Genomic DNA, 57,671 nt, shown 5'->3' with positions numbered 1-57,671 from the left:
CTGATTTATATACAAGTAGAGGTACAAAAGATTGGAATATTTATCGTTATGCAGAAACATTGTTAGATGCGGCAGAAGCTTTGACTCATATTCAGGGAGTAACAGCACAAGCTGCAGATTATTTAGCTCAAGTGCAGTCTCGAGCACTTGGTCAAAGTGTGTCTACACTTAAAGCTAATTTGATGAATCTTTCTAAAGAGAAGTTTATTGAACTATGCTGGACCGAAAGATTACGTGAATTCCCTCTGGAAATGAAAATCTGGGATGATTGCGTGCGTACGGGTAAATTCCCTATTATTTCTAATATTCTTCGTAGTGGAGAAGTTGTCTATGTTGATCTCGTTGGTGCTAATAATGGAGCGGGTGCTAAGATTAAACAAACTGATCTCCTGTGGCCTATATCTCTCAATGAGATGCAACGAAATTTGAAACTTACACAAAATGAAGGGTATCAAAAATCTAATAAGGCTGAATAATCGATCTTCATAGTCTAATGGATGTTGTAAGTTATTAAAAGGAGTAATAACTTAACTATTTATAGTTCTATCCGTTTCTTTGCTTTAATAAATAAAAGTGTTGAACATAGAGAATGGATAGAACTATTTTATATAAGGGTAGCGTTATATAGTTATTAATGTATATATTCGTAGCAGTGTCTTTCAGTTAGTTATGCCTTGGCGAGGAAGTTATGAGCATTCAGAAGCAGAAAGAGAATGCAGCGCCAAGAATGGGTTGGGAGACGCTTTTCTTTTGTGAGGCAACGTAAGGGGCAATATAGTCACTGATGTTATTGACTGTTTGTCCGTTGAGAGTTATAGAGTGGCCGGCATCTTTAAGGAAAAGAGTGGGAGTATAGGTTGACCTGTAGGTGCAACGCACAAAATTGTAATCAAGAAAGACTTTCCATGCCATTCTCGATTTATAAGCAAAGGTGGCAGAAAGTCCTGTTCCGATAATCGTTGCATTATCTCCACCCACTTGAAAGAAATTCCACTTGCTGTAGTAGGGCTTCCCGTTATCTTTTCCGTTTCCTTTTATTTCGAGTGTCGGCACGGTCTTACCATGTTGCGGTTCATATTCAAATGCAATATCTCGCTGATGTCCTTTAACTTCAGCAGTGACAGCAATGCCATCTAAATAGCTTCTGCCCACAAGGAGTTTTGAACCTAATGCAAACCTTTTGCTGATAGGGAAATTGAAGTATACTCCACCGCTCCAGTTGAACTCTGCCATGTGGTTAGATTCAACGGTCAGTGTGTAGCTGTCAAGAAATCCGGCATTTGCAGAAGCGAGCTGGCTCAGAATTCCAATAGGATGCAGTGCATCCTTATCATATCCTTTGACATTACGTGATGTAATCATCAGACGTCCACCCAAGCCAATATTCCGATTTAGAAAATAGGCACTCTCGACGCCAACGGCAATGCCACGTGAAAGTTTAATCTTTCGTTTCTTTTGCCCATGATAATATTCGTTCAGTCCGGGAAGATGCTCCATGAAATCAAGATGACGCTCACTTAGGCCGATACCCATTTGCACATTGAAGAAACTTGGGTACTTATAAAGGTCAAGTTCGTTATCCCTGTCATGGCGTAACAAACCTTTGTTCTTGAAAAGTAAATCCCCCCAAAGTATAGCCCATTTCTGTAGACAGAATACCAATACCCGCACCGGCAAACGTGTCGCTTGCTCAATGTCTGTTGTTAAATACGCGCATACAGCCTGTTGCCGTAGCAAGCATATAGCCTGCAATACTGTACCATGGGCTTCGAGTCATGCCATATTCTTTATGGAGTATTGTGGCAGCACTAAAGGCTGTGGCCGTATGACCGGAGGGGAAAGATTTGTTTGTCGAACCATCCGGGCGAAGTTCTCTGACAGAATATTTCATGGTTTCTACTAAAGTAGCCGTGATAATCAATGAAGCTGCACTGCTGACAGCATAGCGTTTGAGACTGCTTCGCCCCTCCACTCCCGCAACTTTCAGTCCTGTGGTCAGCAATAGTGGAGCATATTGTATATAGTTATCTGCAGATTGGTGGAAATTCAGTTGGAATTTATTGCGTACTTCCCTGATATTTCTTTTCTCACTTCTTAGTGCAATTCCTGCCACTATCCATGGCAGCCCTGCCAATGACATAGAAGCGTTGACCCTGTATCTGTATTCCTGCGTGTTATGATGAACTGCATTTCCCATGCTGTCAGTAAGGCTTGTTTCCTCAGTGATATTGCTTAAAGAGTCTGTCATAGATGTGGTTGCCAAACAATTTGCAGCAGTGAAAAGAAATATGAAACTTACTAACGCGCGACAGTTCTTGTGTTTTATGATTGAATTGGCGTGATGCATTTACAGTTGTCGGACTTTATTTCTGTGGCAAAGATATATAAAACGATTGAAAAGTGAAAGCTATATGTCCGAAAGTTTATACTAATCTATCCTTAAGAGAGGACAGTTGATAAAGATGTTGCTGATATTAACAGAAATATCATGCCCTGCTTTACTTTGCAATCTGCGTTATATTGCGTGGTAAAATGATAGAGATTACAGCGTAAAGTGACGCAAGTTGCAGTGTGGTTTTCTGTAAACGGGGAATTCATGTCTTGTTTGTGGGAAAACAGGATGTTGCGAGCCAACTTTCAATGCGTGTTCTCCTGATAATCTTCAACCTGTTTTTTGCATGAAGCTTGAAGTGAGTTGACCGCACGTCTGCAATGTTTTGAGCCTCCTTTTCCTCCTGCATTTTGTCGGAAATCCCATTATTTTATTTATCTTTGCAGGCGCATGAAATTCGTAGAAGTGGTTCTTCCGTTGCCCTTAGACGGGCTGTTCACCTATTCAGTTGCCGAGAAACAAGTGGCAAGTGTACAGGTGGGAGGTCGTGTGCTCGTGCCGTTGGGTAAATCAAAGCATTATATTGGCATCGTGATGCGCCTTGTTGACGAGCCGCCTGCATTTGAAGTGAAGCCTATCATAGAGGTGGTTGATCAGCGCCCCATATTGCTTCCGCAGCAAATGAGGCTTTGGCAATGGATTTCCGACTATTATCTCTCGCCGTTGGGAGATATCTATAAGGCTGCATTGCCCTCGGGATTGAAGGCGGAAGAAGGCTATCGACCGAAGACAGAGACGTATATTACGCTGGGTTCTGCCTATCGTAATGAGCAGACGCTGCATGTTGCGTTGAATCTTTTGGCGCGTGCCACGAAACAACAAAAGGCTTTTGAGGGTTTTCTTGCACTCTCTCATTGGGATACACTCCATGGCGATGCGCCTCAACAACAGCCGGTTGAGTTGACACGTGAAGAGTTGATGAACGCCACAAACACATCGTTGGCAGTCATTAAAGCATTGGTTGATCGCGGAATGCTTGTGCTTTATCAGAAGGAGGTGGGCCGTTTGAATACTTCAGAAGAGGCACATCCAGAGTTGATGAAGCCGTTGAACGAAGCTCAAACAGAAGCTTTTAACTCGATAAATGAGCAGTTTGCTGAGAAAAATGTAGTGCTTTTGCATGGTGTAACATCAAGCGGTAAGACAGAAATCTATATTCATCTCATTCAGCAGGCACTCGATCGGGGCGAGCAAGTGCTTTATCTCTTGCCAGAAATCGCCTTAACTGTGCAGATAACGAGCCGGTTGAAGAAGGTTTTTGGAAATCGATTGGGCATCTATCATTCTAAATATAGCGATGCCGAGCGTGTGGAAATATGGAACAAACAGCTTTCCAATGCTCCCTATGATATTGTGCTTGGGGCGCGCAGTGCTGTCTTTCTGCCCTTTCAGAAGCTTGGACTGGTTATCATAGATGAGGAACATGAGACGAGTTTTAAGCAGCAAGAGCCCTCTCCGCGCTATCATGCCAGAAGCTCAGCTGTCGTGTTAGCATCGCTTTATAAGGCTAAAACCTTGTTGGGAACTGCCACTCCTTCGATGGAAAGTTACTACAATGCACAGCAAGGAAAGTATGGACTCGTGACGCTTTCTACACGCTTTAAGGGGATAGAACTGCCTCAGATTGATGTGGTAGATGTAAAGGATTTGCAGCATAGAAAGATGATGCAAGGTCTGTTTTCGCCACGACTTTTGCAAGCGATTGGCAATGCTTTGCAAGACGGAAAGCAAGTAATTTTGTTTCAAAATCGGCGTGGTTTTGCACCAAGAATAGAGTGTACGGAGTGTGGTTGGGTGCCAAAGTGCACGAATTGTGATGTCACTTTGACGGTTCATAAGAATCTAAATCTACTCTCATGTCACTATTGTGGCTTCACGTATAGCATGCCTACAAAATGCCCTCAGTGTGGAAGTGAGAAACTTGTCAGTAGGGGTTATGGCACAGAAAAGATTGAAAATCAGGTTCGAGAGCTCTTTCCTGAAGCACGGGTGGCGCGTATGGATCTCGACACCACACACACACGGAATGCTTATGAGCGTATTATTGCTGACTTTTCAGCAGGAAGAACGAACATACTTATAGGCACTCAGATGATTAGTAAAGGCCTTGATTTCGACAATGTTAGCGTTGTAGGGATACTCGATGCAGATGCAATGATGAACTATCCTGACTTTCGTGCCTATGAGCATGCATTCATGATGATGAGTCAAGTGAGTGGGCGTGCGGGCCGAAAGGGGCGACAAGGACTTGTGATTCTGCAGACAAAGAGTGCTGACTTGCCTATAATCAGGCAGGTTGTAGCGCATGATTTCAAATTGTTTTGTGCGGATTTACTTGATGAACGTGCCCTATTCCATTACCCACCTTTCTTTCATTTGGTTTATGTTTACCTCAAACATAACAAAAATGAGATAGTAGAGACAGCTGCATTAGAAATGGGAAGTCGCCTGCGTCAATACTTTTCTGACCGTATACTTGGGCCAGATAAGCCTGCGATTGCACGCGTAAAGACAATGCATATCCGTAAGATTATCATTAAACTTGAGAATGGAATTGATCAAAAGCGTGTGCGTGAAGTGCTTCGTTACGTTCAAAAGCAGATGATGCAAGACAAGCGTTATGCCGCCTTACATATTTATTATGATGTTGATCCAGTGTAAAAGACTTCTCCTAAGCTTTTTGTTTTAGAAATCACTACTGATATCTATTGGTGCAAGCGTTTGATAATAGAGAAACACGTAATACCACATTTCGTACCCAACAGATTCACTATGTATGTAAACAAGGTCCATACTATTTTGATTTTTCCCTAAAGCTATAGTTCTTTCATATAAAGTTGAATCTTGGCTTGGAGGCATTTCTGTGAATTTATACTTTTGAGATAACATGCTTTTCAAGTTCTCATACATATGCATTGCCTCTTGCTTATCTTTGAAAGAACAATAGAATTGTATACTGTTAAATTTATTTTTGATGAAATAGACATTTACGCCATTCCAGTTTATGTCTCCAAATGAAAAATATTTTCCTTGATTTGATACCATACTTAATGAAGTATTGGTGCCCAAGTTATAATTACATATTATGCCATGTTGGGCGAATTTATTCACTAATTCCTTTTTCGTTGCTCCAAAATGTACGCCAAAGAATTCATCTTGTATGTTTTCATTCCATACTGTATCTAAGGCCGTTTGATTATTATTATTGTTAGATTTGCACGACGTCATGGCGGAAAGGCTAAGTATTGCAACAAAGATGATGAGCCAAACTATCTTTTTCATGTTATATGTTTGATAAGTTATAATGAATAGTCTGAATGCAAAGTTATATTATTTTTATTTTAAAAGCAAGTAAAAAGAATAGAAATTTATAGTAATATTGCATTAAAAGACTTGTTGATTTGATATGATTCTCGTTCTTTTTCATTGCACAAAGTTTCGTGAAATGCGCAATTTTATTGCACAAAAAATAAGAAATGTGCAGAAAACTTGCTTTTTAGTGTTAACACAAATTAAATATATCGGGAGATTTGTTGACATAAAGAACAATCTAAATACCTTTGCGACGAATTGCATTAAGGTTTATAAAGATGAATAAATTAAAATTTAGTTTTATCGCGCTTGCTATCTTTTCATCGCAAGCATCATGGGCAGGTGGACTGCTGACCAACACAAATCAGAATGTTGCTTTCAACAGAATGTTAAGTCGTGAGGCTTCTATTGGCATTGATGGAGTGTATTCTAATCCAGCCGGTGTAGCCTTTTTAAAAGATGGTTTGCATCTTTCTTTGAACTGGCAACTCGTGTTTCAGAGTCGTATTATCAGTAATGAGTTCCCGCTTTATGCCTTGAATCAGAACAACAACTCTACTACTCGAGAATTCAAAGGAACAGCATTCGCCCCCGTATTACCATCAATTCAGGCCGCTTATAACTGGAAAAAGTTCTCTTTCCAAGCGATGTTTGGCATCACAGGTGGAGGCGGAAAATGCACCTTCGACAATGGACTTGGCTCGTTTGAAAAGATAGTTGGTGAAACCGCTATGGGCGTAACAGGTTTAGCTCAGGCTTTAGATGGCGCCTCACATGGTGCACTTGGTCTCACTTCGCCAGCCATGTTTGGAAAGAAAGGCTATAGCTTCGACAGCTATATGCGTGGTCGTCAGTATTATTATAGCTTCTCTTTAGGTGCTGCTTACCGTGTATTGCCCGAGTTAAGTGCCTTTGCTGGAGTACGTGGAGTGTATGCTTTGAGCAACTATTATGGCTACGTTCGCAACATCAAAGTAGGCAATGTACCTCTTTATACCATGCTCGATGCAACGAAAACTGGCTCTGCTAACATTGAGTTAAACTGCGATCAATCTGGTGTTGGCTTTACTCCTGTGTTGGGAATTGACTATAAAACGGGTCGTTGGAACTTTGCAATGAAGTATGAATTCAAAACGCGTATGCGCCTAAAGAATGAGGCAGTGAATCAACTTCCAAGTATAGGTAACCTCCCACAAACCTTAGGTGTGATGTTCGTTCAAAAGGGAATGACTCCTGCTCAGGCTCAAGCCGTGCTCACAAATCCTACTGTTTTAGGTGCAATGAAAGGCATAAAGGAGCAATTCGACCAAAAGATTGATGAGGCAACTGGTGAGTTTGCCGACGGAAAGAAGGTCGCTGCAGACATCCCTGCCTATCTTGCTATCGGTGCAGGTTACTCTCCTATCGATGCATTGCGCATCAATGCAGGCTTCCATTACTTTTTCGACAAGCAGGCAACTGCCTATAAACACCGTGAGGATAAACTCAAACGCGGTACGATGGAGTGGAATGCAGGCGTTGAATTTGATGCAACAAAGACCATTACGGTTAGTGCTGGCTGGCAGAACACAAGTTATGGATTGACCAAAGAATATATGGATGACAAGTCATTTGTGGCCAATTCAAACTCAGTTGGTGTGGGTGCATGCTTTCATTTAAGTAAAAAGATTGACTTGAATGTGGCTTATTTCCACACTTTCTATAACCATTTCAATGGTGATAAGACTGAAAACTTAAACGGAACAATACTTCCTTATAAGGCTGATTTCACACGAAACAACAACGTGTTTGGTGCTGGTGTCGACATCAGCTTCTAAAGAATATAGTGCTATCACCTGCAAAAGTGAAGCACAAACAAACTGAAAAGTTTTCTAATGAAAAGTCGTTCATAGAGGTAAACCCCTTTATGAACGACTTTTTTAATGTCCTTATGTCTTGCTGTTACATTCACAAAGGCTATCAATCCATAAGAAATGAACTGTTAATGCAGTCTAAGACACTCGCAGGAAGCCTATCTTTAGCCTGTGTTTCTTAGAATCTATAGACCAAACCTGCCTTAAATTCAAATGTGCGTGTAGCCACATTGTCATGATAGGCATAGCGCGTTTTGCGCATATAGAAGTTACTTGACAGCTCCATTCCCCAGTTATGTTTCATCTGAATCAATAGAACGGGGTTGATAACCATTAGTTCTGCATTGCTCTTATCCCCCTGTGCATTTAGATAGAGCGGGTCTATTGTCGTGTAATTCTTATTTTCATAGCCCTTCCATGTATAGATTCTATAGTAGTCAAGGTTTAGATTTAGCCGGCCAAGATAAGGAAAAGTCATCTCCGTTCGACTCTTAAAGCTATATCCCGAGCCCATATTATAGTCGCGATCTATAAAAGAATAATAGTCGCTTTTAGTCCCACCAAGGAGTATTAAGTCTGCAAATACACTCTGTTCTAACTTGTTTTTATTGCCAATCTCAGGGAATCTCCAAATCATTCCCGGTCCAATTGCAGCAGCTTCTGATATGCGATAAGGAGTTTGAGAACTACCATCTTTCACAGGTTGTGAATCATAATAGTTGAAGTGTTGAAAGATTCCACAAAGTGTTTGGCCTTCTTTCCCATCATAAACCAGCTTGCTCCATAGTCTGCCTGTAAGGTGAAAACCATGCACAAAAGGTTGATTGCCTGTGAATCCCATAGCAATATTTGCAGTGAAGTAATCGTAAGGAGAGGATGTGTTTTGGTTAAAGGGATCACCATAACGTAGGCTAAACGTCACGAATGGTTGGTGTTCACCGCGGAATATCGTACCATTGTCAGCCAGATATCGGTCACCTACACTCATCAAAAGCTCTACAGGAATCTCTGAAAAGTCATGATAGAGGAAGTTTTTATTGCGAGTTCGCCATGCATCTCCATTGAGAATACGTCTCAATCCCTGCATAGGATTGATGATGGTTGCAGCCATTTCGCGAAACAATCTGTTTGTTCCGTGGGCACGATCATTAAGGATGAGGGCGGAAACTCGATGGAAAACTTCTCCTATTGCAACGCCACCAAAGCTCGTGGCTAACATGTCGTTGAGGGCTGGAGGCTCTTTTTCTCCGAAGAATTCCCACATCATACTGCCCCCAATGGTAAAGGGAACACTCTGCCAAAAGCTAAATCCATTGCTGCGAGCCGAGTTGAAATAGAGGTTGCCATGATAGGGATGAGCAAACAGATTCGTTTTGAAGTTATCGTTATCCCACACAAAAGCGTGTCTAAAATTATTCCATGTACTATTCAAAGTGGTTTTGGCGAAGTCGCGACGCAAGACAAAGCGGTCAAAACAATGCACGAAAACATTGATTCCCACCACGCCCGCGAGTGCATTTCCCCAGCGTTGTTTCGTATAGTTATGGTCGTAAAAGCGAAACAAACTATCACTCTTTGCCTGCTCAAGTAGGCGCATTTGGAAGTTATAGTCACGTATTTTCTCGTCAATCCACTTTGTTTCGGCCTCATGGTTACGATCATAATGTAAGGTGATTCCGGCCTCAATCATCGGTCTACTGCGGTAGTTTTCGTGCGAACCATAGTATCGTGTGGTGCCATAACCAGTCGAAACATAAGCTCCTACCACGGAGTTGATTTGATAATCCAAGTTGAGATGTGCTTGCAAAGAATAGAGATGACGCGGTCCTTCTATGGTCTTTTTCTTTGCAATCTCAATGAAATATAATCCCAAATCGCCACTCAACGTCCACTTAGATGACAGGGGAATATATTGTCCGAAACGATAAAATATGTCGCCAGAGAACTCACTGTTGAAGCCCATATAATGTGTACCAAAGCCTAAAATGCGATAGCTTGTCTTGTTCTTAAACCTTAATGCTGCGTTGATTTTCGATGAAGTACCACCAAAAAGCATGTAATCTACGCGTGTTTGGGGCGAGAGATTAATGAGTCCGTAGCGCCGAGTTTGCGCATCACGCGAATAGTTTAAGAAGCCAATCTGCACACCTTTCGGCCGATAAGCCGCTGCGTTGATGAGACCAATCTGCGTTCCTCGTAGCGTGTCGGCATAGTTATAAGCGGCGATTTGCACTCCGCGTGTATCACCAGCGGTAATGTTTGATAATCCAGTTAGCTGCAAGCCGCCATTCATTCCCATTGCCGTATTGGTGAAAGCACTAAGTTGCAATCCACGGAGCGGTGTGAAAACAAGATTCGTAAAGCCTGCTATCTGAACGCCCTTTAAGGCATGCGAGGCATTGGCAAGCCCTGAAATGAGTGCTCCATGAGCGTCATGTCGAATACCACCATAAAGCAATCCCACCTGCAATCCGCGCAAACTGTCCACTTCACTGATAAGACCGACGTTCAAACGACTATTGAGTAATGAGTCATGATGATGGTTTAGACCAACTGCAATATTTGTAATGCGCTTGGTTTTTGGTGCTTGTTCTTGCGCATTTAGCATAGTGGAACACACTATCATCATGCATGAAATCAGGCATTTTCTCATATTTATCCTTATGGTTGAATGGTGATGAATAAATCTTTTTATGTTTAGAGCGTCAAATTATCATTCTTTTTACGTCGTCATCCTCTTGTTACAAAGCAAAAATCACAAGTTCTTCATTCGTTGAATTGCTTTTTATTTGTTGATTTATCGTTATCTAAGTGAATACATTTTGCATTGAATGGACGTAGGGAGTCTATGTGTTGCAAATTTAATCAATATTTCATTCTCTTGCAATTTTTTATATGTTTTCTTATGGATTGGCCATGGTTATCGTGTCATGCCATGGGCGTTATGGTTGTTTTCAAATGCGTTCATGATTTTATAAATAATAGATTACGCTTAGAAAGCGTAACACCGATGGCATTGATGTGTGTGTGTTGCAAACTAATGGGGTTTATGCCATGTTATAATCTGGCTCATTTTACGCTTCAATCTGCCTCATTTTGTCTTGCAATCTGGGTCATTTTACGCGGTAATCTGGCTCATTTCATGCGATGAAATGGTATGAATTGTGAGGTAATTTGCTTTAATTCATTTTGCATTGTTTTATTAACCGAGTCATCTTCTCCAATTGCCCCTCAACAACCTGCGCCATTGTGAGGTTAAACTACTTGGCTCTCTTTTTATGGAACCATAGATTGCTGTCTGTTGAGGCTATGAAACGGGGAGGGCATGGGGTAGGGCGTGAGGCCTTGTTTCTGCTGCATTATCGCGTGAGTTATGTCACATTGAGCATCATATTTAATGCGCTGATAAGCAAAAAAAGAAAAAAACTTGTTTTGATGAGGCAAGGATATCCGCATCTTTGCATTTTATAGATAAACAAAAACCATAATACAAATGAAAACAAATAAAAGGTTTCTTCTTCCCTTTTTGGGACTTTTGGTGTGTGTGCTGGGACTAACGGCCTGTTCAAGTGATAATGATGAAAATGTTCCCACTACGTGTATAGAGCCTCCTATCTATCAAGTGAACGAGGCAATTTGGCAGAAACTCATTGTTGGTCATGGGTGGAAACATGTTGTAAGCTATGTCGTGGAGAATGGAAAAATCACAAATCACGATTTCTATGACGGCATGATAGGTGCCTGTCCGGTTGATTTATACTTCACAAATGACTCTGTTACGACCTATTTCTATAGCGATGCATTGGGTGGAAGGCCCCCAAAAGTGACGAAAGCGTATACAAAACAGCTGTCGACTGACGGCAAAAGGTTTGAAGTTTATATAAAAGGAGAAACGCAACCTCTGCTTTCTTGCGAATGGTTGAACAGTCAACAACTTAGTTTTTACGAGTCACCTTTCGTGCATTCAGACGGCTCTCGTCAGATGCTTTTCACCTATATGCGGCGTATGTCGGATAAAGAATTAAAACAATGGCAGTCAGAAGCCAATATCATCCCGAGCAAGTAAGTGTTCAACTATAGCAGGATGACAGGCTGAAAACATATTTTTTTCATGATGTGCGTTTGCATCTTACCGTCTATTCATGGTAAGATGCAGCTGCATTTGTATTCTCGTTTATCTTTATTTTCAGGTAAACATAAGGGCAAGGACTATCTTTTGCTGATGATTGTCGATGCTGTCTATTCGGTTTTTCATAGCGATAGCACATCAGATAAAGCGTATTATCGGCACCCCAAAAGATGAAACGTCGCAATTCTTCTATGTTTTTTGCCTCCCAGGCATGTGGAAAACAGAGTGTAGAATCTTTGATAACACGAATGGTTTTCAGTTTGCCGGCCTCGTGTTTCCGTACAAGTATATTCAACGGAGGCTCTCCTGCATCTTCCCACCAGTCTTCTCCTGCCCAAAGACTATCCTTAGAATAGGCATGATATTCCATGGGAAGACGATAGTAAGAGGCACTGTCAACGGGGATAAGTTGTGCGTTTTTATTGAAGAGATGAATGAAAAGTTCGCCTGTTATACCCACAACAATTGCCATATATTCACCTGTTTTATGGACCTTTCCTACTTGAGAAACGTCTATAAGCGCCTTCCATTGGTGATAATGTTGCTTGATTTTGTTGACGATTTGGGTACGTGTTGCACTGTCAACCGCCATCGTATCAGCCACAAGGTTATAGGTTTGATACTGCTTGAAGGCTTCGTCGAACTCTTGTTTACTGATTTCTTGGAATTGAATATCAGAGGAACTGCATGCAAAAGTACCAAGACTGAGGACGAAAGTAAGGATGAAAAAACAGCTTTTAAGGTTCATAGTATGTGTTTTGATGAGGAAGATTGCGTTGTATTAGAAGTAGGTAGGCCACTTGGAGTGCCTGTGTTTGGTGTTCTTTGTCTTTGCTAAATCAACTCAATAAAAGTAGGAAAGCTCCTTAAAGAGGAAGGCTTCCCATAATTTTTTCAGTTGCTCCAGCTCGCCCTTTCACAAATTCTCCAGCATGTTTCTTTGAAGTTTGCAAGAACATTTCATCGGTTTCAAAGCGCAACATGAGGTCACGGAAGCTCTGATAATCATTGATTTCAAAGCCGCCCCCAGCCATTATTAACCCTTGAGCCTCTTGGAATCGTTTGTTGTTTGGACCGAAAATCACGGGAATATCCCACACGGCAGCCTCTAAGACATTATGAATACCGACGCCGAACCCACCACCTACGTAAGAAATTGTGCCGTAATGATAAATCGAAGAGAGTAGTCCGAAGCAGTCGATGATGAGTACTTCAGCATCTTTTACATTCTCTTCAGTGGCCTCAGTGTAGCGAACCACACGACGACCTTTTAGGAGTTCAAAGATTTGTGCAAGGTGATCTTCACCAATAACGTGTGGGGCAACGATGAGTTTCCAGTCTTTATGAAGATTGAAATACTTCAAAAATACCTCTTCATCGGGTAGCCATGATGAGCCAGCGATAAAGACTTTCGATATGTTTTCAGTGAATTTCTCGACAATAGGCAGTTGTTTGCTGGCCTCTTTAATTTGCAACACGCGGTCGAAACGCGTGTCGCCAACGACTTCTACATCGTGAATGTCAAGCTTGGCCAATAGGTTTTTGCTCTCAATATTCTGCACAAAGAAGTGTGTGAAGCATTTAAGAACGCGGCCATAGCCCTTGCCATACCACTGGAAGAAAATCTGATCGGGACGGAATATGCTGCTAACACTATAGGTAGGAACACCGCGATGCTGCAGAATATGTAAGTAGTTATACCAGAATTCGTATTTAATGAAGAAGGCCATCACGGGCTTTATCGCGCGAAGAAAGCGTCGTGCATTGCGTATTGTGTCTAAAGGAAGATAGCAGATGATGTCAGCTCCCTCATAGTTTTTACGCACTTCATACCCTGAAGGCGAAAAGAATGTGAGCAGAATCTTATATTCTGGGTGAGTCTTTCGCAGGTATTCCATAAGTGGACGCCCCTGTTCGAACTCACCAAGTGAAGCAGCATGGAACCAGATATAACGAGCGTTGGGGTCTACTTTCTCTCGTAAGACCTTGAGAGCTTGCCTTTCTCCGGCCCACATCTTCTTGACTTTCTTGTTGAAGCAGCTTGCAATGGCTACACCAATCAAGTATATGTATATGACAATATTATACACGATATTTAGAAAATTAATGCATTCTTTGCTGTGCCGGCCTTATTTCAACACTTCAATGGCTCTGCGTATGCGTTTCAAAGTCTCTTCTTTTCCAAGGAAAGCAGAGATATCAAACATGCCAGGTCCTTTGCCTATACCGACCAATGTCAATCGGAATGCGTTCATAACATCACCAAGTTTGTAGCCCTTTTGCTCTACCCAGTTCATGACTACAGGCTCTTGACCTTCTACAGTGAAGTCTTCTATGCCTTCAAGGACGTCAGCCAATTCAGCCATTTGTTGTGCAGAATATTCTTTCCAGCGTTTCTTTACAGTCTTTTCATCATAAGTTAATGGTGCGATGAAGAAGAAAGAACAAAGTTCCCAAAGTTCTTTGACAAAGCTAACTCGGTCTTTCATCATGTGAACGACTTGCGTAATGCGCTCCATTGACTCATCAATGCCGTTGTTAGCAACGATAGGTGCGAAGAGCTCGGCTATCTCTTTATCACTCTTTTTGAGGATATACTCGTGGTTGAACCATATTCCTTTCTGATAATCGAACTTCGCTCCATGAAGTGAACACTTACTAATGTCGAAAGCTTTTACGAGTTCTTCGAGGGTGAATAGTTCCTGTTCGGTACCTGGATTCCATCCAAGCAGGGCTAAAAAGTTAACGACTGCCTCTGGGAAATAACCGCTTTCACGGTATCCAGAGGATACTTCTGCGGTCTTAGGATCATGCCATTCCAAGGGGAATACAGGGAAACCGAGTCGATCTCCATCACGTTTGCTGAGCTTACCCTTGCCTTCTGGTTTCAAAAGTAGAGGCAGATGAGCAAACTTAGGCATAGTATCTTCCCAGCCAAATGCTTGATAAAGCAACACATGTAAAGGCGCACTGGGCAACCATTCCTCGCCTCTGATGACGTGAGTGATTTCCATTAGGTGGTCATCTACGATATTTGCCAAGTGATAAGTAGGCAGTTCGTCTGCACTTTTGTATAGAACCTTGTCGTCAAGGATGTCACTTTTGACAATTACTTCACCGCGAATCAAATCGAAAACGTGTATTTCTACGCCGGGTTCTACTTTGAAACGCACGGTATATTGACTGCCATCAGCAATAAGTTGGTCAACTTCGGCCTTGGAAAGTGTAAGAGAATTGCGCATTTGTAGACGCGTATGAGCATCATATTGGAAATTCTTTATTTCGCCACGCTTAGCTTCCAACTCCTCAGGAGTATCGAAAGCAATGTATGCTTTGCCTGCATCAAGCAGCTGTTTAACGTATTGTTTGTAAATCTCTCGACGCTCACTCTGTCGATAAGGGCCATGATTGCCGCCGAAACTAACGCCTTCATCAAACTTGATTCCAAGCCAACGGAATGACTCTATGATGTATTCTTCGGCGCCAGGAACAAAGCGATGCGAGTCAGTATCTTCGATTCTGAAGACAAGATCACCTCCGTGTTGACGTGCAAAGAGGTAGTTATACAAGGCAGTACGTACTCCTCCGATGTGCAAAGGACCCGTTGGACTGGGTGCAAAGCGCACTCTTACTTTTCTTTCTGACATATCTTGAGACTTAATTTTTGTGCAAATTTAATATATTTTTTTGAGTATTGGATAGATTTTTAGTATTTTCGCGTAGTAAACTCAAATTGAATGATATGACGATATTAGAGAAATATAAACATAAGAACTGGCGAAACATCGCCATTCGACTGGCACTAATTGCTATAACGGTAGTGATTATCGTGTTTTTTATGCCTCGAAACAAGGGCGTACAACTACGTTATGACATTGGGAAACCATGGATGTATGGGTCTTTTATCGCTAAGTTTGACTTCCCAGTATATAAGTCTGACGAGGCAGTTAAAGCCGAACAAGACTCTGTTTTGAAGTATTTCCAACCCTATTATAATTATGATTCATCGGTTGAAAAGAAAGTACTCAAGCAGCTTTATCATGATTTTAGTGTTGGCATTGAAGGTACACCATCGGGTACGTTGCATGTGATTGCCATGCGCTTGCATGAACTTTATCTCAACGGAATCATGTCTACACCCGAATATAACCGGCTCGTTCCTGACACAACACACATGATTCGCATTGTGAATGGAAAGGAAGCGTTGAGTGCCAACGCTGGAAAGTTCTATTCAACGATGTCGGCTTATGAGGCAATTCTACGCCATCCATCCTTAGTTCCCTATCGTTCCATCTTGCAACGTTGCAATCTAACAGACTATGTTTTACCTAATTTGATTTACGACAAACAACGTAGTGACACGGAGAAATCTGATCTTTTGAGTAGCATTCCGCTTGCAAGTGGCATGGTGATGAGTGGACAAAAGATTATTGATAGAGGCGAAATCGTCAACGATTACACCTATCGTGTGTTGAATTCTTTTGAGCGTGAGATGCAAAGACGCAACGCTTCAGAAGCTGAAATCACTAATACGCTCATCGGACAACTATTGTTTGTGACCATACTTGTGACGCTTTTCACGATTTATCTTGCTTTATTCCGCAAGGACTATTTCCTCAAATCGCGAAACATTCTCATGCTCTATGCGATGCTGACTGTATTCCCTATCATCGTATCGCTTATGATGAGTCACAGCATTTTCAGTGTCTATGTGTTGCCGTTTACGATGGTTCCTATCTTCGTTCGTGTGTTTATGGATTCCCGAACGGCCTTTATCACCCACGCAGTGATGATTCTTATCTGTGCCGCTACAGTCAGATACCAGTATGAATTCATTATTATCCAACTCGTAGCAGGCTTGATTACCATCTACTCTCTGCGCGAATTGTCAAGTCGTTCGCAGGTGTTTAAAACCAGTTTACTGGTTACTCTCGGAAGCATTGCCGTCTATGTGTCGCTCCAATTGCTGCAAAGCAATGACCTGTTGAAGCTTGATCGCGACATGTATGTATACTTCTTGGTCAATGGAGTGTTGCTGTTGCTGGCCTATCCACTGATGTATCTCATCGAAAAAACCTTTGGTTTCGTGTCTAATGTGACGCTTATCGAACTCTCAAATACTAATACTGGTTTGTTACGCGACCTGAGTGAGATAGCGCCGGGCACGTTCCAACACTCTATTACGGTAGGAAACTTGGCGGCAGAGATAGCCAACTGCATTGGCGCTAATAGCTTGTTAGTACGTACAGGGGCGCTATATCATGACATAGGAAAGATGACTAACCCTGTGTTCTTTACCGAAAACCAAGCTGGAGTGAATCCACATGACAACATGAAATACGAAGAAAGTGCGAAGATTATTATCAGTCATGTCACTGAAGGCGTGAAGTTGGCAGAGAAATACAATTTGCCTAACGTCATCAAAGATTTCATATTGACGCATCATGGGCGTGGAGTCACAAAATATTTCTATATCAAATATAAGAACGAACATCCCGATGAAGACATTGATATGGAGAAGTTTACGTATCCAGGACCTAATCCTTTCACGCGCGAACAAGCCATTTTGATGATGGCCGACACGGTAGAAGCTGCCTCACGCTCATTGAATGAGTACACCGAAGAGAGCATTAGTCAACTCGTCAACAAACTAATTGACGGCCAAGTTGCCTCTGGTTTCTTCACCGATTGCCCCATTACGTTCCGTGATATCTCGTTGGCGAAGAAACTTATCACTGCGCGTTTGATGGCAATATACCATACTCGAATCCAATATCCAGAACTAAGTCAACGCGCAAAAGCTGATGTTCATGAACCTTCTGCTGCTGAAAAGCAAAGAAACGAACTTCAACTTGCTGAAAAAGAGAAAACAGATTAAAAGCTTTTCACAATGTCGTCGGCAGGTCACCTCATTGCCGTGATTTGACGCATAGCATGTGTTGGGTGCTTACACAAAGCTTAAATGGTGTAAGCATTCAATGCTTTCTCATGCAAGATTGTGTTGAGGCTTGCGGGGCTTTGCCATCCACCACCATACCATTCCTGTTGAAATCAGGAACAACAAAGCGCAAATGATGTCAATATTTCTTGTGTGTTGTTGATAATAAGCGTGTGCTGGTATCAAGGTTAAATCGTTATTCCAGTATTTTCCAATGGGCTTTGCAGCAAAATAAGCCAATCGTTGTGCAGTCATGTCCAATAGAAAATATCCTTTTGAGCAATGACCGATGACACAATTACTTACAACTTGCACAGAGTCTACACCCGAAGGCATATCTTCGTAGGCCACATTGTCCTGTATATTATAGTCTTTTCCTTGTGCATCTCCTGTCCAAAGGGTATATTGTTCGTTTAGATTGATACCATAATAAGTACCAATCCAGTCTTCTCCCTCCCATATTTTACAGAGTGCAGTGCATAGAATCAGGAGGATGAATGTGATAAATAGGCAAGTAAAATACCTTATCACGCGTTTTTTCATCGTTGTCTTTTTGAAGTCTATAGTATTGAATGTGCAATATTACCCATTTTTTTTGAAAGGTCAAAACATTCATTTCTTTTTTTCATCTTCCTTTTGTCAGCGTGTGGCGTCATTGCTATCATGATATTTCTCCCAATGAAATTGCCTACTCTTATGTGGGCCCCAACACACAGCTTGATGTGGATTGTGCTTGGAAAGCGCAATCCCCGTGGTGTTGAAGCATGCAACTCATCAGGTGATTTGTGCCATTTTAGGCTATAAAGTGCCTCATTTCATCGCATCAAATACGGCAAATCACACGGTAATCTGCCACACTTCATTTGCGGCATACAATAGCGTTGAGTTTAGCAATGAGTTCTTTTGCGTGGCAGGCGCGCGCAGTATAGCCAATGATAGGCGTTATTCTGCGTTTTATTTCACTATGCGATAGTAGTCTTTTTTTCTCTCTTTAACCTTCTTTGGCCATGAAGCGGGATAGCCAACTGCCAGTGCTCCAATGCCGATTAAGCCTTCGGGAAGTCCCCATTCCTGCATGAGTAGCTTGCCTTCTGCCGTTGCAAACATCTCATCTTCACGGTTTATCCAACAACTTCCAAGTCCAATGGCGTGGGCAGCAAGCATCATGTTGGCGAGAACTAAACTGCCATCGCGGGTGTTATTGTACCAATCTTTCGAGGCAAACACAAGAATCAAGGTCGGTGCTCCATAGTAAGGGTCTGAACTTACGCCCATAATGGTAGCGTTCATTGTGCGGAGTTGGTTACACTGTCGCTCGTTTTGAACAGCCACAATCCATGGATCTTGCAACCCTTTTCCTGTGGGTGCCCACGTGCCAGCTTCGAGAATGGTTTGTAGTTCGTTGTCTTTAATCTGCTCATTCGTAAAGCGGCGTATGCTTCTTCGCTCGCGAATGGCTTTGATTACTTCGTTTTCCATCATGGGATTTGTTTTATTTGTGAATATCTTCTTTCTTTAGTTCCACCACCGTTCCATAGTGTTCGAGTGCTTTTCTGTCAAGAACTTTCAAATTTCCAATGACATAATAAGAGCGCGGAGCATGCTGAATGTGCTGGCGATAGTAGTCAATGACTTGCTCATTTGTCGTGTGATTAATGGCTTGAGCGTAGGCTTTGTTCGGATCGTCTGCATAGCCTCGCATGATGTTTCCAGCCACATAACCGGGTTGATCGCGGAAAGTGGGGCGCGAATTATTAATGTTATTCATGGCCGATTGACGTGCGTTTTGCAAGTCTTGTGCATGGATGGGCATGTTACTTAATAAGCTATCAATGAGCGAAAGCGTTGTCAATGCCTTGTCAGCTTGCGTTCCTGCCGTTGTAAAATAGCCGATAGGGCGGTCTTGATAGGCCTTAAATTCCTGTTGATATGCCAATCCTCCGCAGGTATAAACTAAGGAACGAAGGTCACGAAGCTCGCGGAAGAGCACGCTGTTTAGGCCTCCATTACTGAAATAACGCGCCCAAATGACAAACTGAGCTCGCTTTTCTTCGGAGTTAAGTGCAGGCAAAACATTGTATGTTCCAACGATAGTTTGGCGTGCATCAGGCAAGTTATAGAGATATATAGTGGGGCGTTTGGGCTGCTGAACTGTGTAATCATAGCCTGTGAAATCTGTTCTGTTGGTTTCTTGAACAATAGGATTCAGCAGGTGAGTAAGGCTGTCCGGATTGGCCTTTCCACTATAAGTGACGATGAGTTTCCCCTTTTGTGCAGCTTTAAAATAGCCTTCTATGTCGGCCACTTGCAGTTTCTTTAGTTCACTTCTTGACATATCTTGCAAGCCAAAAGCTTTGTCGCCCATCGCTATTTTGTCCATAACGGCGCTGCTAACACTGCTTATATCCTTAGTAAAGAACTGATCTCCAAGACGTTCATCCTTTCGCATTACCGAGAGAAATTTCTTGTCTGTCTTAGGATGTTGCAGCAAATCGGCGAGCAATTGAATGGAGGGGGCGAGATTCTTTTCATAGCCTGAGAGTTCAATGCGCATGCTTTTGAGGTCGTAAGTGCCACTAAGTGTTGTGCCTAAGGCTTGTAATCTTTTTGCAAAAGCTTGCTTGTCGAGCGTTGTTGTGCCTAAAAAACTGAATAGATCAGACATGCCATGGGTCGGTTGATTCACGTGATTTTGCAACCAGGAAAGCCTCAAATGGAAGATGTTGTTCTGTGGATTTGCCGTCACATATAAGTCAGCTTGCTGACCAAGATGACGTGTTGTGACCTCCTTACCAAGGCTTATAAACTGGGGAGTTAGCGTTGGAGTAGGAGTCTTTTCCAATGCTTTGGCATAGTCAGACTGGCTGTTTTCGTTGTTGGTTTCCACTGCTTTGTAAGGTGGTTTGCTGATTTTATCCTTCTTATACTTACCAAATTTCTTATGAAGGAGTAAGTAATGTTGGTTGAAGTAATGGCGACATGCTGCCACAACATCATCCTTTTGCAAGGTCGCGAGCCTGGAAATCTGATGCAGATAGTCGTTCCAATTCATTCCGTTTAGATAGCAGTTAGTCATCAAAGTGATGCGCGTCTGGAGGTTTTCGAGCTGTTGTTCCTGCATCTTTTGATATTCGGTTTTCGCTGCTTCAAAGCTTTCGGTAGAGAAATCTCCCTCTTTTAGTTTGTTAATTTGCTGCCACAAGAGTCGTTCTGCCTTGCGTTTTGAACCAAAAGGAAGGTTGGGTACGGCGGCTAAACCAATCAAACCAACTTCGCGCATCATAGAGATTTGTTCACTCGCTGCCATGCCATACATGATGGAATGGTGGCTGACGAGTGAGTCAATGAGTCCACTTTCGTTGCTGTTGGAAAGTAATCGCATAGCAATTTGCAAGGCTGTGTAGTCGTGATTGCGTGGAGTTGGCCCACGAAATAGCAGTGCAGAGACCTTAATCAAAGGGAAAGGTATCTTTACTTTTATGGTCTTTTCGGGTGAAAAGTCAGCCAGATTGATAGGTTGACGCTGTGGAATTGGGCCGTTATGAATACGTCCAAAGGTCTTTTCTAATAGCGGAAGGATGTCTTTTTCATTGAATTTCCCACAAAGAATCAATGCCATATTGTTGGCAACATAGTATTTCTGATAAAACGCTTCCATGTCAGAAAGTCTTGGGTTTTTCAGGTTTTCAGTGCTTCCAATGACTGGAAACTCATAGCCACTACCCTTAAATACCTGTCCTTGTAGATGCTCCATGAGTTGCACTCCGAAGTTATCCTCGCCGCGATTCTTCTCTTCATAGACAGTTTCCAGTTCTCCTTGAAAGAGTCGAAACACAGGGTTGATAAAGCGGTCGCTATTCAGTTGGCACCATTGTGCTATATATTGTGGGGCACACTCGCTATGATATACGGTCTCGTCAAGGGTGGTATAGGCGTTGATAGCAGTTGTGCCATAGCGTGTAAGCAGTTTAGAGAACTCGTTGGGAATGGCATATTTGGCTGCCTGCTGATTGAGTTTGTTGATTTTTAGCTGTATGGCGGTGCGCTGTTTCGGGTCGGTTGTTTGAGAGAGAAGATTGTATTGATGACTGATTTCATCAAGCAATGGCTTCTCCTTAGCGTAGTTTGTTGTGCCGATTTGTTGTGTTCCTTTGAACATAATGTGTTCAAAATAGTGGGCAATTCCTGTGTTAGGACAGTCTCTTGCACCTGCTTTCACGACGACATAACCAATGAATTTAGAGGCTGTGGAGTCGGGATTGAGCCATACTGTCATGCCATTGCTGAGGTGATGGATGTTAACTTGCTGGGCGGATAGGGGCAGAAATGCCAATAAAAAGAACAACAATGTGATGCTCTTTGTTGCTTTTGAACGAAATAAAAGAAAGATTTTCATCAGTTTTCTTCATTAAATCATGTTATTTCCACATATAGATGGAATACGTATTACATGACAAAGATACAATGTTTTGACAAGAAAAACAATAGGACGGAGGGTTAAAAAACTAAAAGATAGGGTAGTATGGAGTTGTATTTACCATGAAAGGGTGCTCTCAGCCATACTGAAAAACAAATAAAAAAGGTTGGCATGCTTTGCCAACCTTAGTAGATGGAGAGAGAATCTCTTTGTTCTTTTCTCCTAATTCGTTCTATATAGATTCAATATTCGCTACACTTCACCTTATATATATAGGTGAAGCGCGAAACAGTTTCAACCGCGATATGCACCAATCTTAGTCAGCCATATAAGGAAGGAGTACGCTTTCAACGCGTTTTAACGCTTCAATGAGCGTCTCACGGGTACAAGCAAGGTTGATGCGCAGATAGTGAGCGCCGGCTTGTTGGCCATACATGGTGCCACTGTTGAACATCACTTTAGCCTGATTTAAAAGCTTTTGGGTCGCTTCATCGGCTGTCAATGCGGTGTGAGACAAGTCAGCCCATGCCAAATATGTGCCTTCTAAGCGACATAGTTTGATTTTGGGCAGGTGCTCGTTGAAGAATCGTTTCAGCGTGAGATAATTCTCATGAATGTATAAGTTGAGCTCATCGAGCCACTCTTCTCCTTGGTTGTATGCTGCTTGCAGTGCGATAACACCAAAGGGATTGACGTCGCAGACCTCATTGATGTTTATCGCTCGGTCGATGCGGCGACGCAATTCAGCGTCATGACAGATGATAGTTGCAATCTGAAGTCCTGCAATATTGAAAGCCTTTGTAGGCGAATTGAGCACTACACTATTGTTACAACACGCCTCGTTTACAGCCGCAAAGGGTTGGAAAGTGTAGCCCGGCATGACGATTTCGCAATGGATTTCATCGGCAATCACCTTTACATTATGCTTCATGCAGATGTCGTTCATGCGTTGAAGTTCATCTTTTGTCCATACACGTCCAGCCGGATTGTGTGGATTACAGAGTAGAAATACCGTGGTTTTCTCGTCTGCACACTTGCTCTCGAAGTCTTCAAAATCGATCACATAGCTATCTCCCTGTCGGCAAAGTGGATTTTCTAACACTTCACATCCGCTGTTACGGATAGACGAAAAGAAGCAGTTGTAGACGGGAGTCTGTATTAACACCTTCTCACCCGGCATGGTAATAGCCTTCAATGCGCAAGAAATGGCAGGTACAACTCCCGAGGTATAGAGGATGTCTTCACGTTGAATTTGCCATTGGTGGCGTCTGCTGAACCAATGGATAATGGCTTCATAGAAGCTGTCGGGCACGTAAGTGTAACCGAAAACGCCATGATCGAGGCGCTGTTTCAAGGCTTCAAGGATGCAAGGTGCAGTCTTAAAATCCATATCAGCCACCCACATGGGGAGCACACCATCTTCTTTTGGCTCGTCCCATTTAATGGAATTAGTGCCTCGACGCACTACTTTCTCATCGAAATTGAATTTGTTCATCGTTGTTTATTTTCTTGTTTCAATCACGCAATCATTACCTTTGGCAAACTCGTTATATGTGATTTGGCCAATCTTATCAGCCACAATGTGTCCGCTAATAGGGTTCTTGACCTCGGTGATTGCACCTTTTATGGTGGCATTGATATTGCGACTATCTTCAAAAATGCGGTCGCATGCAGCGTCAAAGGTACAATCTTCAAGCGTGATGCCATCGAGATAGCAAAGCGGTTGCTCGCCACTGATGTGACAACGCACAAGCTTTATGTTCTTGGAATGCCATGCTAAGTATTCTCCATCAAGTTCAGAGTCGTAGACAATCACGTTCTCACACTCCCAGAAACTATCCTTTGTAGTGATCTTTGCGTGGTGAATCTCAACGTTCTTACAATATTGAAACACATACTTTGCATCACTTACCAAACCATCTACATAGATATTGCGAGAAAACATGAATGGATAGGTGCCCTCATGTAGCGTGACATTCTTCAACTTTAGGCCGTTAACCTTCCAAAAAGTCTCATCGGCGTCGTTGATTTTTACGTTTTCTAACTCCAAGTTTTGCATCTCACGAAAGAACTTTGGACCATCAATGACCGAGTCTTTCATAGTCATATTGTCACTATACCAGATAGCAGAACGACTCTCAGGAGCAAAGTAACAATTCGTAATAACACTCCCATCGACATGCCACCAAGGGTATTTGCCATAAAACTTTGAGTCATTACAGGTTATGTTCTGACAACATTTTATGCCCGATTCACCATCGGTAATTGTGATATTCTCTAAGCTTGCATCCTTTAATCCAAAGAGAGGACGCTCTCCACCAAAGCTTTTATCCTTGATAATTTCCATTTCTTTCTAACCTGTTTTGATTTGATTTGTGATGTAATAAAATAACTCTTTCACGATATATTTGCAAAAACTATACCAAATTTTCATTCGTCTTAAACTGACACATTTGTCATATTGTGATGGACTTCTTAGCTGATTACCACTTCAAATAGCCATATTTATCTTTATACCACAGCTGAACGGCATTGATAATGTTCTGCCAAATCACGTAGACGCAAGGTGCAATAGCTGCATAAGGATTAAGAAATGAGAGCGTAAGCCATATTCCTACGACGGTATTCTTTTGCCCTAAAGCTTGTCCTGCGCCTATACTGTCGCCATAACGATGGCCGACAAGTTTGCCAAGGGAGAACTGAACTATAGCCAATATCAGCGGAATGATGCACAAAGCTGTTAATACCCATCCCGAAACTGGAGCGTGAAGGATATTTTGCATGGCAAGTCCCATGATGATAGAAAGGTTGAAACTCCATAAATAAAAGGCGAGGTTGCGTTTCGTTTTCAGCCAGGTGACAAACTTGGGAAGGTGTTTTCGCGAGAGCAAAGCTAAGCAAAGAGGAATGATAAGCACCATTAGCACACGCTGAAGCACCAGCCATGCCGCCATGGCGAAAGTGATATCAGCTCCCTTTTCCATAAGTGGAAAGAACAAAGGGATAATGATTGATGTGAAGCCATTAGCGATAAGGAGATATACTGTCAATGAAGCGATGTTGCCACCCAACTTATCTACAATCACGGGAGCAGCGGCAGCGGTAGGGCAGATGGCACAGATGAAGACGCCTTCCCATAATAGTTTATAGGTAGGATTCGTGCAAAGATTGGCTGATAAGACACTCAGTGCTGCCAAAAGTGTGCGGATTCCTTGCAGAATAAAATGCCATTTGCGTGGTGTAAGGTCATTCATTTGGATCTTACAGAACGTGACATAGAGCATCAAAAAGATGTTGATGGGGAGCACCATTACCAGCTTTGGTCCGATGAAATCACCGAAAGGGGTCAATACTTCAATATGGGTGAAGAGCAAATATACCAGACTCCCGAAAACGATGGAGCATAATAGTGTCCATTGTTTGATAAATTTAATGATGCGCATAAGTTGAATTTTGTGTCATTAAATCACTGCTTTTATCCTCCTTTTACGGCAAGAGACAACCTTATTTCATTTCGATTGTTGCATTTCTAACCAGCAGTGTATATATATGATATGTGCAAAGGTAGTTGATTTTTAATGAAATTGTGTTGTAAGTTTTGAAGAATTATGGTAAGCAGAATGGGAGAATGAATTATTATTGATAATCATCGTGTTAGTAATCTGTGCCGTTTTATGGTGTAAAGGCTATTGAATTACCGAATGAAATGATAGGAATGATGACGCAAAATGAGTGACATTGGAAAATGAGCGCAATGGAAATAGAATGTGTCGAATTGCAAGCGGTAATAAAAGGTTGTGCGAATGATATGATGTAGGGTTTGTAGAAGAGATTAGATTTATATTGGAATATGGGGTGATTGTAGTGCAACTTTGTTGTGTTTTATATCAAGTTTGTTGATGGTAATTATTGGGATACTTGTGGATGAGTATGGATTTTGCATGCAGTTTGTATGTGTTAAGCACTCGCTGACTTTCAAAGAAAAACGGGATTTTATTTGGAATTTTAGGAAAATAGATGTAATTTTGCACCCGCTAATAGTGGATTCTGTCTATAAAAAAGGCGTAACCACTTGAAGATGAGTTTTATATAAACAATTTAATAAAAACAAACAAACATGATTATTGTACCCGTAAAAGATGGTGAAAACATCGAAAGAGCTTTGAAAAAGTTCAAGAGAAAATTCGAAAAGACAGGTGTTGTTAAAGAGCTTCGTGCTCGTCAGCAGTACAACAAGCCTTCTGTTTTGAAGAGACTCAAGATGGAACACGCTGTCTATGTACAGAAACTGCGTACTAACGAGGAATAAAACTCGTTAAAAAATTTGGTAGTTTGAATTTAATTCCGTAAATTCGTTGCCGTAAACATATATGCCAGCGGCGCTTTTATGATGATTAATGAGTTTCTAAACTATCTGAAGTTTGAGCGTAATCGCTCAGATTTGACGATAAAGAATTACGGAGAAGACCTACGGGCTTTTGAAGAATTCTATGGGAACTTAGATAGTCGTCTCTCTTGGAAGTCGGTTGATTCGGATGTTATCCGCGACTGGATGGAGAGCATGATGGATAAAGGGAATAATGCAACTTCAATCAATCGGAGGTTGAGTGCGTTGCGATCTTTCTATCGTTTTGCTCTTACAAGGAAGTTGGTTGATAAAAATCCGGTACATGGTGTCACGGGACCTAAGAAGGGTAGACCTTTGCCTCAGTTCTTGAAAGAGAATGAAATGGATAGGTTGCTCGATGCAGAAAGTTGGACGGAGAGTTTTGAAGATGTACGTGATCGCACGGTAATCATGACTTTCTATGAAACAGGAATCCGACTTTCAGAACTGATAGGACTGGATGATAGCATGGTGGATTTTTCGAATCGGCAGTTGAAAGTGACGGGAAAGAGGAATAAACAGCGTGTGATTCCCTTTGGTGAGGAACTCTTGGTGACGCTTCGTGATTATATGAAGTGTCGTGATAAAGAGGTGAATCGGCAGTCTGAAGCCTTGTTTGTTTCAACAAAAGGGCAGCGAATGACTTCGAGTCAAGTGAGGGAAGGCGTAAAAAGGAATCTTTCAAAGGTTTGTACACTGAAGAAGAGAACGCCTCACGTGCTGCGACATACGTTTGCAACAGCAATGCTTAATAACAAAGCTGGGATTGAAAGTGTAAAGAAGTTGCTCGGTCATGAGAGTCTGTCAACGACAGAAATCTATACACATACGACTTTTGAGCAGCTTAAACGCGAATATTATAGTGCCCATCCTCGGGCTTAACCCTTAAAAACGGAGTTAACTATGGAGCTAAAAATTCAGTCGATTCACTTCGACGCTACCGAAAAATTACAGGCGTTTATTGAAAAGAAAATCGCCAAGTTAGAAAAGAATTACGAAGATATACAGAAAGTAGAGGTGCAGTTAAAAGTAGTCAAACCTGCCACCGCCCTCAATAAAGAAGCCAGTATTACGGTTTCTGTTCCAGGACAAAAGCTCTTTGTTGCAAAGACCTGTGATACATTTGAGGAAGGAATTGATGAAGCTGTAGATTCAATGAAGGTGCAGTTGACTAAATTCAAGGAAAAAATCCGCAATCATTGAAAAAAACTGATTAAAAGTTTTGGTGATTAAAAAATAAATCGTATCTTTGCAGCCGTTTTAGAACACGTCCTAGTAAAGTCGTATCGGCTGCATGGATTTGCCTCTTTAGCTCAGTTGGCCAGAGCACGTGATTTGTAATCTCGGGGTCGTTGGTTCGAATCCGACAAGAGGCTCAACGGAAAGTTGAAAAAGACTCCTACTAAGGATATCTTAAATAGGGTGGTTACCAGAGTGGCCAAATGGGGCAGACTGTAAATCTGCTGGCTATGCCTTCGGTGGTTCGAATCCATCACCACCCACATCCGAAAGGAGTTTTTTGCGGAAATAGCTCAGTTGATAGAGCACTAGCCTTCCAAGCTGGGGGTCGCGGGTTTGAGCCCCGTTTTCCGCTCTCATTGCGACGCTGTAATAGCTCAGTGGTAGAGCACTTCCTTGGTAAGGAAGAGGTCCTGAGTTCAACTCTCAGTTACAGCTCTTTTCGGTTTCTATTTCTATAGACACTGGGAAAAACAAGATTATTGATTATACATTTATATAAATAAAAAGAAAAGCTATGGCTAAAGAAGAATTCGTACGTACCAAACCGCACGTAAACATTGGTACAATCGGTCACGTTGACCACGGTAAGACAACTCTTACTGCTGCAATCTCAAAGGTTCTTCATGAGAAGGGCTTCGGTACAGAGGATGTTAAGTCTTTCGATCAGATTGACAATGCTCCTGAAGAGAAAGAGCGTGGTATTACCATTAACTCTGCTCATATTGAATATGAAACAGCAAAACGTCACTATGCACACGTAGACTGTCCGGGGCACGCTGACTATGTAAAGAACATGGTTACTGGTGCTGCTCAGATGGATGGTGCTATCTTGGTAGTTGCTGCTACTGATGGTCCTATGCCTCAGACACGTGAGCACGTGCTTTTGGCTCGTCAGGTAAACGTTCCTCGCTTGGTTGTTTTCTTGAATAAGTGCGACATGGTTGATGATGAGGAGATGCTTGACCTTGTTGAAATGGAAGTTCGTGAAATCCTTGAGCAGTATGGCTATGAAGAGGATACTCCAATTATACGCGGTTCTGCACTTGGTGCATTGAATGGTGTTGAAAAGTGGGTTGACTCTGTAATGAAGTTGATGGATACTGTTGATGAATGGATTCAAGAACCAGAGCGTGAGGTTGATAAACCATTCTTGATGCCAGTTGAGGATGTATTCTCAATCACAGGTCGTGGTACTGTAGCTACAGGTCGTATTGAAACAGGTGTTTGTAAAGTAGGTGACGAAGTTCAGCTTCTTGGTCTTGGTGAAGATAAGAAATCAGTTATTACAGGTGTTGAGATGTTCCGTAAGAACCTTGCTGAAGGTCAGGCTGGTGATAACGTAGGTTTGTTGCTTCGTGGTATTGATAAGGCTGAAGTTAAACGTGGTATGGTAGTTGTGCATCCGGGTGCTATTACTCCTCATGATCACTTCAAGGCTTCTATTTATGTATTGAAGAAAGAAGAAGGTGGTCGTCATACTCCATTTGGTAATAAGTATCGTCCTCAGTTCTATCTTCGTACAATGGATTGTACTGGTGAAATTAAATTGCCAGAAGGCGTTGAGATGGTAATGCCTGGTGATAATGTTGAAATTGAAGTAGAACTTATTTACAAGGTTGCTTTGAATGAAGGCTTACGTTTCGCTATCCGTGAAGGTGGTCGTACAGTAGGTTCAGGTCAGATTACTGCAATTCTCCCTGACGTTAAGTAATTCGAAATAAGTCTTAGGATATATTGAGTCCTCGTTATATATGTAGCGGGGACTTATATACGGGAATAGCTCAGTTGGTAGAGCATCGGTCTCCAAAACCGAGGGTCGTGGGTTCGAGCCCTGCTTCCCGTGCTAATTAGAAGATAATATGTTTAGTAAGATAGTAAATTACTGTAAAGCTTGTTATGACGAGCTTGTGCATAAAACTACTTGGCCAACACGTGCCGAACTTACTCATAGTGCAATGATTGTATTATCTGCTTCCCTTGTCATTGCATTAGTAGTGTTCGGAATGGACAGTCTGTTCAAGTTCGTGATGAGCACGATTTATCCACGTTAATTCTTCAAGAGATGGCTGAAACAGGAAATAAATGGTATGTGCTTCGTGCTGTTAGTGGAAAAGAGGCAAAGTTGAAAGAATATATTGATGCCGAGATGAAACATAACGAGTTGCTTAGCACACATGTATCTCAGGTCCTTATACCGATGGAGAAACATGCTTCTTTGCGTAATGGCAAACGAGTAGTTAAGGAGAAAATCTCTCTCCCGGGCTATATTTTTGTTGAGGCTAACTTGGTTGGGGACGTTGTGCATACTCTGCGCTTTATGCCTAATTGTTTAGGCTTTCTTGGAGGGTTAGATAATCCTTCTCCCGTCCTTCAATCAGAGATTAATAGGATGTTAGGTACTGCCGAAAATACGGAGATAGAAGGTACTGTTGATGTTCCCTATGTTGTAGATGAGACAGTAAAAGTAATAGACGGACCATTCAGTGGTTTCAGTGGCGTTATCGAAGAGATAAATGCTGAGAAGCATAAGCTGAAGGTGATGGTTAAGATCTTTGGACGTAAAACTCCGTTAGAGTTAAGTTTTATGCAGGTAGAGAAGGAAGGATAATCTTCGTTACGGAAGTTTATTTCCCTTTTATAACAATCAATTTTTAATATTAACAAAAATGGCTAAAGAAGTTGCTGGTTTAATCAAATTACAGATTAAGGGTGGCGCTGCGAATCCTTCACCTCCAGTAGGCCCAGCGTTGGGTTCTAAGGGTATTAATATTATGGGATTCTGCAAAGAGTTCAACGCCCGTACCCAGGATAAAGCAGGTAAGATTTTACCTGTTGTTATCACATACTATACAGATAAGTCATTTAGCTTCATCATTAAGACTCCTCCTGCAGCTGTTCAGCTGAAAGAGGCTGCCAAGGTTAAGACGGGCTCTGCTCAACCTAACCGTCAGAAAGTAGCTAGTGTAACTTGGGAACAAGTTAAGGCTATTGCTGAAGACAAGATGAATGACCTCAACTGCTTTACAATAGAATCGGCTATGAAGCTGATTGCTGGTACTGCTCGTAGTATGGGTATTACTGTAAAAGGGGACTTCCCTGGTGAATAATTTAAAACTTCAATTAAGAAAATGAGTAAACTGACAAAAAATCAAAAATCAGTAGCTGATAAGGTTGAAGCAGGGAAGGCATACACATTGAAAGAGGCTGCAGAACTTGTTAAGGAAATTACCACAACAAAGTTTGATGCATCCCTTGATATTGATGTACGTCTGGGAGTTGATCCACGTAAAGCAAACCAAATGGTTCGTGGAGTAGTTTCACTGCCAAATGGAACAGGTAAAACTGTTCGAGTGCTTGCACTCTGCACCCCTGATCAGGAAGCTTCTGCAAAAGAAGCTGGTGCTGATTATGTTGGTCTTGATGAATATGTCGAGAAAATCAAAGGTGGTTGGACAGACATTGATGTCATCATAACTATGCCTTCATGTATGGGTAAGATTGGTCCTTTAGGTCGTGTGCTTGGTCCTCGCGGATTGATGCCTAATCCTAAGAGTGGCACTGTAACTATGGATGTTGCTAAGGCGGTAAAAGAAGTAAAACAGGGTAAGATTGATTTCAAGGTTGATAAAGCTGGTATTATCCACACTTCAATCGGTAAGATTTCTATGACTCCTGAGCAGATTTTTGGTAACGCAAAGGAATTTATCCAGACTGTTATTAAGTTGAAACCTGCTGCTGCTAAAGGTACATATATCAAGAGTATCTTTATTTCAAGCACGATGAGTAAGGGTATCAAAATTGATCCTAAATCAGTTGAATAACTCTAAAAGTTTTGTATAATGAAGAAAGAAGTAAAAGATACTATTATTGTTGAACTTGGTGAGAAGCTAAAAGAGTATCCTCATTTTTATCTAGTAGATCTTACTGGATTAAATGCAGAGGCTACAAGTTCGCTTCGTCGCAAGTGCTTCAAGAATGAAATCAAGATGGTTGTTGTGAAGAATAAGCTTCTTCACAAGGCTTTCGAGGCTTCGGATATTGATTTTGAACCTTTATATGGTACATTGAAAGGTACTACGGCTGTTATGTTTACAACAACAGCTAATGTTCCTGCTAAGTTATTAAAGGAATACGAAAAGGAAGGAATTCCTGCACTCAAGGCTGCATATGCAGAAGAAAGCATCTATGTAGGTGCTGATAAACTTGCAGAACTTACAGCTCTCAAGAGCAAGAACGAAGTTATCGCAGAGATTGTATCTCTGTTACAGTCTCCTGCAAAGAACGTTGTTTCTGCTCTTCAATCAGGCGCAAATACCATCCATGGTGTGCTTAAGACTTTAGGTGAGCGTCCTGAATAAATAATTGATGATGTCAATTATAAAGTCGTAATATAATTTTAACAAGAACAATTAAATTTTAGAATAAAATGGCAGACATTAAAGCTATTGCAGAAGAATTAGTAAATCTTACTGTTAAAGAAGTAAATGAGTTGGCAACAGTCCTGAAGGACGAGTATGGTATTGAGCCTGCTGCTGCAGCTGTTGCTGTAGCTGCTGGTCCTGCTGCTGGTGGTGCAGCTGCAGCTGAGGAGAAGTCTTCTTTTGACGTTGTCCTCGCTGAAGTAGGTGCAACAAAGCTTCAGGTTGTTAAGGCTGTTAAAGAGGCTTGTGGTCTTGGTTTGAAAGAAGCTAAAGACTTAGTAGATGGTGCTCCTTCAACTATTAAGGAAGGTGTTGCTAAGGACGAGGCTGAGAACCTGAAAAAGGTTATCGAAGAAGCTGGTGCCAAGGTAGAGCTGAAGTAATTCAGAATTACAGATTTCTTTAGAATATGGTTAGGATCTTCCAAGTAGGTTGGTCCTAACCTTTTTGTGTCTTTTACAAATAATTAGCCTACTTAGGCTGATAAAGCTTATTAGCCCAGTTGGGCCAATTAAATTTTAATTTATGACAAAAGTTGTTGATAACAGAGTAAATTTTGCCAGCGTGCATAATCCGCTGCCATATCCAGATTTCCTCGATGTGCAGCTGAAGTCTTTTCGTGACTTCCTACAGTTGGATACTCCGCCTGAGGAACGCAAGAACGACGGGTTATACAAAGTGTTTGCTGAGAATTTCCCAATCACTGATACTCGTAATAATTTCGTTCTTGAGTTCTTGGATTACTATATAGATCCACCTCGCTATTCCATTGATGAATGTTTAGAACGTGGTTTGACATATAGCGTACCTTTAAAGGCTAAGATGAAACTGTATTGTACAGACCCCGATCATGAGGATTTCGGTACATTTATCCAGGATGTATTCTTGGGGACAATTCCTTATATGACTGCTAATGGTACCTTTGTTATCAATGGTGCTGAACGTGTTGTTGTATCACAATTACATCGTTCGCCAGGTGTCTTCTTCGGACAAGGTGTACATGCGAATGGAACAGTTCTTTATAGTGCACGTATTATTCCGTTCAAAGGTTCGTGGATAGAGTTTGCTACTGACATTAACAATGTTATGTATGCTTACATTGATCGTAAGAAGAAATTACCGGTAACGACACTTCTTCGTGCTATGGGTTTTGAGCAGGATAAAGATATCCTGCAGATTTTTGATCTTGCAGAGGAAATCAAGGTCAACAAAAAGAACATGAAGGCTGCTGTTGGACGCAAGTTAGCTGCACGCGTATTGAAGAGTTGGAACGAAGATTTCGTTGATGAGGATACGGGCGAAGTTGTTTCTATTGAGCGTAATGAAGTAATCATGGAGCGCGAAACAGAGCTTACTGAGGATAATATCGGTGAGATTCTTGATAGCGGTGCTTCAACCATACTTCTTCATAAAGACGCAGAGGCAGCAAATAAGTATACGATTATCTTTAATACACTATCAAAGGATCCCAGTAATTCAGAAAAAGAAGCGGTCAACTATATATACCGACAACTTCGTAATGCAGATCCTGCTGATGATGCCAGTGCACGTGAGGTGTTCCAAAACCTATTCTTCTCAGACAAACGTTATGACTTAGGAGAGGTTGGACGCTATCGTATAAATAAAAAGTTAGGTCTTGATATCGACATGGATGTTCGCGTGTTGACCAAAGAGGATGTCATTGCGATTATCAAATACCTTATTCAGCTTGTCAATTCTAATGTTACAGTTGATGATATTGACCACTTGAGTAATCGTCGTGTACGTACTGTTGGTGAGCAATTAGCTAATCAGTTCGCTATTGGGCTTGCTCGTATGAGTCGTACCATTCGTGAACGTATGAATGTTCGCGACAATGAAGTGTTTACGCCAACTGACCTTATAAATGCAAAGACAATTTCCAGCGTTATAAACTCATTCTTTGGAACGAATCCTTTGAGTCAGTTTATGGACCAAACTAACCCACTTGCCGAGGTAACTCATAAGCGTCGACTTTCTGCTCTCGGTCCTGGTGGTTTGTCACGTGAACGCGCTGGTTTTGAAGTTCGTGACGTTCATTACACTCACTATGGTCGTCTTTGTCCAATTGAAAGTCCAGAAGGTCCTAACATTGGTTTGATTTCTTCACTTTGTATCTATGCAAAGATTAATGACCTTGGTTTTATCGTAACACCTTATCGCACAGTTCACGACCATAAGGTCGATATGGACAATAAGGATGTGGTCTATCTTACTGCAGAAGAAGAGGAAGAAAAGATTATTGGTCAAGGTAATGCACCACTCTCTACTGATGGTAAGTTCCTTAAAGAAACTGTAAAATGTCGTCAGGATGCAGACTATCCAGTGGTTACTCCTGATGAGGTTGACTTGGTAGATGTATCTCCGCAGCAGATAGCTTCAGTTTCAGCATCGTTGATTCCATTCTTAGAGCATGATGATGGTCACCGTGCGTTGATGGGTTGTAACATGATGCGTCAGGCCGTTCCATTGATTCATAATGATGCACCAATTGTAGGTACAGGTCTTGAGAAGCAAGTTTGCGAGGATTCTCGTACGATGGTTACTGCTGAAGGTGATGGTGTTATTGAATATGTAGATGCAACAACTATTCGTATTCTTTATGATCGTACGGAAGAAGAGGAATTTGTTAGCTTTGAACCTGCATTGAAAGAATACCGTATTCCAAAGTTCCGTCGTACCAATCAGAATATGACAATAGACCTTCGTCCTATTTGTAATAAAGGTCAACGTGTTAAGGCAGGAGACATTTTGACTGAAGGTTATGCCACAGAAAATGGAGAATTAGCCCTTGGTCGAAACTTACTTGTAGCTTATATTCCTTGGAAAGGTTACAACTATGAGGATGCTGTCGTTATTTCAGAGCGCATGGTACGCGAGGATGTACTCACATCTGTCCATGTAGATGAATATTCTCTTGATGTACGTGAAACTAAACGTGGTGTAGAAGAGTTTACTTCTGATATACCAAATGTTAGTGAAGAGGCTACCAAAGACCTTGATGACAATGGTGTAATCCGTGTAGGCGCGCGTGTAGAGCCAGGTGATATCCTTATAGGAAAGATTTCTCCTAAGGGTGAAAGTGATCCTTCGCCAGAAGAAAAACTTCTCCGTGCTATCTTTGGAGATAAGGCTGGCGATGTGAAAGATTCTTCATTAAAGGCTAATCCTTCTTTGAGTGGTGTCGTTATTGACAAGAAACTCTTCTCACGTGCTATTAAAACACGCGATTCTAAGAAGCAAGATAAGGTGCTTTTAGCTAAGATTGACGAAGAATATGAAGCAAAGAATAACGATCTGAAAGATATTCTTGTTGATAAACTTATGACGCTTACTGAGGGTAAGACATCACAGGGTGTGAAAGATTACACTGGTGCTGAGATCATTACCAAAGGAAGCAAGTTCACAGTTCCTGCATTAAAGAACCTTGAGTTCGATGGAATTCAGAGTAACAACTGGACGGATGATGACCATACGAATGCACTTATTCAGAAGCTTATTATGAATTACATCCGCAAATACAAGTTACTTGATGCGGAAATGAAGCGTAAGAAGTTTGCTATCTCTATCGGTGATGAACTCCCATCAGGCATTTTGCAGATGGCAAAGGTTTATATTGCTAAGAAACGTAAGATTCAAGTAGGTGATAAACTTGCTGGTCGACATGGTAATAAGGGTATCGTTTCAAAGGTTGTACGTACAGAAGATATGCCGTTCCTTGAGGATGGACGTCCTGTTGACTTGGTACTTAACCCTATGGGTGTGCCTTCTCGTATGAACCTTGGACAGATATTTGAGGCAATTCTCGGTGCTGCTGGACAGAAACTTGGATGTAAGTTTGCTACACCTATCTTTGATGGTGCCAAGTTGGATGATTTGAAAGAATGGACCGATAAGGCAGGTTTACCTAACCTTTGCTCTACATATATATATGATGGTGAGACTGGTGAGAAGTTTGATCAACCTGCAACAGTGGGTGTTACCTACTTCTTGAAGTTAGGACACATGGTTGAAGACAAGATGCATGCTCGTTCAATCGGTCCGTACTCTCTTATCACTCAGCAGCCACTTGGTGGTAAAGCACAGTTTGGTGGACAGCGTTTTGGAGAAATGGAAGTCTGGGCTATCGAGGCCTTTGGTGCGAGCCATGTGCTCCAAGAGATTCTGACCATCAAGTCAGATGATACAGTAGGGCGCAGCAAGGCTTACGAAGCAATCGTCAAAGGAGACACAATGCCTACACCAGGTATCCCAGAGTCTCTTAATGTATTGCTGCATGAGCTCCGTGGTCTTGGACTGAGTATCAAACTCGATTAATGTGAACACCCTAATTAAAAGATAAATATGGCTTTTAAGAAAGATTCAAAAGTAAAGAATAATTTCACGAAGATTACCATCGGATTGGCCTCTCCTGAGGAGATCCTGGAGAATTCGTATGGTGAGGTAACCAAACCCGAAACCATAAATTATCGTACATACAAGCCTGAGCGCGATGGTCTTTTCTGCGAGCGCATCTTTGGTCCTACACGAGACTATGAATGTGCCTGTGGAAAATATAAGCGCATTCGCTATAAAGGTATCGTCTGTGATCGATGTGGTGTAGAAGTAACAGAGAAGAAAGTACGTCGTGAACGTTCAGGACATATAGAACTTGTAGTGCCTGTTGCACATATTTGGTACTTCCGTTCATTGCCTAATAAGATTGGTTATCTACTTGGATTGCCAACAAAGAAACTTGATGCTGTCGTATATTATGAAAAGTATATCGTCATCAAGCCTGGTGCAATGGAAGGTAAGAAGGATGCTGATGGTGTAGAAATGAACGGCTCTCACAAGATGGATCTCTTGTCTGAAGAAGAATATTTCGACATTCTTGATAATTATGTTGACCCAAACAACGATTATCTTGACGATACAGATCCTAATAAGTTCGTAGCTAAGATGGGTGCAGAGGCTATTTATGACCTCTTGACAGATATTGATCTCGATAGTCTCAGCTATGAATTGCGTGACCGTGCTAATAATGATAGCAGCCAGCAACGCAAGACCGAGGCGTTAAAACGCTTGCAGGTGGTTGAAGCATTCCGTGCTTCTAAGGGTGTCAATCGCCCTGAGTGGATGATCTTAAAGATAGTTCCTGTCATCCCACCAGAGCTTCGTCCGCTCGTACCATTAGATGGTGGCCGCTTCGCTACATCAGACTTGAACGATCTCTATCGTCGTGTTATCATTCGTAATAATCGTTTGAAACGACTCATGGAGATTAAAGCTCCTGAAGTAATCTTGCGTAATGAGAAACGAATGCTGCAAGAAGCTGTAGACTCTCTATTCGATAATTCTCGTAAAGCGTCTGCAGTAAAGAGTGAAAGCAATCGTCCTTTGAAGTCTCTCTCAGACTCTTTGAAGGGTAAACAGGGACGTTTCCGTCAGAACCTCCTTGGTAAACGTGTTGACTACTCTGCTCGTTCAGTAATCGTTGTAGGTCCAGAATTGAAGATGGGAGAGTGCGGTTTGCCAAAACTCATGGCTGCTGAACTCTACAAACCATTTATAATCCGTAAGCTTATCGAGCGCGGTATCGTCAAAACGGTTAAGAGTGCCAAGAAAATAGTAGACCGTCGTGAGCCTGTTATTTGGGATATTCTTGAGAATGTAATGAAGGGTCACCCTGTCATGCTTAACCGTGCGCCTACACTTCACCGTCTTGGTATTCAAGCTTTCCAACCTAAACTTATTGAAGGTAAGGCTATTCAACTTCACCCATTGGCATGTACGGCGTTCAATGCCGACTTCGATGGTGACCAGATGGCTGTACACCTTCCATTGAGTAATGAGGCTGTTCTCGAAGCACAAATCCTGATGCTTCAGAGTCATAACATTCTGAATCCTGCCAATGGCGCCCCGATTACCGTTCCTTCTCAGGACATGGTACTTGGTCTTTACTATATTACAAAGATTCGCCCTGGTGCAAAGGGCGAAGGACTTACCTTCTATGGACCAGAAGAAGCCATTATTGCGCATAATGAAGGACGCTGTGATTTGCACGCAAAGATTAAGTGTGTTGTTGATGATTTGGTAGGTGATAATCCTGTACGCCACATGGTTGAAACTTCGGTTGGACGTGTTATTGTCAATCAAATCATCCCCGATGAAGTAGGCTTCTTCAATGATGTCATTTCAAAGAAGACCTTACGTGGCATCATTTCAGATGTAATCAAGGCTGTCGGAATGGCTCGTGCCTGCTCGTTCCTTGACGGAATCAAGAACTTGGGATACCGCATGGCCTATGTAGCTGGTCTTTCTTTCAACCTTGATGATATCATTATTCCAGAAGAAAAGGCTGCAATCGTTGGAAAAGGTCAGGCAGAAGTCGATCAGATTAAAGCCAACTATGAGATGGGATTCATCACAGATACCGAGCGTTACAATCAGGTTATTGATGCATGGACTCACGTAAACAACGACCTTGGTAATGTCTTGATGAAGCAAATGACAGATGCTGACCAAGGTTTCAATGCTGTTTACATGATGCTTGATTCTGGTGCGCGTGGTTCTAAAGACCAAATCAAACAGCTTTCTGGTATGCGTGGTCTGATGGCTAAGCCACAGAAGGCCGGTGCAGAAGGTCAACAGATTATTGAGAACCCTATCCTTTCAAACTTTAAGGAAGGTATGTCAGTGCTCGAATACTTTATTTCTTCTCACGGAGCTCGTAAGGGTTTGGCTGATACGGCGATGAAAACAGCCGATGCCGGATATCTTACACGTCGTTTGGTTGACGTTTCTCATGACGTCATTATTACAGAAGAAGACTGTGGAACACTGCGTGGTCTTGAATGTCGTGCATTGAAGAATGGAGACGAAATCATTTCTTCTCTCTATGAACGCATCCTTGGGCGTGTCTCTGTTCACGATGTAATCCATCCTACAACGGGTGAAGTTATCGTCAGAGCAGGTGAAGAAATCAACGAAGCTAAGGCTAAGATTATCGATGAATCTCCTATTGAGATGGTCGAGATTCGCTCCGTATTAACTTGTGAAAGCAAGCATGGCGTATGTATGAAATGCTATGGTCGAAACCTTGCTACAGCCCGTATGGTTCAACTTGGTGAGGCTGCCGGCGTTATTGCTGCACAGGCAATTGGTGAGCCTGGTACTCAGTTGACTCTTCGAACATTCCACGCTGGTGGTGTCGCTGGTAATGCTGCAGCCAATGCAAGCATTGTAGCGAAGAACGAAGCTAAGGTTGAATTCGACGAACTCCGTACGGTTCCGTTCAAAGACGACGATGATAAAGACTGCCAGATGGTAGTGAGTCGTTTGGCCGAAGTACGCTTTGTAGATCCTAATACCGAGATCGTGCTCAGTACACTCAACGTTCCTTATGGTTCATCTCTCTACTTTAAACAAGGTAATCGCGTTAAACCGGGAGACCTTATTGCTAAGTGGGACCCATTCAATGCAGTCATTGTATCTGAATATGCAGGTACGTTGAAGTTCCATGATGTTGTAGAAGGTGTTACCTTCCATGCTGAAACTGACGATACTACAGGTCTTACTGAGAAGATTATCACAGACTCTAAGGACAAGTCTAAAGTTCCAACTTGCGATATTATCGGTGCAGATGGTGAAGTGGTTGGTACTTATAACTTCCCTGTAGGCGGTCACGTTGTTGTTGAAGATGGTGCAAAAGTCAATACTGGTACAACCCTCGTTAAGATTCCACGTGCCGTAGGTGGTGCTGGAGATATCACGGGTGGTCTTCCTCGTGTGACCGAGCTCTTTGAAGCACGCAACCCATCTAACCCTGCCGTTGTTTCTGAAATTGATGGTGAGGTGACTATGGGTAAGGTGAAACGTGGTAATCGTGAGATCATCGTTACCTCTAAGACAGGTGACCAAAAGAAATATCTCGTCTCTTTGTCTAAGCAGATTCTTGTACAAGAACATGATGCTGTACGCGCTGGTACACCACTTTCTGATGGTGTAATCACGCCAAGTGACATCCTTGCTATCAAGGGTCCAACGGCTGTTCAAGAATATATTGTCAACGAGGTACAGGACGTTTATCGTCTCCAAGGTGTGAAAATCAATGACAAGCACTTCGAGATTATCGTCCGTCAGATGATGCGTAAGGTGCGCATTGATGACCCAGGAGATACTTCTTTCCTTGAACAGGAGATGGTTGATAAGCTTGATTTCGCTGAAGAAAACGACCGTATATGGGGTAAGAAGGTTGTCGTTGACGCCGGAGACTCTGAAGTTTTGAAGCCAGGACAAATCATTTCAGCACGTAAGCTCCGTGATGAGAACTCGTCATTGAAGCGTCGTGACTTGAAACCAGTGCAGGTTCGTGACGCTGTTGCAGCAACATCTACTCAGATTCTCCAAGGTATCACACGTGCAGCCCTTGCAACAAAGAGCTTCATGAGTGCAGCTTCATTCCAGGAAACTACGAAGGTGCTCAACGAAGCAGCTATTCGTGGCAAACAAGATCGCCTCGAAGGCATGAAAGAGAACGTTATCTGCGGTCACTTAATCCCTGCAGGTACGGGACTCCGCCAGTGGGATAAACTTGTCGTAGGTTCTAAAGAAGAATATGAGCGCATGCAGGCTAACCGCAAGAATGTACTCGATTTTACCGAGCATGAAGTGGTTTCTGAATAATCTCTATTTGAAATAATGAAAGGCCGTGGCTGAAAAGTCACGGCCTTTTTTTAAAATCTTTTTCCTCATTTGTTGTTAATTTCTATCGATAGTGCGTTTATCAATAAATCATTTCAATTGTAGTCGAATGGTTTTAGCTTGGTAATTCGGATAATGCTATATAGTTGTTATCGCTTCGAACCATCCAAACGGAGAATTGATAGATTTGTGATGATGGCTCTCATCTGTTTAGGTTGCGTTGTTGAGGTCTACTAATGGGTTGCATATTCATTGTTTTTCTGCTGATAATTTGCTGCACTTTACACGATGAAATGGCTTATTTTGTTTGATGTTTTGATGCTCTTTATACGATGAATTGATAGGAAACGCGGAATGATGGGGGAGGGGTTTGTCTTGGTTTTGATTCTTTTTAAACAAAAGGTTGTGTTTATTTATTCGTTATATGCAGTTTTCTTGCATTAAAAATTATTCTATTTTACGGTAAGATTCTATATATTAACGTTTGTTTACGCATAGACTCGGCTTTTGTCTTTACGGTTTTTTGTATTTTAATTAAATATATATACCTTTGCATTGTCATAAAGACAAGTAGTAGAATTGTCTATTATGAGAAAAGATGTGCAGCTGTTTTAATTGACACATTGATGTTTTTCGTGTGAAGAAAATTAAGGCTTTATTGCACAATTGTATTTTCAGGGAATCAAAGCAACGTACAGAGAATGTACGATAGAGAGTTAATAAATGAAACAAAAAAGTATTCGGTTAACAATGAAAAAAGTTTATGTAAAGCCATGCAGCCTATCGGTTGCAGTCAATTTTGACCACGCTATGTTGGCAGGGAGTGGTATTGGAGTCTCTAACCAAAATCTAACTCCGCAACCGCATCAGACACTTGGCGGACCAGGTTCACCTGCAAAGATGAATCCTTTCGCTGCTGATGAGGAAGAAACAAATTAATAACCCATTACAAAAAGAAACTACATGACTTTAAAAAAGATTTTAAGTGTTGTTCTTGGAGTTACTGCTTTGGGGCTGTTCTCGTGTGCAAGTGACCAGAACAACGAGGATAACACGGTGATAAGCCCCGAGAAGAGTGTAAGACGTACATTGACTATATCAACCAATGCTGATGAACAAACGAGTGCATCTGCTAAGTCTCGTTCAATAGTAAGCCTTGTTGATGGAAACAAATGGGAGGATGGAGATGTCTTTTTGGCTTATAACATCTCAGAACCTCATAGAGTTGAACAGCTTACAGCAAAGGGTACTGGTAATGAAACGACGTTGAAAGGTGATATAGAATGTAAGGATAACGACAAAATAGGAGTGTTTTATCCTTATAAATTGAGTGAAGGTTTTGTTCAATCTAAGGTGCATGTCAGCATGCTTAAAGGCGTGGTGACTGAAAATCATCATGTAGTGGAGAAGAATCAAGACGGAACTCTTGAGACAATAAAATATTTTGATTATAGCTACGGCACTGCAACGGTGAAGGCTGCACAGGGAGGTCGCACTGCATCGGGTAGCGTTGCAATGGAAAAGTTGTATGCCGTGTTGCACTTAGATTTTACAGCTGGTGGTGCAAAACTGAACAATATTAAGAAACTTACGCTGTCAAATGTCATCGAAGAAGCACGTTTTAATGTTCTGACTGGCCAGTTTGAAGATCTTACAATGGGTGCAATCACAATCACACCTACAAGTTCTCGCAGTGAGTTTGATGTTGCTGTGTTTCCTGATCAGAACTTTAAGCCAGAGTTTACTGTTGTTACCGATGAGGGAAAAACTTATAAATTCGAAGTGAAAACCGGGCTGAAGGTAAATGGAGCAGACTATCTTCCGTTTACTGTTGCAGTGAAAGAGTTCACACCTTATATTGAAATTGATAATATAAGGTGGGGTAAATATAATCTGCAATATACTCCTGGTTCAAAAACAGAAGGTTGGATTGATGGGTATCATCTTGCAAAGAATCCTTGGGATTACTTCTACATGGAAGAGGATCCGTTGAATCTTAGTCCTCAACAACTTCCCCAGAATAAAGATAATGTAGCTTTTGATCACTTCCGTTGGAGGGATATTTCGCAGGCACATAACTACTCTGGGGCACAACAATCACATTATGATGTAAGTACAGGTAATATACAAGGGAAAGTTTCCAATGGAGAATATGGTGATCTTGCTTACTATGCATCAAATCATAAATGGAAGTTGCCGACGAAAGCAGATTATGAAAGTTTGATGAAACATACAGCTCAGTATGTTGGATACTATTCGGACGGACAGCATGATGTATTTGGTGTTCTCTTTGTTCCTAAACCAACGAATACTTCAGAAATAGGATATATAGTGACAAAGCAAGGAAAAATAAATAAGAAGTCTGGTGAGACCGGTAGTCTGGGACATATGTTTGGCACTGGTAGCAATGACTATGCTCGAAATAATAATACTAAAATGTTTAAGTTTACTAAAGAAGATTTAGATAAAGGTATATTCTTTCCTGCAGCAGGATCATATCAAGATTACAACGATGGTAATCCTACATTGGCTAATCCAGGAAGACAGGCGTTATATTGGACGGCAGATGGTGTAAATGCTGAAAAAGCGTCGGTATTTACTTTCAGTTATATCACGGTAACTAATGGGCAGTTAAACTATGCAACTGTAGGAAAAATACCAAATTCAAAACGGGCTATGTATAGTATTCGTCCAATCTATGTAGGACAATAAGATTGAAAAAGAGAAATAAATATAGTTGAAAGCAGGAGAGAACTCGGTGGGTTTACATCTTGTTTTTAATATAAATAAAAAGAAGGGAATACAAATTATTCATTTGTTTACCCTTCTTTTTTATATTTTAATTTTTGTAGAAAGCTGTATATATTGATACTCTGTAATTAATTCAATCTTTTTATTTTTATTCTTAAATAGAATGAATAGTGTGTATAAGCACTATTATTGAAGATGTTGAAATATAGTAAAGACAGGAATCTTTCGTGTTTGTGTGTAAACAAACTTAGCGTTAATAAAAGATAATTAAAATCTGATTCTTCTTAAATATGTGTTTATTCACAAAAAAATATGTTAGCTTTGTGGTGATTTATAAGGATTAGAGATTAAATATTCTTTATCGTGTTGCGTAACACAATAATATCATAGCTATGTGTAAATTAAGATTATTAGGTATTGTTCTCTGGTTAACGGTCACGTCTTCTATTGCTCAAAACCCAATGAAAAACGGTCAGATTGAGGAAATGGTAAAGTTAATTAAGACGAATGAAAGGCTGGCACAATCGTATGCAGAGACTGCAATGAAGGCGGATAAGGATAACACTGACCTTATTGCTAAAATAGGATTAGCTTATCTTCAGGCTGGAAAGATTGATGAAGCAGAGAAGTATTTCTACTTGACTCGCAAGTGTTATAAGATTACTCCTTTAGCAATTAGCTTAGGAGGAGACATTGCGCAGGCCCAAGGAAAAATTGATTCAGCGAAGTATTACTATCGCCGTGCAATGTATTTTGACCGCCATGACCCCGAAGCTTATTTCAAATATGCTGAATTAGTAAGGTTCACGGATATGCCAGATGCCATGCGCAAGTTGGAGACGATTAAGCAGTTGCGTCCTGATTTGTCTATTGACGGGAGGATAGCTGAACTCTATTATGATGCACAACGCTATGATGCAGCCATTGCTTTGTATGAAAAGCAGGGACTAAAGAAGCTCACAGAGAAAGAACTTGTGCATTATGCGCAGTCTGTTTTACTATCGGGTAACTACAAGAAAGCATTGGAAGTAGCCACCGAAGGCAGTGAGTTCTATCCCCACAATACAGACCTTGTGCGACTCATGCTCTATTGTAATACCGACTTAGAGCATTATGATCGTGCGTTGGAGAATGCCAAAGAGTTGATGGATATGCATACAGACTCGGCGAAACTCCGCTATACCGATTATCTTTACTACGGCTATGTGCTCAATGGTTTGAAGCGAACTCCTGAAGCAATTCAAAAGTTTGAGCAGGCAAGAGCATTGGCAAAAGACGTTCCAGGCATTGATAAAGACATCGCAAATGCCTATAATAAGATAGGTGATTACGATAATGCAATCAAATATACACGTGAGAATTTAGCGCGAATTACTGACTCTACATACGACCGTTCGCATGATTTGTTCCAATTGGGACTGCTTTATTGGAAGAAGGCTACAGCCAATTCTACGGATGCTTCATCGTCAGATTATGACCTCAATACACTCAAACAAGCTGAGAATGTGTTTGCTGAAGTGTCACGTTTGAAGCCTAATAGCTATGTAGGTTATTATTGGAGAGCTAAGGCAAATGCCTTGATGGACCCCAAGAATGCACGCGGATTGGCTAAACCTTATTATAAACGTGCAGCCGAATTATTGGAAAAAGAAGGTGGAGATAAAGATTATTTAATCGAATGTTACAAGCAACTTTCTTATTATTACTATACAAAGAAGGTGATGCCTGAGGCGATAAGCTATGCTGAAAAGATTATAAATCTTGACCCAAATGATAGTTATGCAAAGCAATTGCTTTCGATAACAGCTACGAAGAAAAAGTAAAAAGATAACGATTTTATAGCAGTTTATGAATCATTCTAAACTATGTAGATGGCTGGTTTGCCTGTTTGCACAAATGCTTTTCATTGTGCCCGCAGACGCGCAACAGCTATACTACAACAAGGTTGATACTTTGACGTTTGGTCAAAGATTTAATATCAGAACCAATACTGTGGACTGGCTGGCTCTAACCCCTAACATTGGAGTAGAGTTTACGTTAGGAAACAAGAACTGGAGTAAGTGGACTTTGGGTGTGCAGGGACGCTTGAATTGGAAAGAACAGTCAAAAGAAACCCTCTATCATGTCTATGATCTCTATGATGGTAGACTCCAGTTGCGGAAATATTGGCATGGAAAGAAACCCACAAGTGTGTTTTATTGGGGTATCTATGCAGGTGCAAATAGCTTTGATATCAAGTTGAATGCAACAGGACGAAAAGGAAATTCTGTCTTCGGAGGCCTGATGTTTGGCTATGTTCACCAACTCTATGGTTATATGAATGGCAGTCGTCTCGACCTCGATTTAGGCTTGAATGGCGGTGTAGTGTTTGCAAAGTTCAAGGAATATAAGCGAGTTCTTAACGGAAATCGTTATGAATATCAAACTACAAAGCCTGAAAACGGCTACAAACTAACCTTCCAGCCATTAATTTATGCCGCATCTACCGACGTAATCCGTGCTTCATTGGTTTATCATTTCGGACCGAATGTAGCCAATAAGTATAAGAAACGCATGATGGTTGACAACAACTATCGCATCACTTTGGCTAATTTGAAGTTGCAACGCGATAGCATTAATGAGGCAAATAAGGTTGCAGCGCGTGTCCGCCGAGACTCTTTGGAGAAGGTAGACTACGAGAAACGATTTGAACAACAGCGTTTAGAGAACGAAAAACGCTATGCAAATGACTTGATAAAAGCAGTCAAATTAGGCGGTGAAAAGACTGAGATTGCACCGCAAAATGATGCAAATCATGAGGTAAAGTCAGTGGAAGAACATGACTCTGTAGTCTCAATGATGACTCCAATGCCTTCAAACTTAGTGATGCCAAGCCGTAAAACGCTGGCTTACTTGCCCTTACAGACGAGAGAACATCGTGCAGAAAGTAAGCTGTATGAGGTTGCTCGCGACTTTGTTTTGCCCGAATGGCAGTTGTATTTGAAAAGAACTAAACACGCATAATAAGGCTATATAAGAAATGAAAAAGATAATTTTGATTTTCATCATGGCTTTGGGAACCATTGTATCCCATGCACAGAAGCTCAGCATTAATACGGATGTAATGATGCTTGCGACACAAACTTATAACTTAGGTGCCGAGATGACGATTGGCAATCGCTCGACTTTAGGACTTACAGTCTTTGGAAATCATAATCCATATATCCACAAAGATATGAAAGTTGTAGGCGTTCAGCCAGAATATCGCTATTATTTCGGTGGACGTCCGCTATATCATCATTTTGTTGGTGTAGGTCTTTTGGCTGCCGATTACAATGTAATCCATAAGCATGTTCGTTACGATGGATATGCCTTAGGCGCTGGAATTACGTTTGGTTACGTCTTTGCTTTGTCCAACAAACTTGCCTTAGATGCTCATGCCGGCGTAGGACTTGTGGGGAATAGTCATACTGTTACACGTATGGATGGGCAGGCAATAGAACTCAATGATGGTTCGGGCTTAACGAGAGAAGGCTTTAAGTCATTGCACATTCTACCGACAAAGATTGGTATTTCCCTATCTTATACGATATGGTAAACGATAAAATAAGTTGAAGATGAAAGCATATAGTAAACACATAATTCTGTTATTGTTTTCTTGTCTGTTTGTATTCATGGGACATGCACAGGTGATTCATATCACAGGTAATGTCTCAAAGATGATGAGAACATTGGATGGAAAGGGTAATGCGAAAGAACCTTTGTCGACACCCGTATATATTTTCGACAACAAAAAGGACGCTCGGGCGCAAGCAAACCTATATAATACAAAAGGACGCGAGCTGGGTAGTGTTGTGAATATCAAGAGTAATGACGTTATTACGCCTGATTATGAAGGACACTTTGAGGCTGATGTTTCTGCAAATGGTGCTTTATTGGTGACCAATGGCGCACAGGTAAAGGTGATAGAAATAAAGGGTACACAGCTAAACTATGACATAACTTTCGCTTCGGGGACTGATGATGCCATCTTGTTACAGGGTACAAGCGTCTATGCGAAACGCAAAGGAGTGAACTTTATAGAGCAACCCCCTTTGGATGATGGACCAAATCTCCATTGGAATGTATCGATTGGATTGCCCGAAGACTATGCAACAAAGCACTCACGACTGATTTTTCAGCCTGCAGCGATAGACATAGAATCAAAAGACACGGTGCAGTATTTGGAGCCCGTGGTATTGGAAGGTTTCCAATATCACGCTAATCAGATTCGTCGAAAGAGTTATGATTATAACCGCAACGACTCACTTCATCCTTATTATAAAGTAGATCCACGACTAAGTTCGATGCCCGTGAAGATGGATTGGGAAATTACTTATCCGAAACCTGACCCTGATAAAGGCTATAAGTGGATAGGAACTTTGAGCTTGGAAGACTATACTCATGTTTATTATAAAGAGTTTAAAGAGGGTACATCGCATAGCCGTAAACCATGGAAGATGTTGGATTTGGCAACAGCTAAAGTCGATATGGACCTTGGACCGCGTTTCTTTGAGCAAGTGAGAGCACGTCTTCAGGAAGTTCCAAGAGAGCTTCAGTTGTATTTTATCGTAGCAAAAGACGAGTTAACTCCTGATACTATCAATCAACAAACACTTGATATGCTTGTTCGAGAGCTTCGTTCTTACGGACGATCACTTGTTGGTTTCACCATTCAAGGAGGTGCTTCACCTGAAGGTGGCTATAATTTCAACAAGGACTTAGCTGCTCGTCGTGCGCGAAAGATATTGAATATTGTTGGTTCTCAGATAAATAGTGCAAACCTGATTGTTAAGGATCCTCGTGTGTATACATGGGATGATGTAGCTGATTCGTTGGTTGCCCATGGACAAACTGCCGAGGCAGACGAACTGCGTAAATATGGAAAAGCAGGTGATAAGGCTGCTTTACGCCGCATGATGGATAGCAATCCGCTCGTGGTTAGAATCATGGAGAATCAACGAAAGATTCAAAGTACATACACTATTCGTCGTAACAAGATTTTAGATCCTGTTGAAACGGTTTGGACTTACTATAACGATCCACGCTATGCAGAGAATGGTCCTGAGGTGTTTTCAAATGGAGACTATTATAATTTATTGAAACAGATAAAGGATTCTGCTGAAGTAAGGAAACTCGTTTTCAGGGCTTATCGTCAGAATATGGCGCGCAAAACAGCGAAATATAGTCCATTTGCAGCCTACATTGCTAATCGTGTAGCTTGTTATATGCTTGAACAGGACTCGATAGACCTTAGCATCCTCGCTCCATTTATAGACATGCAGTCAGGTGTTGAGGTGACGCGTCCGATAGCTTTTGATAACTCTTACACCTATACGGTTAACTATAAAGAGATTGTAGCCAATCAAGCGTTGATGTATCTTCGTAAGCGTAAGATGGGAGAAGCTGCCTTCTTGGCAAATAAATTGCCCGATACAGAGAAGTTCCATGAGTTGAAGATGCTCATAGATCTTGAGACATTGTTCTTCAAACAAAACAAAACACCAGAAGAAGAGGCTCGTGCGAAGACGGCATTAGCCTATGTAATGCAATCAAATCCAGTCAATCGAGCTGTGCTTAGTACTGAACTTGCACCTGAGTTGGGCTATACCTATAAACAGGTTGAGCCACTTGTTGACTCGTTGCCTGATAACTTGGCAAAGAAATGGTATCTAAAGGGAATCATTGCAGCAAATGATCCCGACATGGATAACGTCACTTTGACTGACCTTATCAGTAAGTATGGTTCGGAAACAGCCTTGAAACTCCAGGCCATTGATTGCCCGGACTTCTTAGCTTACTTCCAACATAGCTTTGATTTGGAGCCTTCTTTCAAGAAGTTCTATACTACAGATGCGAATGTTAGCGATGACCTTCGCAAACGTTATCCGTATAAAGAGGCTAATATTCCGGTCTATCGGAAACGTTTCAAGTATATAACGAAGACGGAAGATAATGATGATGAAAAGGCTGAGGTGGCCGAATAAATAGATAAAACAGAAAGAAGATGAAAAAAATATTTTTGTTACTGTTATCTGTATCAGTAGCCTTTGTAGGAGGAGGAAGTGCAAAGGCCTCTGTCTCAACAAAGATGTTGTCTGCGGATGTGCATCCTCTTACCGTGCAAGATCCTGATACTGTTGCGCGCGATTTAAGCGATTTAGAAGATGTAATCCCTGCATCTGCGACCACACAAGCGCAAGATACTGCATATTATGGTGCTGCCCGACAGAAGAATTTCAATGCTTTGAGATTCGTTCTTGATAGCCGTCATCGTTTCAAAGGTGACCGTTATGTGCGTGGAGACTTTTGGAACAATACCTTTATAGATATGGGTGGTGGTGTCGGTGGATTCTATCATAATACGAATGCCGCATCTTTCACGCCAACACTCAGCTTGCGTTTGGGCGTAGGTAAAGTTGTAAGTCCGATGGTTTCCTTCCGGTTGGGCTTCGAAAAGGCATGGGCTTACTCACATGCTTCCACGACAGTTTACAACACAAACCAATACAATTCATACGGCGGTTACGTTGACTTCTTGTATAATTTCAGTAATTATCTCTTGGGCTATCGACCTGAACGCCCCTTCAATGTGTCTGGAATCTTGGGCTTAGGAGTACAGACTGCAAGCCTTCATTCATGGAATAATGCAGACATGACTGCCGTTGGTGCCAGCACTTCTGGAGCCGCATTAGATGGTCATGTGGGTGTACAGTTCAAGTTCTTTGCAAGTCCATACGCTTCAATTGCCTTGGAACCCTATTTCAAAGTGGCTACAAAGAAGTTGAATCTCTTGGCTAATCCTGGTTATAGTGACCCTGATTTTAGTTATGGAGTGAATTTCGCTTATCAGTGGAACTTTGCGAAGCAGCTCTCGTATATGGCCAATGCAGGTATATTCCAAAAGCATTTCAACAACCAAAAACGCTATATGCTTGACAATGGTCAATTGCAACATCTTCGTTATCCGATGTTCTTTGACTATAGTTTTGGTCCAATGTATGTTGGAAAATCATACAATTTGTCGCTGCGTAACACAAGAGGATTCGATGCTTTGGCAGCAGTGGGCTGGTGGTTAGCACCTGCAGCTGGTGTGCGTGCAGGTGTTCATGTGACCAACGGCGACTGGAAGCAAGGCTCAATAGGCAATGATGACACGAAGTCCCTTATCGGAACACGTGGTGTAAACGTTGACTTCCTCTTCAATCCCTTTGGATTTAAGCGCCATTATAATTGGGATGCACCTGTTGGAATGAATCTTCTTGCGGGCTATGAATTTGGTGGAATGAAGAAGACAGCAGCCAGTTTGTTTGGTTCTTATGAAGGAAATTATACTGCATTTAGATTTGGAGGACAGCTTTGGATGAAGCTAACAAATGATCTTCGCCTAACACTTGAGCCTACTTATATGCAGATAGAGCATTATAATGGCAATCTCGATCGTGAGCGTTATGATGAATATGCTGTCAAGCTTGGACTCTCATTGCTCTTCCGAGACAAAGGAATCCGTAACTATCGTAACGTGGAATCGGACTCTGTTCTCAATACCATTCAGCGCGGATACTTCTTGGGTTTGGGCTTAGGATGGAACAATACAGTGTGGGAATGGCGTTTCAAAGGCTACCAACATGACTTATTGAAGAATGCGGTTCTCTTTGGAGGATATCGTTTCAACAAGATACATGGCATTCGTTTACAGGCAGAGTGGATGAAGGAAGCACAGGCTTTCTTTGATAGTTATGGTTCAGGTATAGAAAAGTTTACCTATAATAACTACCTGTTATCAACTGATTACCAGATTAATCTCTTTAATGCGATGGCGGGATATGACCCACTTCGTCGCTGGAATGTATATATGTATGCCGGCCCAACGCTATTGTTAGGCGATGGAGGTGCAGCCTTTGCAGCTAATGTTGGAGGTATGGTTACCTATAATATAACACCAAACCTCTCTCTCTTCTATAGCCATACTATTTATCGTATGCCAAAAACACGCTACCCACACCACATGGTTTATACTCGTGATGGTATCTTTACGAACAACCTTAACGTGGGTGTCATGTATAATTTCGACCGAGATAACAATATCTTTGCAGCTGCTTCTCAACGCCGTTTCTTCTTTGAATACGGCTTCGGTCCAGCCTATACAGGCCGTACTCCGTTACGTTTCCGCAACACAAGAGGCTTTGATGCCAATGCTTCTATAGGCTGGTGGTTCTCCTCAGCCTTTGCACTTCGCGGTGGAGTTCACGTCACAAATGCAGACTGGCAGACTACCCAGTACGCGAATGAAGATACAAAACTCCTCGTTGGTACACGTGGAATTGCAGCCGACTTACTTATTAATCCTCTTGGTTTTGTTAAGGATTATAATTGGGAAATGCCGTTTGGATTCAACCTTGTTGGAGGTTATGAGTTTGGTCAAGGCAAGCGAACCATGACACCTTATGCTGATTCTTTTGAAGGAAACTATACTGCTTTACGTGGTGGTGTGCAGCTTTGGGCACGCCTTGCTAATGGACTTCGCTTTACTCTTGAACCGATGGTATCGTCAGTTAAGCTTAAAGGTGTAAATGGATATAACTATAACGAATATGCGTTGAAGGCCGGAGTAGCTGTACTTTTCAAGCGTCAGGCAGAGCGTAACTACCCAGATGTCCCCTCAGATGAGGTTCGGAATATTCCCAAGAAGGGCTATTTCTTAGGCGTAGGTATGGGTTGGAGCAACACTATTTGGGATTGGCGATTCTCTGGATATCAGCATGGTGTGTTGAAGAATGCCACAATCTTTGGTGGTTATCACTTCAATGAACTTCACGGTATACGTCTACAGAGTGAGTGGATGCGCGAGAAAATAGCCTTCCCTAACTATGCAAGTCAAGTAAAACTGAAGCCAAATAATTATCTCCTTTCACTTGACTATCAGTTCAATCTCTATAACTATATGGCAGGATATGACCCATCTTGCCGCTGGAATGTATATCTCTATGGTGGTCCAACACTTGCTGTTGGTGACGGCGGAACTAAGCTTGCGGCTAATGTCGGAGGTATGGTTACGTATAATCTCACGCCAGATGTCTCTCTGTTCTATAGCCATACGATTTATCGTTTCAATAAACATTATTATCCAACGAGCCTTGTTTATACGCGAGATGGAACGTATACGAACAACTTGAACATTGGTGTGATGTATTCGTTTGATGCTTTCCGCAACTTCCTTATCCGCGATGATGAAGGCAATCCGATGCGTCGTCCTCTCTTCTTAGAGTATGGTATTGGGCCAACGTTTATGAGTAAAACTCCTTTGAAAGGTTTCAAGACCACAGGTTTTGATTCAAAGTTCCTCGTTGGATGGTGGGCAAACTCTGCTGTTGGCGTTCGAGGCGGTGCACATGTAACCAATGCTAACTGGGACAAAGGTAGCTTTATGGGAGATGATGTCACCTTGCTCATTGGTACGCGTGGTGCTTTATTCGACCTGTTGATTAATCCATTAGGCTTCGTTTCGCATTATGATTGGAACTCACCCCTTGGCTTTAATGTCTTTGGTGGATATGAAATAGGTCATGCAAAGAAGACAAGTGCAGGCTTTGTCAATACATTTGAGGGCAACTATCATACGTTCCGAGTAGGTGGACAGTTATGGGCTAAGTTGACAAATGACTTGCGTTTGACCTTCGAACCAACCTTCTCAGCAATCAAGTTGTCTGCTTCTGATGACAATCGTCATAATCAATTTGCACTCAATGTGGGTGTTTCTATGCTTATGAGAAGTAAGAAATACCGTGACTATGATGAGACTCTTCCTGAAGAAAAGCGTTATAACTTACCATTACAAGGCTTCTTTGTCGGCGGTGGATTCGGTTGGAATAACACCATTTGGCGTTGGAAGTTCAGCTCTCAAAAGGGAGATTTGCTGAAGAATGCAATGGCTTTTGCCGGTTATAACTTCTCAACAGTGCACGGAGTTCGTGTACAAGGCGAGTGGATGAGAGAGAAAATGGACAACAACGAAGGTGCAGGTATCTATACAGAACACTTCAACAACGTGCTCGTTTCATTCGATTATCAACTCAATGCGCTTAATGCCATCTCAGGATTTGACCCTGCTCGCCGTTGGAATGTATATTTCTATGGAGGTCCAACGATGTTGATGGGCACTGGCGGATTTAAGGGGGCATTGAATGTTGGTGGTCAAGTGGGCTACTCAATCAACCGCAATCTTTCGCTATTCTATAGCCATACAGTTTATCGTATGCCTGCTGGTCGCTATCCACATAGCCAGCCTTTCACGAAGAATGGTACGTTTACAAACAACCTGAATATTGGTTTGATGTATAATTTTAAGTAAGATAAGGCCCGGTCTCCATTCAGATAGGCTTATTACAAAAAAGTAATCAAAGGTCCATATTGGTCATTTTATCGCCAATGTGGACCTTTTTTATTTCATATTGATATGGAGGTCGTGAGCTTAAAGATTATAGAATGTGTTGTGTTTGTTTTATAGCTGAAAACCAACGAAAAAGAGAGGATGTTGATAGGGGTTTAGAATCATTAAATCATTTGAGGCATTTCACACGATGATATGTGCCATTTTACCGAGTAAACTGCGTCAGATGATTGTATGATTTGACGTAAAATATCGTGCAAAAAGGTAGCAATCACTTTTGGTTTTAAGAGATATTGTTTAGTACACTCATTCTTTTTCTTCAACTTTCTGCAGCTGCCTGTCCTGCCACAACCCCTGTTGTCCAAGCCGCTTGCAGGTTAAATCCTCCTGTAATTGCATCGATATCCAGGACTTCGCCAGCGAAATAGAGACCTGGGCAAACTTTACTTTCGAGTGTTTTTGCATGGATTGATTCCAAACTTATACCGCCACAAGTCACAAATTCGGCGCGAAATGTGCCCTTGCTTGCAATGGTATATTGATCGTTGGTTAAGACTTCAATGAGTCGATTCAGCGTTTTTCGCCCAAGTTCTCCCCAAGGTTTCCTCTCATCTAATTGAAGTTTAGCCAAGATGTAGAGCCATAATCGCGTTGGAATAGCCAGGGGATGGAGCGTGCCGAGTTGTTTTCGGGCATGTTGAAGCTGAAATTTTATGAGCACATCTTCTACTTCTGTGCGCGAAATTTTACCTATCCAGCTCACCGAAAGCGGTGATTTATAGTCGTGTTCAGCCAGCCATCGGGCGGCGTATGAAGACAGTTTCAGAACTGCCGGACCGCTCATTCCCCAGTGCGTCACGAGGAGTGGTCCCTCTGCGCGCATTTTTGTACCTGGGATTGTGACTGCAACCGAGTCGACAACTGTGCCCATGAGGTTACAAAACGCATGGTCGTTGATGGTGAAAGTGAATAGGGATGGGACGGGAGATGCTATCTTATGCCCCAGCGAGGCAAGGTAATGAAGTTGCTTTTCTTGTGGCGCTCCACCCGTAGTCACGACAACTCGGTCGAACATTCGACAGGAATCGTCGGCAAAGGTTAGGGCAATGTGTCCGTCTTCCGTAGGTTGAAGCGAGGTTAGTCGGTGTCGGCAACAGATAGTAATGCCCAATTTCTTGGCTTGATTTGTCAGGCAATCCATGACAGCATGAGCGTCTTGAGCCTTTGGAAAGACACATTCATCTTCCTGTATTACGACGGGTACGCCATGAGATTCAAACCAACGAATCGTATCTTCATGGTTAAAGGTCTTCATTAAGCGCTTCATCAGCTTTGCACCTCGAGGGTAAGCTTGCTGCATATCCGTGATATTTGCAAAACTGTTTGTTAGGTTACATCGTCCGCCTCCTGTGATTTCCACTTTTGACAACACCTTATGTGACCGCTCAAAGATAGTTACCTTTGTTGCAGGGTTGGTCGTTCGAGCGGTGATGGCAGCCATAAAGCCCGCTGCCCCGCCACCAATGATAGCTATTTCCATTGTTTATTATATGTAGTTTTTAATCAGAGATGGTGGTCAACACAAACAAAAGACTTCCTTATTCCTTTCAAAGGAGCATGGCATTCGTTAGGTTGAACCACAATAAATAAAACTGCCTATGGTTGCAAATTTACGAAATGTTTATAGAAATATATTCTTTTGTGGACACGAATCCCTACACTTGACGAAATTTTTTGTGGCGCAATGGGTTGTGAAAGATTTGTAACAGTTATGAGATATAATTCTTGTGACATTCAAATATTTTGCTTACCTTTGTCATAACTCAATTAACAACCTTTATAAACATTATTATATATGGAAAATGAAAACAATCAGCAGCAGAACCTGCAAATAGATTTGAAACCGGAAATCGCCAAAGGTGTTTATGCAAACTTGGCCTTAATTACTCATTCAAGCTCAGACTTCGTGTTGGATTTTGCCACGATGTTGCCAGGAATGCCTAAGCCTGAGGTGAGCGCGCGTGTAGTAATGGCTCCCGAACATGCCAAGCGTTTGTTGCAGGCTTTACAAGAAAATATTTATAAGTACGAACAACAATTTGGTAAGATTGTGATTCCAGAGCAGATGGATCGCATGGCAACACCATTTAATGTGCCGGAAAAGGAATCATAAAGCAGTGGGCATCGCAGCCTTTTATGCTTGCCTTAACTTGGCAGTTCTTCTTTAGAAAGAAGATAATATGATTTTGAATAAAACCATAAGTGAATGAGATGAGTCGGTGATTCATCTCATTTTTGTTTGTAATAGCTGGCAGTTTAGGAACTGATAGAAGACAATTTTTTCTATCGTTAGCAGCCTTTTTTATAGAAAACACCCCTTTAGTTTCTAACATTTTGCCTAATTTTGCAAATAAAAAAAGCTCAATGAGTATTATTGTTTTCACGATTTTATTGTTTTTAGGAGCCTATTGTGCAGGATTATTAGGTTCGCTAACCGGTTTGGGAGGAGGCGTTGTAGTCATTCCTCTGCTTACCTTGTGTTTCGGAATAGACTTTCATTATGCCATCGGTGCAGCCTTGGTAGCGTCGATAGCAACCTCATCGGGGTCGGCAAGTGCTTATGTTAAGGAAGGAATGACCAATATTCGGTTGGGAATGTTCCTTGAAGTAGCTACCAGTCTCGGTGCAGTCTTGGGTGCAGCAGCGGCATTATGGATGCCAACAAATGCCATTGCGATTATCTTTGGAGGCGTTTTGCTCCTCACAGTGGCTATGCAATTCAAACAAAAGACGGATTATGTGGACGTGAAAGGAAGCAAGTTGGCGATGAAATTGAAGCTCTTTGGCAGTTATCCGAATAAAGAAGGGAAGCTTCAAAACTACGAACTCAAGAACGTTCCAGGTGGATTTGCGGTGATGGTGCTTGCTGGTGCCTTGTCAGGACTATTGGGTATTGGCAGCGGAGTGCTGAAAGTGTTGGCTATGGACAGTTGTATGAAGGTGCCATTTAAGGTTAGTACCACGACAAGTAACTTTATGATAGGTGTAACTGCAGTGACTTCGGCTGTAGTTTACTTGCAACGAGGATATATAGAGCCAGGAATCGCCTTCCCAATTATGGTAGGTGTGTTGGCTGGGGCAATGAGTGGAGCAAAACTTTTGAAGCGTTTGGATGTTAAACTCCTAAGAAAGATATTTGCTGTTGCTATTTTTTTAGTTGCTTTAAATATGATATATAATGGTATTATAGGTAAGTTCTGATATGGAAAACAATTCAAATTCTAAGAATAATATGAACATTCTGATTGGCAATACCTTGCGAATTGGAGTTCTTTTGGCTTGTGTCATCGCGTTGTTAGGTGGTATTTGGTATATCGTTTCATCTTCAGGAATGGGTTTACCAGACTATTCGGTCTTTAAAGATGGTGGAGATCCCAGTTACACTACATTCAGTGGGATTATTCATTCGGTTTTAACCTTCTCACCAATAGGCTGGGTTCAGCTTAGTGTTGTTGTCTTAATGCTTACACCTGTCATGCGCGTTGTGCTTTCATTGGTAGATTTTGGCATTCAACGAGACTGGTTGTATGTCATCATTACAGGCATTGTATTGTTTGTAATCATTGCAAATTCACTCGTTGGAGTAGGATAATGGATGTTAAATAATAAATAAATAGTTATTTATTGTTAATTACTTGTGTTGTGTAAGCTATTCGTT

42 protein-coding genes and 5 tRNA genes (1 of these 47 only partly in view) are annotated in these 57,671 nt (G+C 41.7%); 32 read left to right on the top strand and 15 right to left on the bottom strand.

Going from position 1 to position 57,671, the window contains the following annotated elements:
- A protein-coding gene (locus HMPREF9420_RS06035) for a RagB/SusD family nutrient uptake outer membrane protein (RefSeq protein WP_398394798.1) crosses the window boundary here: on the top strand, positions 1 to 476 show its 3' portion. Its footprint begins 1,126 nt before the window's first position; the window shows 476 of its 1,602 coding nt (coding positions 1,127-1,602); its start codon lies beyond the left edge, outside the window; its stop codon occupies positions 474 to 476.
- 220 nt (positions 477 to 696) lie between these two features.
- On the opposite strand, the gene HMPREF9420_RS14630 is transcribed toward HMPREF9420_RS06035, so the two are convergent.
- Positions 697 to 1,671, bottom strand: a complete 975-nt coding sequence (locus HMPREF9420_RS14630) for a hypothetical protein (protein ID WP_007134611.1) — start codon at positions 1,669 to 1,671, stop codon at positions 697 to 699.
- Positions 1,672 to 1,690: 19 nt separating this feature from the next.
- Positions 1,691 to 2,248 (bottom strand): phosphatase PAP2 family protein, encoded by a 558-nt coding sequence (locus tag HMPREF9420_RS14625; protein WP_248628079.1) that lies wholly within the window; start codon positions 2,246 to 2,248, stop codon positions 1,691 to 1,693.
- Between the two features lie 534 nt (positions 2,249 to 2,782).
- Between HMPREF9420_RS14625 and priA the strand changes: the two genes are divergently transcribed.
- Positions 2,783 to 5,053 carry a replication restart helicase PriA gene (gene priA / locus HMPREF9420_RS06025; RefSeq protein WP_007134607.1) on the top strand — a complete coding sequence of 757 codons (2,271 nt, stop codon included), beginning with the start codon at positions 2,783 to 2,785 and terminating at the stop codon, positions 5,051 to 5,053.
- A gap of 24 nt (positions 5,054 to 5,077) precedes the next feature.
- Here the strand turns inward: priA and HMPREF9420_RS06020 are convergent, their stop codons facing one another.
- Positions 5,078 to 5,674: a hypothetical protein gene (locus HMPREF9420_RS06020; protein ID WP_007134606.1), complete on the bottom strand. Its 597-nt coding sequence runs from the start codon at positions 5,672 to 5,674 to the stop codon at positions 5,078 to 5,080.
- A 308-nt stretch (positions 5,675 to 5,982) separates the two neighbouring features.
- On the opposite strand from HMPREF9420_RS06020, the gene HMPREF9420_RS06010 reads away from it, so the two are divergent.
- Positions 5,983 to 7,521, top strand: coding sequence for an OmpP1/FadL family transporter (locus HMPREF9420_RS06010; RefSeq protein WP_007134604.1), 1,539 nt, complete (start codon positions 5,983 to 5,985; stop codon positions 7,519 to 7,521).
- Positions 7,522 to 7,735: 214 nt separating this feature from the next.
- Here the strand turns inward: HMPREF9420_RS06010 and HMPREF9420_RS06005 are convergent, their stop codons facing one another.
- The gene (locus HMPREF9420_RS06005) at positions 7,736 to 10,165 is read right to left on the bottom strand and encodes a DUF3943 domain-containing protein (RefSeq protein ID WP_007134603.1); all 2,430 of its coding nucleotides are present in this window, start codon (positions 10,163 to 10,165) and stop codon (positions 7,736 to 7,738) included.
- Positions 10,166 to 11,050: 885 nt separating this feature from the next.
- Between HMPREF9420_RS06005 and HMPREF9420_RS06000 the strand changes: the two genes are divergently transcribed.
- Positions 11,051 to 11,623, top strand: a complete 573-nt coding sequence (locus HMPREF9420_RS06000; RefSeq protein WP_007134600.1) for a hypothetical protein — start codon at positions 11,051 to 11,053, stop codon at positions 11,621 to 11,623.
- Between the two features lie 70 nt (positions 11,624 to 11,693).
- Here HMPREF9420_RS06000 and HMPREF9420_RS05995 read toward each other — a convergent pair whose 3' ends face one another.
- The 3 genes from HMPREF9420_RS05995 to gltX form a co-directional block, all read right to left on the bottom strand.
- On the bottom strand, positions 11,694 to 12,434 hold the full coding sequence (locus tag HMPREF9420_RS05995; protein WP_007134599.1) for a hypothetical protein: 741 nt from the start codon (positions 12,432 to 12,434) through the stop codon (positions 11,694 to 11,696).
- A gap of 118 nt (positions 12,435 to 12,552) precedes the next feature.
- Positions 12,553 to 13,776 (bottom strand): 3-deoxy-D-manno-octulosonic acid transferase, encoded by a 1,224-nt coding sequence (locus HMPREF9420_RS05990; protein ID WP_007134598.1) that lies wholly within the window; start codon positions 13,774 to 13,776, stop codon positions 12,553 to 12,555.
- Between the two features lie 39 nt (positions 13,777 to 13,815).
- Positions 13,816 to 15,333: a glutamate--tRNA ligase gene (gene gltX / locus HMPREF9420_RS05985; protein ID WP_007134597.1), complete on the bottom strand. Its 1,518-nt coding sequence runs from the start codon at positions 15,331 to 15,333 to the stop codon at positions 13,816 to 13,818.
- A 95-nt stretch (positions 15,334 to 15,428) separates the two neighbouring features.
- On the opposite strand from gltX, the gene HMPREF9420_RS05980 reads away from it, so the two are divergent.
- Positions 15,429 to 17,564 (top strand): HD family phosphohydrolase, encoded by a 2,136-nt coding sequence (locus tag HMPREF9420_RS05980; RefSeq protein WP_007134596.1) that lies wholly within the window; start codon positions 15,429 to 15,431, stop codon positions 17,562 to 17,564.
- Between the two features lie 108 nt (positions 17,565 to 17,672).
- Here HMPREF9420_RS05980 and HMPREF9420_RS05975 read toward each other — a convergent pair whose 3' ends face one another.
- From HMPREF9420_RS05975 to HMPREF9420_RS05950, 6 genes are all read right to left on the bottom strand, one after another.
- Entirely contained in the window at positions 17,673 to 18,167 is a 495-nt protein-coding gene (locus tag HMPREF9420_RS05975; protein WP_007134595.1) for a hypothetical protein, read from the bottom strand.
- A gap of 411 nt (positions 18,168 to 18,578) precedes the next feature.
- Complete coding sequence (locus tag HMPREF9420_RS05970; protein ID WP_007134592.1) at positions 18,579 to 19,106, bottom strand: nitroreductase family protein; 528 nt, start codon at positions 19,104 to 19,106, stop codon at positions 18,579 to 18,581.
- A 10-nt stretch (positions 19,107 to 19,116) separates the two neighbouring features.
- Positions 19,117 to 22,020: a M16 family metallopeptidase gene (locus HMPREF9420_RS05965; protein ID WP_007134591.1), complete on the bottom strand. Its 2,904-nt coding sequence runs from the start codon at positions 22,018 to 22,020 to the stop codon at positions 19,117 to 19,119.
- A gap of 337 nt (positions 22,021 to 22,357) precedes the next feature.
- Positions 22,358 to 23,536: a MalY/PatB family protein gene (locus tag HMPREF9420_RS05960; RefSeq protein WP_007134589.1), complete on the bottom strand. Its 1,179-nt coding sequence runs from the start codon at positions 23,534 to 23,536 to the stop codon at positions 22,358 to 22,360.
- Positions 23,537 to 23,542: 6 nt separating this feature from the next.
- Complete coding sequence (locus tag HMPREF9420_RS05955; protein ID WP_007134588.1) at positions 23,543 to 24,388, bottom strand: DUF3737 family protein; 846 nt, start codon at positions 24,386 to 24,388, stop codon at positions 23,543 to 23,545.
- A 136-nt stretch (positions 24,389 to 24,524) separates the two neighbouring features.
- On the bottom strand, positions 24,525 to 25,484 hold the full coding sequence (locus HMPREF9420_RS05950; RefSeq protein ID WP_007134587.1) for a hypothetical protein: 960 nt from the start codon (positions 25,482 to 25,484) through the stop codon (positions 24,525 to 24,527).
- Between the two features lie 674 nt (positions 25,485 to 26,158).
- Here HMPREF9420_RS05950 and rpsU point away from each other — a divergent pair.
- The 24 genes from rpsU (at position 26,159) to HMPREF9420_RS05840 (ending at position 53,914) form a co-directional block, all read left to right on the top strand.
- Positions 26,159 to 26,350: a 30S ribosomal protein S21 gene (gene rpsU / locus HMPREF9420_RS05945; RefSeq protein ID WP_007134585.1), complete on the top strand. Its 192-nt coding sequence runs from the start codon at positions 26,159 to 26,161 to the stop codon at positions 26,348 to 26,350.
- Positions 26,351 to 26,428: 78 nt separating this feature from the next.
- On the top strand, positions 26,429 to 27,310 hold the full coding sequence (gene xerA, locus HMPREF9420_RS05940; protein WP_007134584.1) for a site-specific tyrosine recombinase/integron integrase: 882 nt from the start codon (positions 26,429 to 26,431) through the stop codon (positions 27,308 to 27,310).
- Between the two features lie 21 nt (positions 27,311 to 27,331).
- Positions 27,332 to 27,631 (top strand): ribosome hibernation-promoting factor, HPF/YfiA family, encoded by a 300-nt coding sequence (gene hpf / locus HMPREF9420_RS05935; protein ID WP_007134583.1) that lies wholly within the window; start codon positions 27,332 to 27,334, stop codon positions 27,629 to 27,631.
- Positions 27,632 to 27,730: 99 nt separating this feature from the next.
- Positions 27,731 to 27,804 (top strand) — tRNA-Thr (locus tag HMPREF9420_RS05930).
- A gap of 44 nt (positions 27,805 to 27,848) precedes the next feature.
- A tRNA-Tyr gene (locus HMPREF9420_RS05925) sits at positions 27,849 to 27,930 on the top strand.
- A 19-nt stretch (positions 27,931 to 27,949) separates the two neighbouring features.
- Positions 27,950 to 28,022: transfer RNA gene (locus HMPREF9420_RS05920), tRNA-Gly, on the top strand.
- An 11-nt stretch (positions 28,023 to 28,033) separates the two neighbouring features.
- Positions 28,034 to 28,105: transfer RNA gene (locus HMPREF9420_RS05915), tRNA-Thr, on the top strand.
- A 79-nt stretch (positions 28,106 to 28,184) separates the two neighbouring features.
- Positions 28,185 to 29,381, top strand: a complete 1,197-nt coding sequence (tuf, locus tag HMPREF9420_RS05910) for an elongation factor Tu (protein ID WP_007134582.1) — start codon at positions 28,185 to 28,187, stop codon at positions 29,379 to 29,381.
- Positions 29,382 to 29,440: 59 nt separating this feature from the next.
- Positions 29,441 to 29,513 (top strand) — tRNA-Trp (locus HMPREF9420_RS05905).
- A gap of 16 nt (positions 29,514 to 29,529) precedes the next feature.
- Positions 29,530 to 29,721, top strand: coding sequence for a preprotein translocase subunit SecE (gene secE / locus HMPREF9420_RS13145; RefSeq protein WP_007134581.1), 192 nt, complete (start codon positions 29,530 to 29,532; stop codon positions 29,719 to 29,721).
- An 11-nt stretch (positions 29,722 to 29,732) separates the two neighbouring features.
- Positions 29,733 to 30,278 carry a transcription termination/antitermination protein NusG gene (gene nusG, locus HMPREF9420_RS05900; protein ID WP_007134580.1) on the top strand — a complete coding sequence of 182 codons (546 nt, stop codon included), beginning with the start codon at positions 29,733 to 29,735 and terminating at the stop codon, positions 30,276 to 30,278.
- 58 nt (positions 30,279 to 30,336) lie between these two features.
- Positions 30,337 to 30,777 carry a 50S ribosomal protein L11 gene (gene rplK, locus HMPREF9420_RS05895; protein WP_007134579.1) on the top strand — a complete coding sequence of 147 codons (441 nt, stop codon included), beginning with the start codon at positions 30,337 to 30,339 and terminating at the stop codon, positions 30,775 to 30,777.
- Positions 30,778 to 30,798: 21 nt separating this feature from the next.
- Entirely contained in the window at positions 30,799 to 31,491 is a 693-nt protein-coding gene (gene rplA / locus HMPREF9420_RS05890) for a 50S ribosomal protein L1 (RefSeq protein WP_007134578.1), read from the top strand.
- 18 nt (positions 31,492 to 31,509) lie between these two features.
- Positions 31,510 to 32,028 (top strand): 50S ribosomal protein L10, encoded by a 519-nt coding sequence (rplJ, locus tag HMPREF9420_RS05885; RefSeq protein WP_007134577.1) that lies wholly within the window; start codon positions 31,510 to 31,512, stop codon positions 32,026 to 32,028.
- Positions 32,029 to 32,096: 68 nt separating this feature from the next.
- The gene (gene rplL, locus HMPREF9420_RS05880; protein ID WP_004373941.1) at positions 32,097 to 32,474 is read left to right on the top strand and encodes a 50S ribosomal protein L7/L12; all 378 of its coding nucleotides are present in this window, start codon (positions 32,097 to 32,099) and stop codon (positions 32,472 to 32,474) included.
- A gap of 142 nt (positions 32,475 to 32,616) precedes the next feature.
- The gene (gene rpoB, locus HMPREF9420_RS05875) at positions 32,617 to 36,426 is read left to right on the top strand and encodes a DNA-directed RNA polymerase subunit beta (RefSeq protein ID WP_007134576.1); all 3,810 of its coding nucleotides are present in this window, start codon (positions 32,617 to 32,619) and stop codon (positions 36,424 to 36,426) included.
- Positions 36,427 to 36,453: 27 nt separating this feature from the next.
- Complete coding sequence (rpoC, locus tag HMPREF9420_RS05870; RefSeq protein WP_007134575.1) at positions 36,454 to 40,776, top strand: DNA-directed RNA polymerase subunit beta'; 4,323 nt, start codon at positions 36,454 to 36,456, stop codon at positions 40,774 to 40,776.
- A gap of 768 nt (positions 40,777 to 41,544) precedes the next feature.
- Positions 41,545 to 41,733, top strand: coding sequence for a hypothetical protein (locus HMPREF9420_RS13900; protein ID WP_147625628.1), 189 nt, complete (start codon positions 41,545 to 41,547; stop codon positions 41,731 to 41,733).
- A 24-nt stretch (positions 41,734 to 41,757) separates the two neighbouring features.
- Complete coding sequence (locus HMPREF9420_RS05865; protein WP_007134572.1) at positions 41,758 to 43,506, top strand: hypothetical protein; 1,749 nt, start codon at positions 41,758 to 41,760, stop codon at positions 43,504 to 43,506.
- A 431-nt stretch (positions 43,507 to 43,937) separates the two neighbouring features.
- The gene (locus tag HMPREF9420_RS05860; protein WP_007134571.1) at positions 43,938 to 45,368 is read left to right on the top strand and encodes a tetratricopeptide repeat protein; all 1,431 of its coding nucleotides are present in this window, start codon (positions 43,938 to 43,940) and stop codon (positions 45,366 to 45,368) included.
- 25 nt (positions 45,369 to 45,393) lie between these two features.
- Positions 45,394 to 46,548 carry a DUF3575 domain-containing protein gene (locus HMPREF9420_RS05855; protein ID WP_044078793.1) on the top strand — a complete coding sequence of 385 codons (1,155 nt, stop codon included), beginning with the start codon at positions 45,394 to 45,396 and terminating at the stop codon, positions 46,546 to 46,548.
- Between the two features lie 16 nt (positions 46,549 to 46,564).
- A complete protein-coding gene (locus tag HMPREF9420_RS05850; RefSeq protein ID WP_007134569.1) occupies positions 46,565 to 47,122 on the top strand; it encodes a DUF3575 domain-containing protein in 558 nt (185 codons plus the stop codon).
- A gap of 19 nt (positions 47,123 to 47,141) precedes the next feature.
- The gene (locus tag HMPREF9420_RS05845; protein ID WP_007134568.1) at positions 47,142 to 49,550 is read left to right on the top strand and encodes an OmpA family protein; all 2,409 of its coding nucleotides are present in this window, start codon (positions 47,142 to 47,144) and stop codon (positions 49,548 to 49,550) included.
- Between the two features lie 20 nt (positions 49,551 to 49,570).
- Positions 49,571 to 53,914 carry an outer membrane beta-barrel protein gene (locus HMPREF9420_RS05840; RefSeq protein ID WP_007134567.1) on the top strand — a complete coding sequence of 1,448 codons (4,344 nt, stop codon included), beginning with the start codon at positions 49,571 to 49,573 and terminating at the stop codon, positions 53,912 to 53,914.
- A 358-nt stretch (positions 53,915 to 54,272) separates the two neighbouring features.
- Here HMPREF9420_RS05840 and HMPREF9420_RS05835 read toward each other — a convergent pair whose 3' ends face one another.
- Positions 54,273 to 55,493 (bottom strand): BaiN/RdsA family NAD(P)/FAD-dependent oxidoreductase, encoded by a 1,221-nt coding sequence (locus HMPREF9420_RS05835; protein ID WP_007134566.1) that lies wholly within the window; start codon positions 55,491 to 55,493, stop codon positions 54,273 to 54,275.
- Positions 55,494 to 55,808: 315 nt separating this feature from the next.
- Here HMPREF9420_RS05835 and HMPREF9420_RS05830 point away from each other — a divergent pair, with 315 nt between their 5' ends.
- Positions 55,809 to 56,126 carry a DUF3467 domain-containing protein gene (locus tag HMPREF9420_RS05830; RefSeq protein ID WP_007134565.1) on the top strand — a complete coding sequence of 106 codons (318 nt, stop codon included), beginning with the start codon at positions 55,809 to 55,811 and terminating at the stop codon, positions 56,124 to 56,126.
- Here the strand turns inward: HMPREF9420_RS05830 and HMPREF9420_RS05825 are convergent.
- Positions 56,101 to 56,397, bottom strand: a complete 297-nt coding sequence (locus HMPREF9420_RS05825) for a hypothetical protein (protein WP_147625626.1) — start codon at positions 56,395 to 56,397, stop codon at positions 56,101 to 56,103. The genes HMPREF9420_RS05830 and HMPREF9420_RS05825 overlap by 26 nt on opposite strands.
- On the opposite strand from HMPREF9420_RS05825, the gene HMPREF9420_RS05820 reads away from it, so the two are divergent.
- Positions 56,378 to 57,214 carry a sulfite exporter TauE/SafE family protein gene (locus HMPREF9420_RS05820; RefSeq protein WP_044078790.1) on the top strand — a complete coding sequence of 279 codons (837 nt, stop codon included), beginning with the start codon at positions 56,378 to 56,380 and terminating at the stop codon, positions 57,212 to 57,214. The two genes, HMPREF9420_RS05825 and HMPREF9420_RS05820, sit on opposite strands and share 20 nt — an antisense overlap.
- A gap of 1 nt (position 57,215) precedes the next feature.
- On the top strand, positions 57,216 to 57,605 hold the full coding sequence (locus HMPREF9420_RS05815) for a DUF1634 domain-containing protein (protein WP_007134563.1): 390 nt from the start codon (positions 57,216 to 57,218) through the stop codon (positions 57,603 to 57,605).
- Positions 57,606 to 57,671 lie beyond the last annotated feature (66 nt).

It is taken from the genome of Segatella salivae DSM 15606 (genome assembly GCF_000185845.1).
Lineage (GTDB): Bacteria > Bacteroidota > Bacteroidia > Bacteroidales > Bacteroidaceae > Prevotella > Prevotella salivae.
Note: the sequence above shows the minus strand (reverse complement) of the source record. Positions and strands in the feature narration are given on the sequence as shown.

Coding starts and splice junctions, on each gene's coding strand:
- HMPREF9420_RS13900 (WP_147625628.1), top strand. CDS start 41,545: ATGAAAAAAGTTTATGTAAAGCCATGCAGCCTATCGGTTGCAGTCAAT.
- nusG (WP_007134580.1), top strand. CDS start 29,733: ATGGCTGAAACAGGAAATAAATGGTATGTGCTTCGTGCTGTTAGTGGA.
- HMPREF9420_RS05845 (WP_007134568.1), top strand. CDS start 47,142: ATGAAAGCATATAGTAAACACATAATTCTGTTATTGTTTTCTTGTCTG.
- HMPREF9420_RS05995 (WP_007134599.1), bottom strand. CDS start 12,434: ATGAACCTTAAAAGCTGTTTTTTCATCCTTACTTTCGTCCTCAGTCTT.
- HMPREF9420_RS05970 (WP_007134592.1), bottom strand. CDS start 19,106: ATGATGGAAAACGAAGTAATCAAAGCCATTCGCGAGCGAAGAAGCATA.
- HMPREF9420_RS06000 (WP_007134600.1), top strand. CDS start 11,051: ATGAAAACAAATAAAAGGTTTCTTCTTCCCTTTTTGGGACTTTTGGTG.
- HMPREF9420_RS06005 (WP_007134603.1), bottom strand. CDS start 10,165: ATGCTAAATGCGCAAGAACAAGCACCAAAAACCAAGCGCATTACAAAT.
- rplK (WP_007134579.1), top strand. CDS start 30,337: ATGGCTAAAGAAGTTGCTGGTTTAATCAAATTACAGATTAAGGGTGGC.
- HMPREF9420_RS05835 (WP_007134566.1), bottom strand. CDS start 55,493: ATGGAAATAGCTATCATTGGTGGCGGGGCAGCGGGCTTTATGGCTGCC.
- HMPREF9420_RS05955 (WP_007134588.1), bottom strand. CDS start 24,388: ATGGAAATTATCAAGGATAAAAGCTTTGGTGGAGAGCGTCCTCTCTTT.
- priA (WP_007134607.1), top strand. CDS start 2,783: ATGAAATTCGTAGAAGTGGTTCTTCCGTTGCCCTTAGACGGGCTGTTC.
- rpsU (WP_007134585.1), top strand. CDS start 26,159: ATGATTATTGTACCCGTAAAAGATGGTGAAAACATCGAAAGAGCTTTG.
- rplA (WP_007134578.1), top strand. CDS start 30,799: ATGAGTAAACTGACAAAAAATCAAAAATCAGTAGCTGATAAGGTTGAA.
- HMPREF9420_RS05980 (WP_007134596.1), top strand. CDS start 15,429: ATGACGATATTAGAGAAATATAAACATAAGAACTGGCGAAACATCGCC.
- rpoB (WP_007134576.1), top strand. CDS start 32,617: ATGACAAAAGTTGTTGATAACAGAGTAAATTTTGCCAGCGTGCATAAT.
- rplL (WP_004373941.1), top strand. CDS start 32,097: ATGGCAGACATTAAAGCTATTGCAGAAGAATTAGTAAATCTTACTGTT.
- rplJ (WP_007134577.1), top strand. CDS start 31,510: ATGAAGAAAGAAGTAAAAGATACTATTATTGTTGAACTTGGTGAGAAG.
- HMPREF9420_RS14625 (WP_248628079.1), bottom strand. CDS start 2,248: ATGACAGACTCTTTAAGCAATATCACTGAGGAAACAAGCCTTACTGAC.
- hpf (WP_007134583.1), top strand. CDS start 27,332: ATGGAGCTAAAAATTCAGTCGATTCACTTCGACGCTACCGAAAAATTA.
- HMPREF9420_RS05860 (WP_007134571.1), top strand. CDS start 43,938: ATGTGTAAATTAAGATTATTAGGTATTGTTCTCTGGTTAACGGTCACG.
- HMPREF9420_RS05850 (WP_007134569.1), top strand. CDS start 46,565: ATGAAAAAGATAATTTTGATTTTCATCATGGCTTTGGGAACCATTGTA.
- secE (WP_007134581.1), top strand. CDS start 29,530: ATGTTTAGTAAGATAGTAAATTACTGTAAAGCTTGTTATGACGAGCTT.
- rpoC (WP_007134575.1), top strand. CDS start 36,454: ATGGCTTTTAAGAAAGATTCAAAAGTAAAGAATAATTTCACGAAGATT.
- HMPREF9420_RS05820 (WP_044078790.1), top strand. CDS start 56,378: ATGAGTATTATTGTTTTCACGATTTTATTGTTTTTAGGAGCCTATTGT.
- HMPREF9420_RS06010 (WP_007134604.1), top strand. CDS start 5,983: ATGAATAAATTAAAATTTAGTTTTATCGCGCTTGCTATCTTTTCATCG.
- HMPREF9420_RS05830 (WP_007134565.1), top strand. CDS start 55,809: ATGGAAAATGAAAACAATCAGCAGCAGAACCTGCAAATAGATTTGAAA.
- HMPREF9420_RS06020 (WP_007134606.1), bottom strand. CDS start 5,674: ATGAAAAAGATAGTTTGGCTCATCATCTTTGTTGCAATACTTAGCCTT.
- HMPREF9420_RS05960 (WP_007134589.1), bottom strand. CDS start 23,536: ATGAACAAATTCAATTTCGATGAGAAAGTAGTGCGTCGAGGCACTAAT.
- tuf (WP_007134582.1), top strand. CDS start 28,185: ATGGCTAAAGAAGAATTCGTACGTACCAAACCGCACGTAAACATTGGT.
- xerA (WP_007134584.1), top strand. CDS start 26,429: ATGATGATTAATGAGTTTCTAAACTATCTGAAGTTTGAGCGTAATCGC.
- HMPREF9420_RS05975 (WP_007134595.1), bottom strand. CDS start 18,167: ATGAAAAAACGCGTGATAAGGTATTTTACTTGCCTATTTATCACATTC.
- HMPREF9420_RS05865 (WP_007134572.1), top strand. CDS start 41,758: ATGACTTTAAAAAAGATTTTAAGTGTTGTTCTTGGAGTTACTGCTTTG.
- HMPREF9420_RS05855 (WP_044078793.1), top strand. CDS start 45,394: ATGAATCATTCTAAACTATGTAGATGGCTGGTTTGCCTGTTTGCACAA.
- gltX (WP_007134597.1), bottom strand. CDS start 15,333: ATGTCAGAAAGAAAAGTAAGAGTGCGCTTTGCACCCAGTCCAACGGGT.
- HMPREF9420_RS05815 (WP_007134563.1), top strand. CDS start 57,216: ATGGAAAACAATTCAAATTCTAAGAATAATATGAACATTCTGATTGGC.
- HMPREF9420_RS05965 (WP_007134591.1), bottom strand. CDS start 22,020: ATGAAAATCTTTCTTTTATTTCGTTCAAAAGCAACAAAGAGCATCACA.
- HMPREF9420_RS05840 (WP_007134567.1), top strand. CDS start 49,571: ATGAAAAAAATATTTTTGTTACTGTTATCTGTATCAGTAGCCTTTGTA.
- HMPREF9420_RS05950 (WP_007134587.1), bottom strand. CDS start 25,484: ATGCGCATCATTAAATTTATCAAACAATGGACACTATTATGCTCCATC.